At 39.4% G+C, this 54,072-nt stretch carries 45 protein-coding genes, 8 tRNA genes and 3 pseudogenes; 34 read left to right on the top strand and 22 right to left on the bottom strand.

Annotation, left to right across the window (positions count from 1 at the left end; translation table 11 throughout):
- The first annotated feature begins 258 nt into the window (after positions 1 to 258).
- The 5 genes from V6260_RS16440 to V6260_RS16420 all read left to right on the top strand — a co-directional run bounded on the left by V6260_RS16440 (position 259) and on the right by V6260_RS16420 (position 6,551).
- Positions 259 to 978 carry a helix-turn-helix transcriptional regulator gene (locus V6260_RS16440; RefSeq protein WP_341595164.1) on the top strand — a complete coding sequence of 240 codons (720 nt, stop codon included), beginning with the start codon at positions 259 to 261 and terminating at the stop codon, positions 976 to 978.
- 135 nt (positions 979 to 1,113) lie between these two features.
- A complete protein-coding gene (locus tag V6260_RS16435) occupies positions 1,114 to 1,827 on the top strand; it encodes a response regulator transcription factor (protein ID WP_341595163.1) in 714 nt (237 codons plus the stop codon).
- Positions 1,824 to 3,182, top strand: a complete 1,359-nt coding sequence (locus tag V6260_RS16430) for a histidine kinase sensor domain-containing protein (protein ID WP_341595162.1) — start codon at positions 1,824 to 1,826, stop codon at positions 3,180 to 3,182. Before V6260_RS16435 ends, V6260_RS16430 begins: the two co-directional genes overlap by 4 nt.
- 192 nt (positions 3,183 to 3,374) lie before the next feature.
- Positions 3,375 to 5,411 (top strand): TonB-dependent receptor domain-containing protein, encoded by a 2,037-nt coding sequence (locus V6260_RS16425; protein WP_425355713.1) that lies wholly within the window; start codon positions 3,375 to 3,377, stop codon positions 5,409 to 5,411.
- 18 nt (positions 5,412 to 5,429) lie between these two features.
- Positions 5,430 to 6,551, top strand: a complete 1,122-nt coding sequence (locus V6260_RS16420; protein WP_341595161.1) for a PepSY-associated TM helix domain-containing protein — start codon at positions 5,430 to 5,432, stop codon at positions 6,549 to 6,551.
- Between the two features lie 125 nt (positions 6,552 to 6,676).
- On the opposite strand, the gene fadE is transcribed toward V6260_RS16420, so the two are convergent.
- Positions 6,677 to 9,133, bottom strand: coding sequence for an acyl-CoA dehydrogenase FadE (gene fadE, locus V6260_RS16415; protein ID WP_341595160.1), 2,457 nt, complete (start codon positions 9,131 to 9,133; stop codon positions 6,677 to 6,679).
- A gap of 298 nt (positions 9,134 to 9,431) precedes the next feature.
- On the opposite strand from fadE, the gene V6260_RS16410 reads away from it, so the two are divergent.
- Entirely contained in the window at positions 9,432 to 10,196 is a 765-nt protein-coding gene (locus tag V6260_RS16410) for a class II glutamine amidotransferase (RefSeq protein ID WP_211000586.1), read from the top strand.
- Positions 10,197 to 10,294: 98 nt separating this feature from the next.
- Here the strand turns inward: V6260_RS16410 and V6260_RS16405 are convergent, their stop codons facing one another.
- From V6260_RS16405 to cmoA, 5 genes are all read right to left on the bottom strand, one after another.
- On the bottom strand, positions 10,295 to 11,038 hold the full coding sequence (locus V6260_RS16405) for a DUF3108 domain-containing protein (RefSeq protein WP_341595166.1): 744 nt from the start codon (positions 11,036 to 11,038) through the stop codon (positions 10,295 to 10,297).
- A gap of 16 nt (positions 11,039 to 11,054) precedes the next feature.
- Positions 11,055 to 11,702: a phosphoribosylglycinamide formyltransferase gene (gene purN / locus V6260_RS16400; protein WP_058548297.1), complete on the bottom strand. Its 648-nt coding sequence runs from the start codon at positions 11,700 to 11,702 to the stop codon at positions 11,055 to 11,057.
- Positions 11,702 to 12,754 carry a phosphoribosylformylglycinamidine cyclo-ligase gene (gene purM / locus V6260_RS16395; protein WP_341595159.1) on the bottom strand — a complete coding sequence of 351 codons (1,053 nt, stop codon included), beginning with the start codon at positions 12,752 to 12,754 and terminating at the stop codon, positions 11,702 to 11,704. Before purM ends, purN begins: the two co-directional genes overlap by 1 nt.
- Positions 12,755 to 12,944: 190 nt before the next feature.
- Positions 12,945 to 13,913, bottom strand: coding sequence for a tRNA 5-methoxyuridine(34)/uridine 5-oxyacetic acid(34) synthase CmoB (cmoB, locus tag V6260_RS16390; protein WP_341595158.1), 969 nt, complete (start codon positions 13,911 to 13,913; stop codon positions 12,945 to 12,947).
- Positions 13,914 to 13,925: 12 nt separating this feature from the next.
- Entirely contained in the window at positions 13,926 to 14,651 is a 726-nt protein-coding gene (gene cmoA / locus V6260_RS16385) for a carboxy-S-adenosyl-L-methionine synthase CmoA (RefSeq protein WP_341595157.1), read from the bottom strand.
- Between the two features lie 116 nt (positions 14,652 to 14,767).
- On the opposite strand from cmoA, the gene V6260_RS16380 reads away from it, so the two are divergent.
- Entirely contained in the window at positions 14,768 to 15,454 is a 687-nt protein-coding gene (locus tag V6260_RS16380) for a DUF3334 family protein (RefSeq protein ID WP_341595156.1), read from the top strand.
- A gap of 140 nt (positions 15,455 to 15,594) precedes the next feature.
- Here the strand turns inward: V6260_RS16380 and V6260_RS16375 are convergent, their stop codons facing one another.
- The 6 genes from V6260_RS16375 to V6260_RS16350 all read right to left on the bottom strand — a co-directional run bounded on the left by V6260_RS16375 (position 15,595) and on the right by V6260_RS16350 (position 22,105).
- Positions 15,595 to 16,284: a response regulator gene (locus V6260_RS16375; RefSeq protein ID WP_341595155.1), complete on the bottom strand. Its 690-nt coding sequence runs from the start codon at positions 16,282 to 16,284 to the stop codon at positions 15,595 to 15,597.
- 4 nt (positions 16,285 to 16,288) lie between these two features.
- On the bottom strand, positions 16,289 to 17,665 hold the full coding sequence (locus V6260_RS16370; RefSeq protein ID WP_341595154.1) for an ATP-binding protein: 1,377 nt from the start codon (positions 17,663 to 17,665) through the stop codon (positions 16,289 to 16,291).
- Between the two features lie 203 nt (positions 17,666 to 17,868).
- Positions 17,869 to 18,378 carry a hypothetical protein gene (locus tag V6260_RS16365; RefSeq protein WP_341595153.1) on the bottom strand — a complete coding sequence of 170 codons (510 nt, stop codon included), beginning with the start codon at positions 18,376 to 18,378 and terminating at the stop codon, positions 17,869 to 17,871.
- 38 nt (positions 18,379 to 18,416) lie between these two features.
- Positions 18,417 to 20,591, bottom strand: a complete 2,175-nt coding sequence (locus tag V6260_RS16360) for a YHYH protein (protein ID WP_341595152.1) — start codon at positions 20,589 to 20,591, stop codon at positions 18,417 to 18,419.
- 140 nt (positions 20,592 to 20,731) lie between these two features.
- On the bottom strand, positions 20,732 to 21,232 hold the full coding sequence (locus V6260_RS16355; RefSeq protein ID WP_341595151.1) for a M48 family metallopeptidase: 501 nt from the start codon (positions 21,230 to 21,232) through the stop codon (positions 20,732 to 20,734).
- A 24-nt stretch (positions 21,233 to 21,256) separates the two neighbouring features.
- Positions 21,257 to 22,105, bottom strand: coding sequence for a DUF72 domain-containing protein (locus V6260_RS16350; protein WP_341595150.1), 849 nt, complete (start codon positions 22,103 to 22,105; stop codon positions 21,257 to 21,259).
- A gap of 247 nt (positions 22,106 to 22,352) precedes the next feature.
- On the opposite strand from V6260_RS16350, the gene aspS reads away from it, so the two are divergent.
- The 3 genes from aspS to V6260_RS16335 all read left to right on the top strand — a co-directional run bounded on the left by aspS (position 22,353) and on the right by V6260_RS16335 (position 25,281).
- A complete protein-coding gene (gene aspS / locus V6260_RS16345; protein WP_341595149.1) occupies positions 22,353 to 24,131 on the top strand; it encodes an aspartate--tRNA ligase in 1,779 nt (592 codons plus the stop codon).
- Positions 24,132 to 24,439: 308 nt separating this feature from the next.
- A complete protein-coding gene (locus tag V6260_RS16340) occupies positions 24,440 to 24,670 on the top strand; it encodes a hypothetical protein (RefSeq protein WP_341595148.1) in 231 nt (76 codons plus the stop codon).
- Positions 24,671 to 24,684: 14 nt separating this feature from the next.
- The gene (locus tag V6260_RS16335) at positions 24,685 to 25,281 is read left to right on the top strand and encodes a pentapeptide repeat-containing protein (RefSeq protein WP_341595147.1); all 597 of its coding nucleotides are present in this window, start codon (positions 24,685 to 24,687) and stop codon (positions 25,279 to 25,281) included.
- A 70-nt stretch (positions 25,282 to 25,351) separates the two neighbouring features.
- Here the strand turns inward: V6260_RS16335 and V6260_RS16330 are convergent, their stop codons facing one another.
- The gene (locus tag V6260_RS16330; protein ID WP_341595146.1) at positions 25,352 to 25,675 is read right to left on the bottom strand and encodes a hypothetical protein; all 324 of its coding nucleotides are present in this window, start codon (positions 25,673 to 25,675) and stop codon (positions 25,352 to 25,354) included.
- A gap of 129 nt (positions 25,676 to 25,804) precedes the next feature.
- On the opposite strand from V6260_RS16330, the gene V6260_RS16325 reads away from it, so the two are divergent.
- Positions 25,805 to 26,554: an alpha/beta hydrolase gene (locus V6260_RS16325; protein ID WP_341595145.1), complete on the top strand. Its 750-nt coding sequence runs from the start codon at positions 25,805 to 25,807 to the stop codon at positions 26,552 to 26,554.
- A gap of 58 nt (positions 26,555 to 26,612) precedes the next feature.
- Here V6260_RS16325 and V6260_RS16320 read toward each other — a convergent pair whose 3' ends face one another.
- A complete protein-coding gene (locus tag V6260_RS16320) occupies positions 26,613 to 27,806 on the bottom strand; it encodes a bifunctional alpha/beta hydrolase/OsmC family protein (RefSeq protein ID WP_341595144.1) in 1,194 nt (397 codons plus the stop codon).
- Between the two features lie 266 nt (positions 27,807 to 28,072).
- On the opposite strand from V6260_RS16320, the gene V6260_RS16315 reads away from it, so the two are divergent.
- Both V6260_RS16315 and V6260_RS16310 read left to right on the top strand, forming a co-directional pair.
- Positions 28,073 to 28,912, top strand: coding sequence for an isopenicillin N synthase family dioxygenase (locus V6260_RS16315; protein WP_341595143.1), 840 nt, complete (start codon positions 28,073 to 28,075; stop codon positions 28,910 to 28,912).
- A gap of 199 nt (positions 28,913 to 29,111) precedes the next feature.
- On the top strand, positions 29,112 to 30,506 hold the full coding sequence (locus V6260_RS16310; RefSeq protein ID WP_341595142.1) for a DEAD/DEAH box helicase: 1,395 nt from the start codon (positions 29,112 to 29,114) through the stop codon (positions 30,504 to 30,506).
- A gap of 121 nt (positions 30,507 to 30,627) precedes the next feature.
- Here V6260_RS16310 and V6260_RS16305 read toward each other — a convergent pair whose 3' ends face one another.
- A complete protein-coding gene (locus V6260_RS16305) occupies positions 30,628 to 31,371 on the bottom strand; it encodes a DUF3307 domain-containing protein (RefSeq protein WP_341595141.1) in 744 nt (247 codons plus the stop codon).
- Positions 31,371 to 31,994 (bottom strand): hypothetical protein, encoded by a 624-nt coding sequence (locus V6260_RS16300; RefSeq protein WP_341595140.1) that lies wholly within the window; start codon positions 31,992 to 31,994, stop codon positions 31,371 to 31,373. Before V6260_RS16300 ends, V6260_RS16305 begins: the two co-directional genes overlap by 1 nt.
- A 137-nt stretch (positions 31,995 to 32,131) precedes the next feature.
- On the opposite strand from V6260_RS16300, the gene V6260_RS16295 reads away from it, so the two are divergent.
- The 7 genes from V6260_RS16295 (at position 32,132) to V6260_RS16265 (ending at position 38,167) form a co-directional block, all read left to right on the top strand.
- The gene (locus V6260_RS16295) at positions 32,132 to 32,635 is read left to right on the top strand and encodes an NYN domain-containing protein (protein ID WP_341595139.1); all 504 of its coding nucleotides are present in this window, start codon (positions 32,132 to 32,134) and stop codon (positions 32,633 to 32,635) included.
- A 174-nt stretch (positions 32,636 to 32,809) separates the two neighbouring features.
- Positions 32,810 to 33,730 (top strand): NAD(+) diphosphatase, encoded by a 921-nt coding sequence (gene nudC, locus V6260_RS16290; RefSeq protein WP_341595165.1) that lies wholly within the window; start codon positions 32,810 to 32,812, stop codon positions 33,728 to 33,730.
- A 9-nt stretch (positions 33,731 to 33,739) separates the two neighbouring features.
- Complete coding sequence (locus V6260_RS16285; RefSeq protein WP_341595138.1) at positions 33,740 to 34,921, top strand: cystathionine beta-lyase; 1,182 nt, start codon at positions 33,740 to 33,742, stop codon at positions 34,919 to 34,921.
- Positions 34,922 to 35,064: 143 nt separating this feature from the next.
- Complete coding sequence (locus V6260_RS16280; RefSeq protein ID WP_341595137.1) at positions 35,065 to 35,892, top strand: ABC transporter permease; 828 nt, start codon at positions 35,065 to 35,067, stop codon at positions 35,890 to 35,892.
- Entirely contained in the window at positions 35,889 to 36,797 is a 909-nt protein-coding gene (locus V6260_RS16275; RefSeq protein WP_341595136.1) for an ABC transporter ATP-binding protein, read from the top strand. Before V6260_RS16280 ends, V6260_RS16275 begins: the two co-directional genes overlap by 4 nt.
- Entirely contained in the window at positions 36,797 to 37,171 is a 375-nt protein-coding gene (locus V6260_RS16270) for a PH domain-containing protein (protein ID WP_341595135.1), read from the top strand. Before V6260_RS16275 ends, V6260_RS16270 begins: the two co-directional genes overlap by 1 nt.
- 201 nt (positions 37,172 to 37,372) lie before the next feature.
- A complete protein-coding gene (locus tag V6260_RS16265; RefSeq protein ID WP_341595134.1) occupies positions 37,373 to 38,167 on the top strand; it encodes a putative porin in 795 nt (264 codons plus the stop codon).
- Between the two features lie 134 nt (positions 38,168 to 38,301).
- On the opposite strand, the pseudogene V6260_RS16260 reads toward V6260_RS16265, so the two are convergent.
- Positions 38,302 to 38,471, bottom strand: a pseudogene (locus V6260_RS16260) (M2 family metallopeptidase); the annotation flags it as partial.
- Between the two features lie 470 nt (positions 38,472 to 38,941).
- Here V6260_RS16260 and V6260_RS16255 point away from each other — a divergent pair.
- Positions 38,942 to 39,745 carry a putative porin gene (locus V6260_RS16255; protein WP_341595133.1) on the top strand — a complete coding sequence of 268 codons (804 nt, stop codon included), beginning with the start codon at positions 38,942 to 38,944 and terminating at the stop codon, positions 39,743 to 39,745.
- Between the two features lie 67 nt (positions 39,746 to 39,812).
- Here V6260_RS16255 and V6260_RS16250 read toward each other — a convergent pair.
- Positions 39,813 to 40,199, bottom strand: a pseudogene (locus V6260_RS16250) (M2 family metallopeptidase); the annotation flags it as partial.
- A 213-nt stretch (positions 40,200 to 40,412) separates the two neighbouring features.
- On the opposite strand from V6260_RS16250, the gene V6260_RS16245 reads away from it, so the two are divergent.
- Positions 40,413 to 42,689, top strand: a complete 2,277-nt coding sequence (locus V6260_RS16245) for an acyl-CoA dehydrogenase (protein ID WP_341595132.1) — start codon at positions 40,413 to 40,415, stop codon at positions 42,687 to 42,689.
- Positions 42,690 to 42,762: 73 nt separating this feature from the next.
- Here the strand turns inward: V6260_RS16245 and V6260_RS16240 are convergent, their stop codons facing one another.
- Together V6260_RS16240 and cysK are read right to left on the bottom strand one after the other, a co-directional pair.
- Positions 42,763 to 43,197 carry a hypothetical protein gene (locus tag V6260_RS16240; RefSeq protein WP_341595131.1) on the bottom strand — a complete coding sequence of 145 codons (435 nt, stop codon included), beginning with the start codon at positions 43,195 to 43,197 and terminating at the stop codon, positions 42,763 to 42,765.
- 157 nt (positions 43,198 to 43,354) lie between these two features.
- Complete coding sequence (cysK, locus tag V6260_RS16235) at positions 43,355 to 44,323, bottom strand: cysteine synthase A (RefSeq protein WP_341595130.1); 969 nt, start codon at positions 44,321 to 44,323, stop codon at positions 43,355 to 43,357.
- A gap of 362 nt (positions 44,324 to 44,685) precedes the next feature.
- On the opposite strand from cysK, the gene V6260_RS16230 reads away from it, so the two are divergent.
- The 12 genes from V6260_RS16230 (at position 44,686) to V6260_RS16175 (ending at position 50,147) form a co-directional block, all read left to right on the top strand.
- The gene (locus tag V6260_RS16230) at positions 44,686 to 45,849 is read left to right on the top strand and encodes a dicarboxylate/amino acid:cation symporter (protein WP_341595129.1); all 1,164 of its coding nucleotides are present in this window, start codon (positions 44,686 to 44,688) and stop codon (positions 45,847 to 45,849) included.
- A 100-nt stretch (positions 45,850 to 45,949) separates the two neighbouring features.
- Positions 45,950 to 46,600, top strand: coding sequence for a UvrY/SirA/GacA family response regulator transcription factor (gene uvrY / locus V6260_RS16225; RefSeq protein ID WP_341595128.1), 651 nt, complete (start codon positions 45,950 to 45,952; stop codon positions 46,598 to 46,600).
- Positions 46,601 to 46,609: 9 nt separating this feature from the next.
- Complete coding sequence (gene uvrC, locus V6260_RS16220; protein ID WP_341595127.1) at positions 46,610 to 48,433, top strand: excinuclease ABC subunit UvrC; 1,824 nt, start codon at positions 46,610 to 46,612, stop codon at positions 48,431 to 48,433.
- 41 nt (positions 48,434 to 48,474) lie between these two features.
- Complete coding sequence (pgsA, locus tag V6260_RS16215) at positions 48,475 to 49,020, top strand: CDP-diacylglycerol--glycerol-3-phosphate 3-phosphatidyltransferase (protein WP_058548269.1); 546 nt, start codon at positions 48,475 to 48,477, stop codon at positions 49,018 to 49,020.
- A gap of 212 nt (positions 49,021 to 49,232) precedes the next feature.
- A tRNA-Gly gene (locus tag V6260_RS16210) sits at positions 49,233 to 49,308 on the top strand.
- A gap of 31 nt (positions 49,309 to 49,339) precedes the next feature.
- Positions 49,340 to 49,413: transfer RNA gene (locus V6260_RS16205), tRNA-Cys, on the top strand.
- Positions 49,414 to 49,450: 37 nt separating this feature from the next.
- Positions 49,451 to 49,537: transfer RNA gene (locus tag V6260_RS16200), tRNA-Leu, on the top strand.
- A gap of 65 nt (positions 49,538 to 49,602) precedes the next feature.
- A tRNA-Gly gene (locus V6260_RS16195) sits at positions 49,603 to 49,678 on the top strand.
- 39 nt (positions 49,679 to 49,717) lie between these two features.
- Positions 49,718 to 49,804, top strand: a tRNA-Leu gene (locus V6260_RS16190).
- 49 nt (positions 49,805 to 49,853) lie between these two features.
- Positions 49,854 to 49,929: transfer RNA gene (locus V6260_RS16185), tRNA-Gly, on the top strand.
- 19 nt (positions 49,930 to 49,948) lie between these two features.
- Positions 49,949 to 50,022, top strand: a tRNA-Cys gene (locus V6260_RS16180).
- Between the two features lie 38 nt (positions 50,023 to 50,060).
- Positions 50,061 to 50,147, top strand: a tRNA-Leu gene (locus V6260_RS16175).
- Positions 50,148 to 50,653: 506 nt separating this feature from the next.
- Here V6260_RS16175 and V6260_RS16170 read toward each other — a convergent pair.
- Positions 50,654 to 52,224 (bottom strand): annotated as a pseudogene (locus V6260_RS16170) (BCCT family transporter); the annotation flags it as partial.
- A 188-nt stretch (positions 52,225 to 52,412) separates the two neighbouring features.
- The gene (locus V6260_RS16165; protein WP_341595126.1) at positions 52,413 to 53,828 is read right to left on the bottom strand and encodes an alanine/glycine:cation symporter family protein; all 1,416 of its coding nucleotides are present in this window, start codon (positions 53,826 to 53,828) and stop codon (positions 52,413 to 52,415) included.
- Positions 53,829 to 54,072: the final 244 nt, after the last annotated feature.

Here is a 54,072-nt window from a genome sequence, read left to right as displayed (position 1 = left end):
GAATACCGGCCTGTCACGCCGGGGGTCGCGGGTTCGAGTCCCGTCCACTCCGCCACTTGTTATTTCCTCAATAACGAGCTTATGAAGTCTTTAATAAGATAATTCAATAAAATATTATTTGGCTATCAGCTATCAGCTATCAGATCGACTCTTTTATACTAACCTGCTAATATTCCTTGTTATTCTTCACTATTCAGCTTCATATATCTACATGAATAGCCAAGAATCTAGTCTCACTTTAAAAAAGGAAGCACTAAAATGAGCACACTAGGTCAACAATTAAAGCAGCTAAGAAATAACAAAAAATTGAGTCAACCTGAATTTGCCCAGCAAGTAGGGATAGAACAAAGTTATTTATCAAAACTTGAAAACGATAAATCAATCCCCTCGAATGAAATATTTAGAGCTTTATTGATTGCATTAGAGCTTTCAATTGATGAGTTTATGAAGCCGCTTGTGGCGAGTCATGATAAAGCGAGACTTATGCACATACCGGATGCTGAGCAATGGTATAAAAATAAAGCTGTGAGCACTTCAGTAACTCAACGAAAATTGATTTATTTAGCAATGTTTTTAATTTCATTTGGGTGTGCACTATTTTATGCAGGTCATAAAAATTATGTGTTTAACGAACGTTTTTATGAATACAAATCACTGGGTGTGATCAAAAAAGATGAACCTCTGAATATTTATACTCATTGGAGCAATTATATTATTGAGTCAAACCGCAAAAAAAGAAAGGAAAAAACTCGGGAGATACTAGCCAGAAGGGTACCAAGTTTTAAGTTAATGGATGAGTATATCGGTGAATCATTTGTTGAAGAAGTCGAGGGAGGTAAACGACTTTACAACGCTGATGAACTCTCGCGAACAATGCCACATGCAGGTAATAGCTTGCTTGAGTTTATAGGCATATTTACCGCTTTATTTGGGCTGGTATTGGCTGTATTACAACCTAGGCTTTCGCGCTTTCTTTGATAAACGCTAAGGCTAAATAGTAAAAGCATATACAAAAATTATTTGCCTGATAAAAATAATGTTTGTATGTAGAAGTGTATTTGATATTGATTTGTATTATTATTTGTTTTAACACTATAAAAATTATGGCTTTCTATGTCTGCGCCACAGGCCTATCAACGCAATAAAACTGATTTTGATATTTTAGTTGTTGAAGACGATACATTACTTAATAATCAAATTACTGAATTACTAGCTAACCAAGGGTACTCTGTTACACAGTGTTTTGATGGTAATCAAGCGCTTGATTTAGCAGTTGCTCAGCGCTTTAGCCTTATTTTATTAGATGTTATGTTGCCGGGAAAAGACGGCTTGGCAGTGCTCAGTATTTTACGTAGTTGTAATAGCACCCCTGTAATAATTGTATCGGCGAAGCATGCTGAAGAAGAGCGTATTCTAGGTTTATCAGCTGGTGCAGATGATTACTTAGCAAAGCCGTTTAATAGCCAAGAATTATTACTACGCGTAGATTCAGTGCTAAGGCGGGTTTTTAAACAAGACACTAATATCCCTTATATTACCAATATTGATGGACTTAAAATAGATAGTCTACACCAGCAGGTTTTTCTGGGTTGTGAGCTATTAATTTTTACACCTATTGAGTTTGCCTTGCTGCAAATTTTAATGAAAAACCAAGAACAAATTCTGTTAAAACCTTTTTTATATCAAGTAGTGCTTAACAAGCGTTTTAGCCAGTACGATCGTAGTTTAGATATGCATATGAGTCGAATTCGAAAAAAGTTAAATAATGCTGGCTGGGATGGCAGTCGTTTACACACAGTGCATGGCCAAGGATACTGTATTAAATGACACGACGTCTATTTTGGAAGCTGTGCTTAATTATTGGTACCGGTGTTGTTGCGATGTTCTATTTAATTAATGTCGCGGTTAATCACTTTGAAAATGATATGAGTATGTTAAGTGATTCAAGCCGAACAGAATTAACTAATTGGCAAACAAAGGCTGAGATTATATTTGATCAAGGCGATATGAACGAGCTCGAGCGTTGGGTCGATAACTTGCAGCAACAAGAAAATATTTGGGCCGTAATTGCCAAAGCTAATGTGGTTGAGTTAGCTGGTAATCGCTCTCATCGTTATGAGTATACCGGGTATAATTTAGGACGTAGCATTGATTGGAAAATCCATCTGTACTTCGACCGTGCACCGGCGATGCAGTTACCTTTTAAAGATGGTACAACTAGCCTTGTTGTGCAGTTGCCGCAAAGAATGCGTCCGGGGTCGCTTTGGAATTTAACACGCTTATCGTTACAAGTTTTATTACCAATGTCTATATTGGTATGTTTATCTATTGTGTTATATCGCCATATTATGCACCCTATTAAAGAACTCGACTTAGCAAGTAGGGCATTTAGTAAAGGAGACTTTAGTGTCAGAGTTCGGGAGCAGTTGGGCTCACGCAATGATGAACTATCCCAGTTAGCTGAAACATTTGATTTGATGGCTGAGCGGATCAGTGAGCAAATTATGCACCAACGTGTATTATTAACGGATCTTTCCCACGAGTTGAGAACACCTTTAACACGCTTAGATATCGCAACTGATAACTTACTCTCTCACAGGGAGGGAGGTGTAGAGGACACACAAATAAAATTAGAACGTATTCATAAAGAGTCACAGCACATTCGTAAGTTAGTCGATGACACGCTAACTTTGTCTTGGTTAGATAATGAATCACCTCAGTTACGTATTGAATCTTTGGACTTAGTCGATTTACTCGAAATCCTCATTGAAGATGGACGTTTTGAGTACCCTGATAAACTGATTTCTGCTGACTTACCTAATCAAGCACATATTGAAAACAGTAATCATAGGGCATTAGGTCAAGCACTTGAAAATATACTTAGAAATGCACTACGTTACACACCCATTAATAAACAAGTACGCGTTAGTCTCATTGATCATGAATATGAATATCAAATTATTATTTCAGATCAAGGCCCTGGAGTGCCTAAAGAGCATTTAAATACTATTTTTAGGCCTTTCTTTCGTATTGACTCAGCCCGTTCGTGCAACAGCAATAGTTTTGGTTTAGGGCTTGCTTTAGCACAGCGACAATTAAACGCGATAGCAGCAACAGTATTTGCTACAAATAGTATTGCCGGAGGCTTAATCATGACGGTAACAGTACCTAAAGGTGTATAAAATTATACTTATTATTGTTAATACATCAAATTAATGAATCATTAAATCAGTATCTTAATTAATTCTATAGCTGAAGTAAGTTTCATTTCTGTGTTTTATTTACGCTAAATGTAACAAATGTAAAGTTGCTATGCTTTTCTATAAAAGAAAATGATAATTCTTCTTATTTACCATTGAGAAGGAACGTTCCCCTTGAAAAAGTTAGCCTTAGTGAGTGCTATTTTCTTATCATTCAGTTCACCTATATACGCGCAAGAACTTACTAAAAGTAAAGTATCTGTTGAAAAAATATCTGTAGTTGGCTCTGCAACTAATTTGAGTATTACAGCTGAAGAAATAGAACAATATCAAGCAAGTGATCTGGCTGATATTTTTCGACATTCACCTTCTGTTAGCGTGGGGGGCTCAGTAGGCGTTGCGCAAAAGATCTATATTCGTGGTGTTGAGGATTCTTTATTAAATATAACGGTTGATGGTGCACAGCAAACATCAACGTTATTTCATCATATTGGTCGTGTAACAATAGATCCTGACCTATTACAGCAAATAGATGTGCAAGCAGGTGCCGGCGAAGCTACAAGTGGTCCTGGTGCGATTGGTGGCTCTATACGCTTTGAAACTAAAGACGCACAAGACCTACTTAATCAAGGTGAACAATTTGGTGGGCGTGTTAAAGCAAGTTATTTTTCAAATGACGGTACGCGTTTAAGCACCAGTGTATACGGTAAATTAAGTGATACATGGGGGTTATTAGGATATTTCAGTACTGTGGATCGCGAGAACATGGAAGATGGTAATGGCGATACTATTTATGGTACGGCTGCCGATCAAGATATGATGTTTATTAAAGCCAGTGGTGAGTTAGCAGATAATCACCATTTGTCGATAAGTGTTGAAAAACGTGACGAAGAAGGGGATTTTTCAGCACGCCCTAACTGGGCGGTACAAGAAGGTGATGCTCTGTACCCAAGTGAAGCAGATCGAGAGACTTACGTTGCTAATTATATATTTTCTCACAATAACTTATTGTACTTAGAGGCAACAGCATACAAAACCGAATCATCTTTTAATGGCGGCCGATTTGCTTGGCTTGCTGACATTGATACATATGGTTTAGATATTCGCAATACAAGTATTTTTGATGAGCATAAATTTATTTATGGTGTTGATTATAGAAACGATGAAGTGTCGAGCGGATCTGCAGCAGGTACGAAAGAAAATGCAGAACAAGGCAGTGTACTTGGGATTTATGCGCAAGGTTATAGTGATATTACCCCACAACTTTTACTGAGCTATGGGGTGCGTTTTGATAGTTATAAGTTTAAACAAGACATCTTATTAGATGAATATTATGGCATTGCAATTACAGAAAGCGCATCGAGTTTAGACGATAGTGAAGTAAGTTTTAATATAGGTTTAGCATATGATATTAATGATGCTTGGACAGTAGGGCTTGGGTATGCTGAAGCCGCGCGTGGTAAACAAATAGGGGATGGCTTTACCATCGATGGATATTTATATGATGGCTCAGATATTCCCGTGGCGGATGAAAGTTTAGTACCTGAGACAGTCGCCAATATTGAGGCATCCATAACGTACACAAGTGAAAATTTATCCGCTAAGGCCAGTATTTACAATTCTTCTTTAGATGATGTGATATTTGAAGGGTATGCAGGTAACTCGGTTTATAACAATATAGGCACGTTAGAGACTAAAGGGTTTGAGTTTGACCTAGCATATCGCTTAAATTCATTTGATTTCTTCATTGGTTTTTCAGCTACAGATACAGAGCTTGCCCCGCGTGATGGGTTGTACAGTGTAAGTTATGATGCAATTGATATTAATGGCTATGAGTTTGTCGGTTTAGGTAATAGCAGGGGCAATACATGGGTTGCTGGCGTTGATTACGACATTAACACTGATGCAAAGGTTGGTTTTAGTGTAACTAACGTTGAGTCGCTGGATATAGATACATTACATCAAGCGGTTGATGTGGGCTGGGCTGATTCAATTTATACATTAAATAAGCCAAGCTACACCACAGTTGATTTATATGGGCAGTGGCATGTTACTAATGAACTGTTATTTAATGTGGCAATTACGAATTTATTTGACTCGCTTTATATCGATCATTCAAGTGTGGGTGATTACAGTGAAGTATTTAGCACTGTTGTTGGTCCATACGAATCTGGGCGCGATATTCGCTTATCGATTTCCTACCAGTTTTAAGAATAAGTAACTTATTTTATGTTCTTAAAACTATTTAAAAAGTGGGTCTTTTGGACCCACTTAATTATTGGTTTAATCGCCGGTTTATTTATTTTCAGCATGTCGTTCACGGGTTTTTTATTAACCTATGAACGACAGATTGTTGAGCTAGATGAAATGCTATTTACTGTAAAAAACACCGATGCTCAACGGCGGCTATCGACTGATGCTGTTGTAGATATTTTGCAAGAATCGCATCCGAGTCAATCACATATTTATATTCGTTGGGTAAATCGAGAAGGTGCTGCTATTCCTGCTTGGGCGGGAAAACATAGCTACTTATTACACCCTTATACGGGAGATGTGATTCGTGAAGGAGAGGGGCTAGCGGCTGATTTTTTTCATGTTGTAACTGATATACATCGTTATTTATTACTGCATGGCACTTCGCAAGTGATTGGTAAAAATATAAATGGTTACGCTAATCTATTTTTTATCTTTTTATTACTATCGGGTGCTTATCTGTGGTTACCAAAGCGATTTAATCGCTCTGCGTTGAAAGGATATTTATTACTAGCAAAGAGTTACAAATCATCACATCATCGAAATAGGCAGTGGCATTTAGTTTGTGGAATTTGGTGTTTACCGGTTTTACTCGTTTTGTCATTAACGGCTACTTTGTTTCATTTTGATTGGGCAAATAAGGCACTGTACGGCGCATTTGGGCAAAGTGTACCGGAGCGGGAAAAGCATCTACCAGTATTAGATTTATCGGCAGATAAAGTACCTTATGATGCTTTATTCCAACAAGCTCAAACACATGCAATTAATAATGGAGCCGCTGATTGGTATTCAATGTGGTTAGAATTAGGTGACAAAGAACACGAAGCACGTTTTTATATTGATACCAGTATCGGGAATCGTCAAGAATATGCGTATTCATTATTTTTAGATACTCGTACGGGGGATGTAACTAAAACGCTAAAAAAATCGGATTGGACGCGAGGCGATCAAGCATGGGGAACATCTCGATTTTTACATACAGGTGAATACTTTGGTTTTTTAGGGCAAACATTAGCTGGTTTGGCATCATTACTCGCATGCTTTTTAGTGTATACAGGCATAGTTTTAGCATGGAAGCGATTGATAACTAAGCGCTAATTTACACTTATCGTTGAGTATTTGATTGCTAGAGATGTACGACTTGATATATAAGAATTTATTTTACACAAAAAAGCCAGCGCATTAGGCGCTGGCTTTTGGTATTCAAATGCTTACCTAGTTAATTAAGCGGCATCAGCTTCTTTTTTAACGCTATTACGCGCGGCTTTGCCTGCAAGTAAGTCAGCAGGGTCAAAGTCATCAACGTTAATAACATCTAAACGAGATTGCTCAACAGCAGCTAGTTTATCAGCCTCTGCTTGGCTTAATATGCCTGCTTCAAGCCCCATTTGCGCTACCTTATCAAGCTGGAAGAATGGCAGTTTAAGGCCTTTCTCTTTACATACTCTTTCAAATAATGGCTCAACAGCAAGTACGTCTTTAAGCGTTTGCTCTTGACGACCTACAAGGTTAAGCGGCTCATTTGTTAAGTATACATAGCTTGCTAAACGGTTACGCGTTTCGCTAGGTACTTGTAGTAGTTGAGCAAGTTTATGCTCAAGTTTGTCTGTAGGTTTACGAACCGGGCGACCAAACGGGAATAACAATACTTTTAGTACACCACGCAGTGGAGCAGATGGCATGTTATTGATTAAATCCGCAAGTGCACGTTGGCAGTGGTAAAGATGATCCTGACAACTCCATTTTACAAGTGCAAAATCTTCTTTTTTACGCCCTTCATCGTTGTAACGCTTAAGCGTTGCAGACACTAAGTAAAGGTAGCTTAGTAAGTCACCTAAACGTGCTGAAATACGTTCTTTACGTTTAAGAGAGCCACCAAATACTGCCATGCTAATGTCAGACATAAGTGCTAAAGAGGCACTAAAGCGAGACGCGATTCGGTAAAACTCAGCGGTTTCATCTTTGTAAGGTACACTCGTAAAGCGTGCGCCTGTCAATGCAAGCCACTTAGTACGTACAAGGTTCGACATAGTAAAGCCAATGTGGCCCATTAGCGCTTTATCAAATACGTTAAGCGCTTCTTCGCGGTCTTCAATTTCACATGCACCAAGCTCTGTAAGTACAAATGGGTGACAGCGAATTGCACCTTGACCGTAAATAATCATATTACGGGTCAAGATGTTTGCACCTTCAACGGTAATGGCAATAGGTGCGCCTTGATAGCCACGACCTAAATAGTTATTTGGCCCAAGCATGATGCCCTTACCGCCAAGTACATCCATTGCATGAATGGTTGAGTCGCGCATTTGCTCAGTAAGGTGGTATTTAATAATAGCTGAAACAACCGATGGCTTTTCACCTAAATCAACTGCACCGGTAGACATACTAACAGCTGCATCTGAGCTGTAAGCATAACCTGCAAGTTTAGCCAAAGACTCTTCAACACCTTCCATTTTACCAATAGGTAAACGGAACTGACGACGAATACGGCTATAAGCACCTGTAGCTAAGGCGATAGTTTTAATGCCACCGGTTGAATTTGACGGCAATGTGATTGCGCGGCCAACCGATAAACACTCAACCAGCATACGCCAGCCTTGACCAGCCATTTCTGGGCCGCCAATAATGTAATCAAGTGGTACAAATATGTCTTTACCGCGAGTTGGGCCGTTTTGAAATGGTACGTTAAGCGGAAAGTGACGACGTCCAATTTCTACTCCAGGAGTATCTGTTGGAATAAGTGCACAGGTAATACCCGGCTCTTTAACATCGCTTAATAAACCGTCTGGATCTTGTAGTTTAAATGCAAGACCAAGTACTGTAGCCACGGGTGCAAGTGTAATGTAACGCTTATTCCACGTAAGGCTTACACCTACAACTTCTTCGCCGTTCCATTGTCCTTTACACACAACACCGTAATCAGGAATTGAGCTTGCATCAGACCCTGCTTCTGGCGAGGTTAGTGCAAAACAAGGGATTTCTTTACCGCTCGCTAAGCGTGGTAAGTAATGATCTTTTTGCTCTTTTGTACCATAGTGCTGTAATAATTCACCCGGGCCTAAAGAGTTTGGTACACCAACAATTGACGAAAGTAGTGTTGATTTACTCGTTAACTTTTGAAGTACACACGATTGTGCAAACGCAGAGAACTCTAAACCGCCGTATTCCTTTTTGATGATCATGGCAAAAAATTGATTATCTTTTAGGTATTGCCATACATCTTGAGGAAGGTCAGTAAGCTCGTGGGTTGCTTCCCAATCATCTAGCATGCTACATACTACTTCTACAGGGCCATCAATAAAGGCCTGCTCTTCAATAGTAAGTTTAGGAATTGGGTATTGGTGTAGCTTTTTCCAATCAGGGTTACCGCAAAATAAATCAGCTTCCCACCACGTAGTACCGGCATCGATTGCTGACTTTTCTGTGTCAGACATGCTTGGCGTTACTTTTTTAAAGGTAGAAAAAATAGGCTTTATTATATATTGCTGACGAATGCCAGTAACAGAAAGAGGAACCGCGATGATCAAAAAGATCAACCAGCTAATTAAACCAAAAGCACCTGCAAAGGTACCAATTAATAAAGTTGCAGCAGAAACACCAAGTGCTGTGTTCCAACTCGCTCTGTGGTAAATCGCGATGCTGAGCAGAGCGATTAAACCGAGTGTAAATATGAGTGTCATTGCTTATTCCTTAATAGAGGTCAGACCACCTCAGTTAGAGTAGCGCTAGTAAGCTTAAGTTTCAAGTACATTACAGTGATAAATTATAGTCGAAATAGCCATAATTAACTCACAGCTTCCCTTAAAGAGGAACGAGCATGCATTGCCACTGCGCTTAATTCAACGATTAGTTATATTAAAAGCGTTAAAAACCAGTAAATCAGCTAGCCAAAAAAGATTTTTTAAGTAAATATGTCTGCTGTAGCGCACTGTAAAACGCAGCGTTATTTATACGTATTTTTTAAGGGTTAGTTTATTAATGTGTGAATTACTTGGTATGTCAGCCAATGTACCTACCGATATTTGTTTTAGCTTTTCTGGCCTTTTAGAGCGAGGTGGCAATACCGGCCCGCATAAAGATGGATGGGGCATTACCTTTTACGAAGGTAAAGGTTGTAGAACGTTTAAAGACCCCGAGCCAAGTTATCAATCAGAAATTGCAAAGCTCGTTAAAGCGTACCCAATTAAAAGTGTTTCGGTTATTAGCCATATTCGCCAAGGTAATCGTGGGCGAGTGTGCCTTGAGAACACCCATCCATTTACACGCGAATTATGGGGTCGCGAAATCACGTATGCACACAATGGGCAGCTTTCTAATTATCACGACTTAAAACCTGAGTATTATCGGCCTGTAGGAAATACCGACAGCGAACTGGCATTTTGTTGGTTGCTTGATAAAATTCGTGAAAAATACCCAAAACGCCCATCTAATATGGCGTCTGTTTTTAGATACGCTGCCAAGCTTTCGCACACGTTGCGTGAAAAAGGCGTATTTAATATGTTACTTACTGATGGCGTGTTTGTATTAGCGTATTGTACTAACAACTTACATTACATAACGCGCCGAGCGCCATTTGGCAAAGCAACCTTGATTGATGCTGATATGGTGGTTGATTTTCAACAAGAAACCACACCAAACGATGTAGTAACCGTAATAGCTACACGGCCACTCACGAACGATGAGCGCTGGCAAAAAATGCAGCCGGGTGAATTTGCTTTATTTAAAATGGGCGAGTTAATTTAGCGCTAAAATTAAAAACATAAAAAACGCGATGTAAAATCGCGTTTTTTATTTAATATACATTTTCATCAACTTGGATAATTAATTATTGCAGATAGGTGTTAAGGCGTCTCTACGCTAGCATCGCTTTTGTCTGATACAGCTGCAGGTGCCGCGACAGGTTGAGTAACGGTAAACGAGTTCATTTGCACTTCAAACTGCTCCATCCCTTTTTCGCCTTTCCACATACGTACTAGCATGTAATCCATTTCTGGCGCAAACCATGCAAGCGCTTGGCGTTTGTCATTATCATATAAGCGTTTAACTTTAATGGCTTCTACATTGCCAATAGGCAACGAAATCATTTCAGTGCCTGTTACTTCAAAGTTGTAGTCGCGGCGATTACCTTTTTTATCAATAAGCGGAAACGAGAAATTAGTTTCGCCTTTTTTTAGGCCTTCACGTACTTGTACTTGGTACGAAATAGCGTCCTGAAATTCGTCAGTCCACTCGCATTTTAGCGGGTATTCGCTAGTGCTGCTTGTAACCACTTTATTTTGTGTATCAAAATCTATTTTGTAATCTTTATCTGGACCTGTGCCTGTACGCACCATGCTGTAATGATGTGGGGTAACTTTGCCATCTTTGTATGTAAACTTTGAGGTTTCTTCGCGCGAGTCAGAAAAAATCATCCACTCTATATTGCTGTGATAAGTAAGCTCATAGTTATTATCGCTTAATTTTTTAAGCTCACGTACGGCTTCACCATGATTTTTACCTTTGCGTAAAATATCATAGCTTGCTTGATACTGTGTTAGTTCGCCTGCAATAAGGCTAGTAGGAAGTAAAGCGCCCGCACATAACAGCAGGGCACTTATTTTTTTATTGTGGGTAGTGCGCGCCGTGTGCAGGAAGTTGTTTTTCGTCAAGAACTGCATAATCTGCTTCCATAGTAAGTCTTTGTTCACTGAACCACTTAACCACCAAAGGATAAATTATATGCTCTTGCTCGTGCACGCGCTTTGCTAATGTCTCTGCTGTATCATCCTTGAGTACAGGTATTTGCGCCTGAAGAATAACCGGACCGCCGTCTAATTCTTCAGTAACAAAGTGAACACTTACGCCATGAACATCGTCTTTCGCATCAATTGCTCTTTGGTGGGTATTCAGCCCCTGGTACTTAGGCAACAAAGATGGATGAATGTTCAACATTTTTCCAACATATTTTTGCACTAAGCTAGGAGTAAGAATACGCATAAACCCAGCTAATACAACTAGATTCGGCATAAAAGAGTCGATAACGTTCATTAATTGTGCATCATAGGCTTCGCGCGAGTCAAAATCTTTATGACTGAGCACTTTTGTAGCAATACCTGCTTGTTTAGCACGCTCTAGGCCATAAGCGTCTGCTTTATTGCTAATAACAGCCGCTATATGTCCATTTATCTCGCCACGTTCGCAGGCATCAATGATGGCTTGTAAATTAGAGCCACTACCTGAGATCAAAACTACCAGACGAGTGGGAGCCATTACTTAGCACCACCTACAATTTCTACTTGCTCTTCGCCTGGCGCTGCATCGTGAATTTCACCAAGGTGCCATGCATTTTCGCCTAAGTCTTTTAGCATAGTTAAGCTTTGGTCAAGTTTGTCTGCAGGAACTACTAATACCATGCCAACACCACAGTTAAATGTACGGTACATCTCGTGCATGGCAATGTTGCCGTTTTCTTGTAGCCAGTTGAAAATACTTGGCCACTGCCAGCTATCGCCTTTAACCACTGCCTTTGCAGAGCCTGGTAACACGCGAGGAATATTTTCCCAAAAGCCACCGCCAGTAATGTGCGAAAGGGCATGCACGTCAACTTGCTTAAACAACTCAAGTAAAGGTTTAACGTAAATGCGTGTAGGCTCTAATAAATGCTCGCCTAATGTTTTACCGTCAATTACTTGGTTTGTATCAGCGTTTGACACTTCAAGTACTTTACGAATTAAAGAAAAACCGTTTGAGTGAGGACCGCTAGATGCAAGCGCAATAAGCTGATCGCCTGCTGCTACTTTAGTGCCATCAATAATTTTAGATTTTTCTACTACACCGGTACAAAAGCCTGCCATGTCGTAGTCTTCACCATCATACATACCTGGCATTTCTGCTGTTTCGCCACCAATTAGGGCACAACCAGAAATTTCACAACCTTTACCAATACCGGTTACTACATCGGCTGCTGTGTCTATATCTAGTTTACCCGTTGCGTAGTAATCTAGAAAAAACAGGGGTTCAGCGCCTTGTACTATTAAATCGTTTACACACATCGCAACTAAATCAATACCAACAGTGTCGTGTTTTTTTAAATCGATAGCTAAACGAAGTTTAGTACCAACACCATCAGTACCAGCAACTAATACAGGTTGCTTATAACCTTCAGGAATTTCGCAAAGTGCGCCAAAACCACCAATTCCGCCCATAACTTCAGGACGACGAGTTTTTTTCACTACGCCTTTAATACGCTCAACAAGTGCATTACCAGCGTCGATATCTACGCCCGCGTCTTTATAGCTTAGAGACTGTTTTTGTTCGCTCACAGGTTTTCCTCAAAGTAGTTGTTTTGGGTTGCTTAGAAACGCGCGTATTTTACAACAATTGCAAGGTCGCGGCTAGCGTAAATGTAATTTTGAAATAATTAACAAGGACACTTGTCCGCTGTTTGTTGTTTAAATAAACAAAAAAACGCCCGTAGGCGTTTTTTTAGTATTAAAGGCGTTAAATTAACCGCTATGCTTTTGCAGTTAATATTGCTCTAAGTGGAGCAGGGTAGCCTTCAATTGTTTTACTCGTATCGCTTGGGTCTAAAAAATCAACTAACGATTCGTTTTCCATCCAGTCGGTTTTACGCTGCTCGTCAAGCGTGGTAATTGCACAATCCTTTATTTGCACATCTTTAAAGCCAACGCGCTCCATCCACAGTTTTAATGCAGCAGTACTTGGAATAAACCACACGTTGCGCATTTTTGCGTAGCGGTCGGTGGGCACGAGTACTGTATTTTCATCGCCTTCAATCACTAAGGTTTCAAGCACTAACTCGCCACCTGGGCGAAGCTGCGCTTTTAACTGCGCTAAAAAATCAATTGGCGAGCGACGATGATAAAGCACCCCCATCGAAAAAACCGTATCAAAGGCTTTAAGCTCGGGTAATGCCTCAACACCTAGTGGTAATAAATGTACGTTTTCATCTGGGTTGTAGTGTTTAATAGCCTGAAACTGACATAAAAATAAATCAGACGGATCAATACCCACCACAAACTCGGCGCCTTCACCGCGCATACGCCATAAATGATAGCCAGAGCCACAGCCAATATCTAAAACAGTGCGGCCTTTTAATGGCTCAATATGTGGTAAGAGGCGGTCCCACTTCCAATCACTGCGCCACTCTGTATCTATTTCAATACCGTGCACACTAAATGGGCCTTTGCGCCATGGCATCATGCGTTTTAATAAATGCATGGCTTGTTTTTTCTCGCCTTCGCTCATTTCTCCAGGCGCGCCAATTTCTACCTTAGTAGCTATATCAACGTGGGTTGTTTTTACTTCTGGCAGATTTTTAAGTACTTTTTGCCATTTAGGTAAATCACCATGGCTTGCCTCTAACTGCCAATGTTTTAATTGAGCGGGTAGGGTTTCTAACCAGTGACTAAGTGGGCTTTGTGCAATTGCAGCGTAAAATTGGTTAAACCATTGAGACATAAATTACTCTTTTTATTTAATTGCTACCATTGAGCAAAAATTAAAACATTGATACCACACCTGCATTTGGCTAAAGCCAATATCGCTTAAACGATTAAAGTGAGTGCTGAGTGTATCGGGGCGCATTACGTTTTCAATAGCAGTGCGTTTTTGGCTTATTTCAAGCTCTGAGTAGCCATTGTGACGTTTAAAGTCGTGGTGCAAATCAATTAATAGGTTATCGCATTGCTCGTTTTCGGCTTTAATTTTTTCGCTAAGTAGTAGCACGCCACCAGGTTTAAGATTATCGTATATTTTTTCAAGCACGGCTTGGCGCTGCGCATGTGGAATAAATTGCAGTGTAAAGTTCATTGCCACAACCGATGCGTTTTGAATCTCAAGCTCGTTAATATCGCCTAAAGTAACAGTAACCGGCACATCCGATTTAAAACCTTGTAAGTGCACCTTACAACGCTCAACCATGGCTTGTGAGTTATCTACTGCAATAATGTGGCAATTATCAGTGCGAATATTACGACGCATACTTAGTGTTACTGCACCAAGCGAGCAACCTAAGTCGTACAGGTTTGAATTACTTTGTGCGTATTCGCCGGCTAATTTACCCATCGTGCTTACAATGGTTGCATAACCTGGCACAGAGCGCTGAATCATATCAGGAAATACTTCGACCACATTTTGGTCAAAGCTAAAATCTTTTACTTGTTGCTCAGAGGCGTAAATACTGTCTTTTATGGTCACGAAGGCAGTCTCTTTGTAAATAATGATGCTATTTTAACATTTTATACTGGATAGTCAGTGATAAATTCAGTAGCTTATCTAGAATTATGCATAATAAGTACAAAAGAGAAGATTAAATGAGCAAAAGTAAGGTTATTAGCACAGACGATATATTAGCAACCCTTTGTCATTCGGTGACAGGTGTACTTTCATCAGCCAGCGGTAATGATATTAGTTATTCTGCAATGGTGCAAAAAATAACGCGTACATGCATGCGACCAGATATAGGCTGTTTTGTGTTATTTGATGGTGGTTTTACCGGACTTGTTATTACCAACTTTACTTCGCAAGCGGCGATGGAAATTTATGGCGATTACATGCGCAACATGGGTATGCCAGAAGATGAAATAGCGCATAGCCATTTATCAGACGACGTATCAAACGTATTAGGCGAGTTAATGAACCAAATTGTTGGCGATTTTACCTCTAAAGTGCGTGAGCAGTTACATACCTCTATTACGCAAAACCAGCCAAAAATGATGGCAATAAACAAGCAAGTGCAAATATCGGTAGATACCACGATGGATCGGCCGCAAGCCCGCCGCGTAACATTCACTACAAGTAAACAAAATATCTTTTACTTGGAATTAGCGATGGATAAAACAGAGTTTATTAAGTTACACGACTTTGATATTTCAGAAGCAATCGATCCAGATGACATTATAGCCAATGAGGCAAAAAAGAAAGCAGATAAAGCAAAATCAAATGTGCCAGTAGAACAAGATGATGCCGATGACGACTTTATGGCAGGCTTAGGGCTTTAAGTTTATTTACGTATGTTGGGTGGAATAAAATGCCCCTCAACGACTGATCAATTATTAATCTCTAGCTGTTGGTGATTAAAATGAAAGCGCGATTTATATCGCGCTTTTTCGTCATGTTAGCTTAGTTTAAATAAGTAAATCTACTCTTTAAACTTATAACCTACGCTGTAAACTGCAGCTATTGGGTTTAGTTCTGCTTGAATATCGTTAATCTTTTTTCGTATGTTTTTAATGTGTGTATCAATGTTACGATCGGATATGTAGGTTGTGTCGCTGTATACGTTATTAATAATATCTTCACGGGTAAAAACACGACCTACGTGGCTTATAAATAATAAAAATATTTTAAACTCGACGGCGGTAAAGCCAATGCTTTTGCCATTCAGGTGCGCTTCGTAATCGTCTTTGTGCAATTGAAAATTATTATAAATGATGGTGTTGATGTCGGTGTTGGTTTTAGGCTGGCTGGTTCTTCTTAGTACCGCTTTTATGCGTGCTATCACTTCTTTAGGGCTAAAAGGTTTACAAATGTAGTCATCGGCGCCGAGTTCTAAACCTACTAAGCGGTCTATTTCTTCGCCTTTTGCGCTAAGCATAATGATAGGCACATTTGAAAAGGCTCTAATTTGCTTACATAACTCTGTGCCATCAACATCTGGCAGCATTAAATCAAGAAGTATTAAATCTACTGCGTTTTGCTTTACAAAACTAACGACACCTTTGCCACTATTAAAATGCTTAGTTTCGTAATTTTGTTGCTTAGCGTAGGCAATAAGTACCTCTGCAATGCTCTCTTCGTCTTCAACGATAAGTACTTTTTGTGATGCCATTATTTTAACCCAAAAGTGTCAGCGTTATTTTAACTTCTAGCCCACCGAGTGGTGAGTTGTGCAACGATATTTGACCGCCATGTGCCTCTACTATTTGTTTGCAAAGTGCAAGTCCTAAGCCCGAGCCACCGTGCTCTCGGCTGCGAGACTTTTCAACGCGATAAAAACGCTCAAACAATTTTTGTAAGTCGTTTGGTAAAACACCTGGGGCTGAGTCTTGTAGTATAAGCTCAATATTATTGGGGGTTTTGTTAGCAAGTATTGTTACTTGCCCGTCTTTATGCGTGTATCTGCAGGTATTTTCTAACAGGTTTGAAAATAATTGTACAAGGCGTTCTTTATCGCCATTTATTATACATTTACCGGCTTTGGTCAAACTTTTGCTATCTACATTTAATTCACGCTCTTTAAAACGAGCACTGTAGTTTTCAATTGATTGCTTAAAAATGTTTATTAAATCAATGCGTGCATTGTTATAGGTTAAATTAACGCTATCTGTTTGTGCTAGTTGGGCTAGGTCGTCAACAATGTGGCTTAAGTTATTTACTTGGTTTATGAGTAAATTAATGCGCTTTGTGTCGGCTGTAAATACGCCATCTTGTATGGCTAGTAAATGCGAGCGCAGCACGGTAAGTGGGGTTCTTAATTCGTGAGATGTGTCCGACACCCATTGAAATCGCATTTGTTGGTTTTGCTCAAGCGTGTGGGCTAAGGCATTAAAATTGTTGGATAGAGTACCTAGCTCATCTTTACTAGAGGAGGGTATTCTGCTGGCAAAATTTCCGTTTGTTAACTCATCGGTGCCAGTCACTATTTGCTTTATTGGTTTTATTAAATGGCGAGATAACACAATAGCCATAATAAATGCGAGCACAATAACGAGTAACGTGATCATAAAATAGTTATTAAATTGCGCTGCTAAAAATGCTTTAGCTGGGCTACTTTGCACAAGTTTTGAAGGGACTAAACCTATCCAGCCTATAACGTTATTGTTTAATAAAATAGTTTCTATATGTGGGTTGTCGTTTAAATTAGCTCTACCAACAACAACCTTTTTATTTTGATCATATAAACTTATACGTTGCCCTGTTTTAAGGGAACCCGCAGGTAAGTGTATCCACAATAAAGAGGGCGTTGCATTGCTGCTATTTGGTTTGGGTGGGGTGCTTGTGTGTTTATTAGTTTTAGGTTCGCCTGGCTTTTTTTGCGGCTCTACAATAGAGCGCCATAATTGAGTGTTTTGCGTAATGGGTTGCCAGCTGCCTAATTCGCTATAAAGCTCAATAAGTTGCTGCTTAACCATTAATACATGCTTTGTTTCTTCTTGTTCAACAAAGTCGTTAAACCCTGACGAAAAGGTCATGTATATAAACACAAACATAAGCCCAACTAGGGCGGTATTAGTGATAAAAAAAGCTAAAAAGAATTTATGTATTAATTTCACTGATTGGCAAATAGTAAAAATCATGTGTTAACGTATCAAGCAGTATTGCATATTGATTATGTGCCTACAATTAGCGTATTTAGGGAGTTGTTTACTAAAATCCTTTTTAAGTAAGCTTTTTAGATATGTTGATATTTGGACTAGAACGTAATTTTTGCGGTATCGCCAGCACCCAGGAACTTATATTGTGGTTTTACAAAGCTTGCGTTTACTGCGCCTAAAGTTTTAGGGAACGATATGGCAAGCTCATCTACTGTTGTAAATGTGTGCTTAGCTTGAAAAACAATTTCTAGGTTGTGCGCTTCATTGCTGTTGCTGGTGGTAAACGCGATGCGTTCAAACGCTATAACTTGCTGATTTACACGTAAGCACATTTTTTGTTTAAGTGCATTTTTTACAAACTCTTCTTGTTGCTCTGCACCTAAGTTTGTTGGCATGAGCTTATCAATATCGCCCATAAGCCATGCTTGCTCGCTTTGCAGCGCTGAAATTAAATGCTCAGCATTAGTGAGTACTTTAACCTCAACTTGCCCGTCTCTTAAAATGACCTGTGCTGTTGTGTTTTTTAATACATGAGCACTCACATGAGCGCTCATACTTGTTAAAATAGATACGAGCATTAGCCATTTTAATTTTTTTAAAAAATACATAATTACTACCTTTTACTTGGGCGTGTTGGCCTTTTTGTTTATTGAGGTTGCTCAATAGTTACTTTACAAATAAGGGTGTTGTCGGTTTCTAAATCTTCGCCCCATATGAACTTTGCGTTTTTATCCCAGTTAATATCGTCGTAACCGTCTTTTGGTCCTACATCGGCAAAGTTGTGCTCTACTGCGTTAGCCCAGTTTGTATAGTCAAAGTTACTTTGCAGCCAGTTAGTGGGCGCTTCTTTTGACATAAATGTACAAGCGCCTTCGCCTGCAACGGGGTTTGTTTCGCTTTCGCATAATTTGTTAAGCGGCGCTTTGTGAAGTATTTCGCATTTAAAGCTTTTATTGCTTAGCGCAACCACTTTATTTGTATCGGTGTCGGTAAGTTGCATAATAAAACCGCCATCACCCATTTGCTGATTTTTAGCACCGATGTATTCAAGCCCCGTGTCGTTTTGCTTAAAGTCTTTAATTATTAAATTAAGCTCAATAGGGTAATTTGCAGAAAACGTCATACTTTGTGCATTAAATGAACGCTCTGTGGTGATAGGCACAGAATCTTCAACAAGTAATTGCTCGCCTATGTAGGCTTTAAACCAGTTATCAGCCCATGCTTCTAGTTTTAAGTTATGCTTGCCTGTAATGGCAGGGTTTGTATTTTGTTCAGTAACTGTAGGCGTATGATGATTGGGTTGCGGACCTCTACAAAATGTACCTGTTTGAACTTTGCCACCATTACTGATCGTTTTTTGTTTAAAGCTGTAACAGTCTTTTCCCTGTGATGCCGGGCTGTAGGTAGTAAAGTAGTTTTCACCTTTGTATGAGTAGCTCATAGTGCGACTGCCGTTTTTAGAAATTGTGTGCGTTAAGTTTTCAACGTCTCCTTGTGGCGGGCGCAGGTCGGCTCTTATACCTTGGGTATCACCGCTCAGTGGTGACACTCGTGGCAATTTTTTGGTATCTACTTCACCAACTAAGCACTGAATTATATACGGCGGTTTAGCCGATGTATGGTAGCGATAGCCAAATGTGTCGTCGGTTTGTCCGTTACATACATCAAGGTCACCTTTGGCAATTGCACTGCCGTCTGGGTTTTTACTACCATAGAGCGGATAACCATCGTAAGCCCAACCAATAATGGCATCGCTTGATTGGTTTTTCATTGTGTCAATCATACACGTTGGCGATACATGATAATGGTAGTCATCACCTCGTCCTGCGTGTCCACCACAAATATCTAACTGTCCGAGTGCTAACGTGTCGTGCTTTTTATCGTATTTATTTACATCAAGCTCGCCTTGTGAAGAGTAGTCGTATATTGGTACGCCATTAACGGCAACACCTACGGCGGCATCAATTGTTGTAATTGCTTTTGCTTTTTTAGGGTTTAGCTTTATGGGGGCACCATAGTCTTTAGCGGGAACCGGTATTTGCTCGTTAGTGCCTGTAATACCGGTCATTAAGTCATGATCAGGGTAAGTAGATGAGATAATATAAGCATATTGTTCATCGCACGTAACAGATACACTTTGATCAAACCCTGCATGACTTACCGATTGGGTAATCGTATCGCAACGAGGAGATTTTACATTGGCAGTTAAAAAGGATTTATCAGGCTTTGGTTGCTTATTTGGTTTTGGTCTTGCATTAGGCTTGTGCTCGGCGCTGCGCGAGTACTTTACCGTCATACTGGCTGTATCGAGCGTAATATCCTCCATAGCGGCGAGTAATGTTGCGCGATCTACCTTTGTATCGCTGTTAAAAGTAACTGGTGCAGATAATGCGTAAACAGTATAAGTATAGCTTTTTTCACCCGGACCTTTAGAGCAAGGCGGTGCATATTGATTTAAATCGTTTACGCTATTAGAGCCTACTTCACCGAGAGTTTCGCCCGCTTTAATTTGTGTTTTATCGGCGGCAATGTTGTACATGGTCCAATACCAATGCATCCCTTCAGGCGCTTTATGATCCATAATTAATGCATAATATTTAGTTGCGCTAGGTGCACCACGCCAGTTAAGTGGAGGGCTAATGCTTTGTCCATCGCACGTATAAGTTATAGGCAAGTTACCGCCATCACTTACTTTTTCGCTACTCAAAGTGAAATTGTTAAGGTTTGATTGTGCAGAGGATTGGCTGTTTTGCTCGTTGCAGGCACTTAAGGCTAAGCAGCACAGCACACTAAATAAAAAGACATAAGTATTGTTCAACATATAAAACTCCAAAATAGCTCTGTATAAGTGTTTACTGATGAGTGTACTTATCAAATGTAGAGCAATTATGTAGTTTTATATTTTATTTGATATTATTTTTTAGATTGATGATTTAGCAATTACATTTTGTCATTAAATGGTTACGTTATATAAGGGTTTTGGCCCATGGCGACGACAACGCAAAAAATTCTTAAATCTAATTCGAGCTGGTGGTAACTCGGCTCCATATGGCAACAAAGTTTATAAAAGCTTTTGTTGTGATCTTTTTCTTTAAAGTGAGCGAGCTCATGCACTACTAGCGCTTTTAATAATGGCTCTGGAGCGCGCAGTAAGTCGCTGTTTATCGCTAAATCGTGCTTACGGGTTTTACCTTGCATTCTATACGTATGCGTTCCAAGTGCGTTGGTAACCATGTCGCCTTGCTTTTTAAAAGCAGCACGCCCAAATGGTGGCGCATTTTTTAAATACTGTTTTTTAAGTTCAGTTGCATAGCTATAAAGTAGTTTATCGCTAGTAATGGTATGTGCTTGCGGATACTTTTTAAGTAAGTAGTCACATACCTTGTTGTTATCTATAAGACTTAATACTTGCTCAACAATATTAGCTGGGTAGCCGGTAAAGTAACGTGCGTATTCACTCATTATTGCTTCTCTGTCGTTTTACTTTTAAAAAAGTGCTTGCTGGTGGGCTTCTTTTTCGCCAGTAAATGGGTTTAATGCTTTGTGATTATAACCAAGGTCCTTACAAAACTGCCTTGCTAATAATGGCGCTTCGCGGTTATCTGCTGTATGAAAAAACACATAAGGCGTTTTTCCTTCATCAAGCCATTGTTTTACTTTACTTAGCCACGGTTTATAAAAGGGTTTATAGTCGTTTTGTAAATCGGCGATAACAAAGCGCGCCATGGGTTGTGTGCTTGTAGCAATGGCATGCACAGGTAAATGCGGCTTTTTTTGCTGTGCATCAATTAGCGCTTCGGTTGTTGGTTTTACCGCAAACAAGGCGCGAGTATCCATCGATATGCGATTTATGTTGTTTGCTAGTAATAACTGATTAAGCGCAATTTCCGCTTCACCTTTTTGAAAAAACGCAGTATGACGTACCTCTACCCCGTAATTAACCTCTTTAGGTAGCAAGCTAATAAATTGGGTGAGTTTAGGTAAATCATTTGGGCCAAATGCTTTAGGTAATTGCAGCATAATTTGCCCGGTTTTTTCTAAAATAGGGGAGAACAAGTTAAGCCAATCAGTAAGCTCGGTTTGAACATTAGTTAGGTGCAGCTCGTGGCTAAAGCGACGATGAAACTTAAACGTAAATTTAAAATCGTCGGGTACGCTGTTTGCCCAGCGTAAAACAGTGCTTGGCGATGGGTCGGCGTAAAAGCTGGTATTGCCTTCAACAGAATTAAAATGCTGGGCGTATTGGCTAAGCATATCGGCGTTTTTACATTGGCTTGAAAATAAATTGCCTTTCCATGCATTACTCGACCACTGCGGGCATCCAATATATAACATACAAACTAGCGCCTTATTATAAAGTGGCGATAGTGTAGCAAATAACAAAACGAGCTGCTGTAAATTCAAGGGCAAAAGGTGTACACGCCCTAGCATCTTAATGTTAGTTGAGTATAATGCAGGAATTAATTTGATTATTTTTAAATTGTTAGCGGTTTTATTTGTATTATTGTGTTTATGCTTATCTAATCACATGTATTAACGCAAATAACGTCACCGTTTAAGCCTTTTATCAGACAGGAAAACTATGCGCTCTATATATTGCGGACAGCTAAATAAAACCCACGTAGATCAAGAAGTAGAACTATGTGGCTGGATCAACAAACGACGTGACCTTGGTGGACTTATCTTTGTCGATTTACGCGATAGAGAAGGTTTAGTACAAGTTGTATTCGACTCTGACATTGAAGAGTTAATGAGTTCAGCTAATACACTTCGCCAAGAATTTTGTGTTCAGTTAAAAGGTATTGTTCGCGCACGCCCAGACAGCCAAGTAAATAAAGACATGGCAACAGGGGAGATCGAAATTTTAGGTAAAGAGCTTAATATTATTAACCGCTCTGAGCCATTACCGCTTGATTTTAACCAAGTAAACTCAGAAGAGCGTCGTTTAAAATACCGTTACTTAGACCTACGTCGTCTAGAAATGAGTGACCGTATTAAATTACGTGCTAAAGCAAGCAGCTTTGTTCGTCGCTTTTTAGATGAAAACGGCTTTTTAGACATCGAAACACCAGTACTTACTAAAGCAACGCCAGAAGGTGCGCGCGATTATTTAGTACCGAGCCGTGTTCACAAAGGTAGTTTTTATGCGTTACCGCAGTCTCCACAGTTGTTTAAGCAATTGTTGATGATGTCGGGTTTTGACCGTTACTACCAAATTGTTAAATGTTTCCGAGATGAAGATTTACGCGCCGATCGCCAACCAGAATTTACCCAAATAGATATAGAAACCTCGTTCATGAGCGCTGATCAAGTACGTGGTATGACTGAAAAAATGATCCGTGAGATGTGGCAGTCATTACTAAACGTTGATTTAGGCGATTTTCCAATCATGCCTTATAGCGAAGCAATGAGCCTTTACGGTTCTGATAAGCCTGATTTACGTAACCCAATGAAATTAATTGATGTTGCCGATTTAGTTAAAGACGTCGAGTTTAATGTTTTTTCAGGTCCGGCTAACGACGAAAAAGGCCGTGTTGCTGTATTAACAGTACCAGGTGGCGCTAAGCTTTCTCGTAAACAACTTGACGATTATACTAAGTTTATTGGTATTTACGGTGCTAAAGGCATGGCGTGGATGAAAGTAAACGACCACACTGCCGGCGCTGAAGGTGTTCAATCGCCAGTGGCTAAGTTTTTAAGTGAAGACGTAATTACTAAATTGCTTGAACGTACTAATGCACAGTCTGGCGATATCATTTTATTTGGTGCTGATAAACGCAACACAGTAAACGAAGCAATGGGCGCACTGCGCGTTAAGATTGGTGTTGACTTAGAAATCACTAACCTTGATAGCTGGGCACCACTTTGGGTTGTAGACTTCCCAATGTTTGAAGAAGATGACGAAGGCACATTACATGCTGTGCATCATCCATTCACTGCACCAAAAGATATTAGCGCAACTGAGCTTGAAGCAAATCCAGCAGTTGCTATTTCAGATGCCTACGATATGGTATTAAACGGCTACGAAGTGGGTGGCGGTTCGGTACGTATTCATAATGCAGATATGCAAGAAACTGCATTTAGAATTTTAGGTATTAACGAGCAAGAGCAACAAGACAAGTTTGGCTTTTTACTTGATGCACTTAAATACGGCACGCCACCACATGCTGGTTTAGCATTTGGCCTTGACCGTTTAGCAATGCTTTTATGTGGTACCGATAACATTCGTGACGTTATTGCATTCCCTAAAACGACACAAGCGTCGTGTTTGTTAACTGATGCGCCAAGCAAACCTAATATGGATTCGTTAGCTGAGCTTGCAATTAATGTTGTAGAAAAAGCGATACCTAACGAAGAGTAATCTTTGTTTAGTTTATTGAGCTAAATTTAAAAACCCTTAAGTTGTTTGCTTAAGGGTTTTTTTGTGCCTAGACTGAAATAATCTTGTAATACCAATTTGCTTATATACGGGGTCTATTTAACGTTAAGAAAATTACGTTAGAACTAGGCAAAAATTTTTTATCTAGTTGTTCTAAATAAAAAATTTTTAACGACGTTATAGTGCAATTTAATTCATTAAATTGATCAAAGGTTTATGCAGGTTGGTATAGATTGTTTATCGTATAATTACTTATTAAAAGAACGAAACGGATATAAAAAGGAATTATTATGGCTATTAGTTTAACTGTGTTCGGCGAGTTTTTAGCTTTTTTTATTTTATTCTGCATTCCTATATTTTCATTAATTAGTTATAAAATAGGTAAGCGAAAAAGTTCTACGCCAGGTGTTTTGGCTTTTGTAGGTGGTTGCTTGGCATTATTTCCACTGTTTGGTTTGATTTTTATAGCAGTGCTTGCACTAAAAAAAGATTTACCTAAAAATAGCGCCTACGTCCATTAAAAACTAGGTTAATAGTGTCAATAGCCAATCATAGTCATTACTTCGAACAACAATTTAGTACTTTACAGCACGCAGAGAGAACAACTGAAAGTTCAGAATTTGAACAGTGTACATTTACCGATTGCGACTTTTCAGGCGGGCAGTTTAAACATTGCCGATTTATACAGTGCAGTTTTAACAACTGTAATTTATCGTCACTAAAATGGAACTACAGTTCGATTGAGGATGTAAGTTTTAGCCACTGTAAATTAAATAGTGTGCAATGGGCTGACGTAGATTGGCCAGCGCTAAGTGTTAACGCACCGGTGAGTTTTAATTATTGTGAGCTCAGTAATAGTTCTTTTTTTGAATTAACCCTCAAAGCCCTCAAACTAACACACTGCTTTGCCAAAAATGTTGATTTTAGACATGCTGATTTAAGCGGTAGTGAATTTACAGGAACAGATTTTCGCGATAGTGAGTTTTTTCAAACTAACTTAACAAAATGTGATTTTGTAGGTGCGACAGCGTTTAATATAGATTTGAATAATAATATTTTAGAGAATGCTAAGTTTGATCGCTTCGAAGCACTTAATTTACTTACCAGCCTTAATATAGAGCTTTGTGATTAATTTAGTTTAATATGATTACTATCTAGAAGCGACAGCTTGGCTGGCTTCTAGATACTGCGTGACTGCGTAATTAACGGCTAGGGCCATTTTTATTACGTGCACTGGCAAGCTGCCTTGCGATTGCTAATAACGCTGGTGAAATATCTTCAGCGCCATCTTTAATTAGTTTTGTAACGTCACCTGATGAAAACAAACCGTCACGTGGTGATTTAATACCTAACTCACGAACAAAATCCTTTGTTTTACCTGTACTGCCTGTTTCAATAAACTTAAAAATAATACGTTCATTGTTGTTTCTAGCAGGGGTTTTAAGTGTTTCGATTTCGTCATGTATTGCAGTTAGTTTGTCTTCTAAAATTTCTATACGTTCTTGAATGCTATTGTATGATTTCATTTATTGGATCTTTTACTAAATATATTTAAATAATGGCGACTATTATCGCATAGTTTGACAATAGAGAATGCAAACCTATAAAGTAAAAGTTATTTTTAATTAAAAACAATAATTTATATAAATTTAAATATGCAAAAAACACTTAAAAAGCTTTTTATGTTAAGTGCACTAGCTCTAAGTGCATCAGTAATCGGCGCAACAAGCTATGCAAACGATGGAGTTATAACTGATGAAAGCCGTAATCGCTCTATTCCTATCAATATCACACTACCAATTAACACTAAGTGCACTGAACAAGTAAAATGTCCTGTAGCGTTTATTAACGCAGGTTACGGGATTAGCCATAAGAAGTATACGTTTGCCAGTAATGCGTTTAATCAGCGTGGATATTTAACAATAGCAGTTGCACATGAATTAGAAACCGACCCTAACTTAAACCGTGAGCAGCCTTACTTAACCACTCGCATGGAAAATTGGCACCGTGGCGTAGTAACGCTTAAGTTTTTAGTTAAAGAGCTTGCGAGTAAATACCCTGCGTACGACTTTACAAAACTCACCTTATTTGGGCACTCAAACGGCGGGGATATTTCGTCATTATACGGCTCTATTTACCCCAATGAAGTAAGCCAAATTATTACGCTCGATCATCGTCGTATGTTGATCCCACGTAATAAAAACATTCGCGTACTTACACTGCGCGGTAGTGATTATCCAGCTGATGCGAATGTGTTGTTAAATGATTCAGAGCTCGATAGGTTTCCTGTTACACAAACACTAATAGAAAAATCACGTCATAACGATATGTACGATGGCGGGCCAAAATGGCTGGTGGATAGAATGAGTAAAGAAGTAGAGGGGTTTTTAGATAGTAAAAATTAGGTTTATAAAAGTTAAATCATAGCGCAGTGTGATCTGCGCTATATCAATTTTATGGTAGTTACTCTACCAGTTCACTCACAATAACTGGGTTGTTATGCAGTGTTTTATGCACTGGGCATTTGTCGGCTATTTCGAGTAAACGCTGGCGTTGTGGCTCTGTTAATTCGCCACGTAAGGTGATTTTACGGGTAATAGCTTCAAGGTTACCTGTTTGCTCACAATCCTGGTTGTAATCGCGAGTGTGATCAAGCTCTACTTTTACATGCTCCAGTGGTAAGTTTTTACGTGTAGCGTACATACGCAGTGTCATTGCCGTACAGGCACCAAGCCCCGCTAATAAATGATGATACGGATCAGGACCTAAGTTTTTACCGCCTACTTTTATTGGCTCATCTGCAAGCCAAGTATGATCTTTGGTGCTTACGTGCTGAGTAAATACATGGTCTTTTTCTTCAACGAGTACATTGCCACCCGTTAAACTTGCCGTGTATTTAGTTTTGTCGTATTTAACATATCGGTTTGCCCACGTTGCAATTATTTGTGCTGCGTAGTCGGCATCGTTTTTATTTGTTAAAAGGTGATCGGCGTTATCTAGACTAATAAAGCTTTTAGGGTGTTTAGCTGATGCATAAATTTTTTCAGCTTCACTAATATTTACCGTCGCATCAATAGGGGAGTGCATTACTAATAGTGCGCGCTTAAGCTTACTAATGTGGCTTTTATCGTACTTGGCTATATCGTCTATAAACTGTTTTTTAATGGTAAATTCGCGACCAGCTAAGCTTACTTTAGCTTCACCTGCTGCGTTAATTTCATCAAGGTGAGCTGCAAAGTTATGCGCTACGTGCTGCGCATCTGACGGTGCCCCAATGGTTGTAATAGCCGATACTTCAGGAATATGCTCCGCAGCAGCAAGAACGGCTGCCCCGCCTAAACTGTGGCCAATGAGTAGTTGCGGCGGTGCAAAATGCTCACGTAAATGATTTGCCGCAGATACTAAATCTTGAATGTTTGATGAAAAGTTACTGTTAGCAAAATCGCCATCACTATTACCTAAACCGGTAAAGTCGAAACGCAGCACGGCGATACCTTGTTGTGTGAGTGCACGGCTAATCCGTGTAGCTGCTGCAATGTCTTTACCGCAGGTAAAGCAGTGTGCAAATAGCGCGTAAAACTTAACATCACCAGAGGGAAGTTCAAGTTGGCCGGCAAGTTCTAAATCGCCGCTTTTAAAAGATACTTTTTGTCGCATGGGGGGCCTTATTTACACAAATAAAATATATTCTAATAATAGACCAGAGATAGTTACTAAACTTTGCAAATTCAACGTTTTTTTACAAGTTGATCTTGATCAAGCCAAGTGGCGGTGACTATGTTTTGCGGACATATGTCCTTATGTTTTTGAGGCCATTTGTCTATCCTCGCATAGCGCTATAATGAAGGCTTTGCTACTTTTATAAGTAATTTAGCACTATTAAAAGCAACTCACTTCACACAACCTACTCACTGGAACGTACAATGCAATTACCTACTGTTGATTATAAAGCTCCCGATGCGGCTGCACAATTTGTTGAATCGTTAAGAAATACTGGATTTGGCGTTTTAAAAAACCACCCAATCCCACAGTCTTTAGTTGAGTCTATTTACAAAAATTGGCAAGACTTTTTTAACTCAGAGCAAAAGCACGACTTTTTATTCTCTAAAGACACTCAAGACGGTTACTTTCCGCCTTCAGTATCAGAAGTAGCGAAAGGCTTTACAGTAAAAGACATTAAAGAGTACTTCCATGTGTATCCTAAAGGCCGTGTTCCTGCCCAGCTTGAAGCTGACGTACGTGAATATTACCGTTTAGCAAGTGAATTTGCTGGCACATTATTAAGCTGGGTTCAGGCTGAAGCACCAGCAGATGTTCGTGCTAAGTTTTCAATTGATTTAAAAGACATGATTGCTGATTCTGAGCAAACATTGTTACGTATTTTACATTACCCGCCAATGACAGGTGACGAAGAGCCAGGTGCTATTCGCGCCGCTGCCCACGGTGACATTAACTTGTTAACTGTATTGCCAGCGTCAAACGAGCCAGGCCTACAAGTTCAAAAAACAGATGGCGGTTGGTTAGACGTACCATGTGATTTTGGCAGCCTTATTATTAATATTGGTGACATGTTACAGGAAGCGTCGGGCGGGTATTTCCCATCGACAATTCACCGTGTAATTAACCCAACGGGTAAAGCATCTACTAAATCGCGTATTTCACTACCGTTATTTTTACATCCGCATCCAGATGTTGTGCTTTCAGAGCGCTACACGGCAGATAGCTACTTGCAAGAACGCTTGCGTGAGTTAGGTGTTAAGTAACTCTTATACTTAGAGTAATTAAGTATAAACAAAAAACGGCTTATGGCCGTTTTTGCATTTTTAAGCAACTTGAGCACCGGTTTTATTTTATTAAACTATGCTCAATTGCCTGCAACGCAAATAATGGCATGCATTCTTAGCTACTACAGGTATAATGCGCGCAACTGGCTAAAGTAGCCTTATTTAAAAGAGAGTTTATATGAGTTTTGAAGGTTTAGGTTTATCACAGTCTTTGGTTAATGCGGTTTTAGAAAAGGGCTATGAAACGCCAACGCCGATTCAGGCTCAAGCAATTCCTGCAATTATTGAACGCCGTGATGTTATGGCAGCAGCGCAAACAGGTACAGGTAAAACAGCGGGTTTTACATTACCACTTATTGAGCGTTTGTCGTCAGGCCCAAAAGCTAAAAGTAACCACGTACGTGCACTTATTTTAACGCCTACGCGTGAGCTTGCTTTGCAAGTAAGCGAAAACGTTGAAGAGTACGCTAAGCATTCGGATGTGAGCTCGTTTGTAGTTTACGGTGGCGTTAAAATTAACCCACAAATGCAGCGCCTTCGCAAAGGTGTTGATATTTTAGTGGCAACGCCAGGTCGTTTAATCGACTTACATAATCAAAATGCAGTTAAATTTGATAGCGTCGAAGTGCTTGTACTCGATGAAGCTGACCGCATGTTAGACATGGGCTTTATTCATGATATTAAGCGCTTAATTGCTAAAATGCCTGCTAAACGCCAAAACTTGATGTTTTCGGCTACATTTTCAGATGATATTCGTGCATTAGCAAAGGGGTTAATTAATGACCCAGTTGAAATTTCAGTTGCTGCAAAAAATACTACAGCTAAAAGTGTTACTCAGTGCGTTTACGCGGTAGATAAAACACGTAAAACAGCATTGCTAAGTCACTTAATTCGCACTAACGATTGGCAACAAGTATTAGTGTTTAGCCGGACAAAGCACGGTGCTAACCGCTTAGTTAAACAACTAGAGCGCGATGATATTGTAGGCGCGGCTATTCATGGTAATAAATCACAAGGCGCGCGCGTAAAAGCACTTGATGGCTTTAAAAGCGGTGAAGTACGTGTACTTGTAGCAACAGACATTGTTGCACGTGGTTTAGACATTGTTGAATTACCGCATGTTGTTAACTACGACTTACCAAACGTATATGAAGATTACGTTCACCGTATTGGTCGTACTGGCCGTGCTGGTGCGTCGGGTCATGCGATTTCGTTTGTAACGGTAGATGATGCAGTAGATTTATACGGTATTGAACGCTTTATTGGTGAGCTTATACCACGTGCTGAAGAAGATGGTTTTGAGCCTATTAATCCAGTAGCTGAACGCGCATTAGATGCTCGTCCGTTACCGGCTAAAAAGCCTAAGAAAAAACAGCCTTTTAATAAGCCTAAATCTGATAGCAGCAAGCCTAACAGCAAAAAGCCGAATAATGGTGGTAATGGTACCGGCCCACGCCGTGGTGGTTCTAAAAAGCCAGCAGCTAAAACAGATGATAATGTGCAAAACCCATGGGCAAAACGCCAATCGGTTGGTGGCAATGGCCAACGCCGTCGCCGCACAAATAACGATTAATGATTGCATTGGCGTTTAATTAATTTAGAATTTAGTTAAACGCTGATACAAAAAAACGCGCTACCTTCTCAATAGAAGTCGCGCGTTTTTTATTGTCTGTAATTTGTACTTACTGTATTGCCTACCTGATTAAATAGTTAATACCCAAGCCTACAAATAAAGTCACACTTACGCTAAGTAATGTGCCGAGCATAACGTACTCGGTAAGTTTTTTATCTTTACTAGCACTTAAATCGCCAAACCTAAATACCGACTTTGCAGCAAGTAAAAAACCAAGCCCTGCAAATTGGTCAAGCAATATAAAGCTCAGCATAAGTACGCGCTCAAGCATACCAATGCTTTGCCCTGCAAGCACTAAGCTACCAGTACTTGAAAAGTTACTTGTTAAACGCTCTAACATCATTCTTATAAATACGGCGCTGGGACTTAAAATAATTAAATAACCGCACATTACCCACAGTATTTTGGGATCAGTGAGCATATTATTAATTGCAGCCATAAAGCTACTGTTATCAGTTAGCCAAATACTGAGCATAATAATAACGAGTATGTGCGCTATTTGATCTAGTAAAAAAGGCACCACGCCTTTATTAGAATACGATTTTGCTATATCAATAAAGTAATGGCTCAACATAATGCTCGCTGTGGCAATTAAAATACTGCTTAGTTGTTGCCACCCAAAGGTGTATTCCCATACGGTAATTATGACTGCACTTGTTACACCATGCACGAGTACATGAAAATAAAGCTTACTTGCTTTAAAGTGACGGGTGTTTCGCTCGTTTACCCAACTCATAGGTTGCCAGTAAAAATCAGCAAGTAAGTGGCCAATAATAAGCGCGACCAGTAAAAGTGAAAATCCCATTATTCACCTCCTTTAATTATATTTTTTATAACGTGCTGTGTGTGCGCAATAAAGCGCTCTATAAGTTGGTAGTGCGCTAAATTTAGTAGTTTGGTTACATTTTCTCGGCTTGTTTGAAGCTCTTTAGCCAGTGCCGCATGGCTGTTATCTGGTGAGGTTAAATAAACATACAGGGCATTTGCTTGTTTTTGTGTGATTTTAGTGAGCAATACGTCAGCAAAGGCTAAATTAATATTTAAGCTTTCATCGAGCTGCTGCTTGTTAATATTAAAAACAAAGCGTTGATTGCCTATTTTATCAAGGCCTTGCCCTGAAAGGGTAAAAGCAGAACCGGTTGCTGTTTTTATATCGCTGCGTGGATTATCTATTTGCCCAAGAGCCAAGCTTTGGCGCAGCTCATAACCTGACGATTTAAGGTGTAAATATACAAGTAAGGCATTTTTAAAAAGGAGCTCAGGATTATTAATTTGTAACTGAAAGGCATCGCCTCGGTATATATTCCAAAGGGCCTGCTCACCCGAAATGTTTCGCAAGCTTTGCTCTAGTTGATAAAGCATGGCATCGTATTGCTGCTTAGGGATTGTTTGCGATTTAATAATATCACCGCTGATCACACCAATCATAAAAATCTCAAAATGGTTACTTTTTGTTATGTAACCAATATTGGTTACATAATGCTGTGTAACCAATTTAGGTTACTTAAATGCAAATTGCAAGGTACACTTATTTTAATTGCTATTAATCCTCATTAGGACACTAAATGACTTTACAAAACGAGCAGCAAAGCACGAAACCACGGGTCGGCATTTTTGTTGATGTACAAAATATTTATTACACGTGCCGTGAGAGTTACGGGAAAAATTTTGACTACAGTGCGTTTTGGCGGGTAATGCAGACGCAATACAATATTGAATGTGCTTTTGCGTATGCTATTTATCGAGGAGATGAAAAACAAAATCAGTTTCAAAATATTTTGCGTGCAATTGGTTTTGACGTAAAGCTAAAGCCATTTATTCAACGTCGTGATGGAAGCGCTAAAGGCGATTGGGATGTAGGCATAACAATAGACATGTTAGAGCAGGGTAAAAATCTTGATAAGGTTATCTTGCTCTCTGGCGATGGTGACTTTGCTTTGTTACTTGGGCATTTAAAAAATCAATATAATGTACCGTGCGATGTTTATGGTGCTGACAGATTAACCGCTGAGGTATTAAAACAAAGCGCAGAGCAATTTCATTTAATTGATAATACTTTGCTACTTTAACAGCAAAAAATAGTTAAAAAAGTGCAAGCTAAGTGGCTGCGACATGAGAGATTTTAATACAAAGCCGTAATAGATGAATTAAGCCTTATATAGGCTTTTTTTATTACTGTAATCAATTGGGTTTGCTAAATGATTATGGTAATTTTAAAGCATAACGAGTTACCAAGGACTTACATGCTCCATTACAGCAATATGCCACTAGACAGAGGCTCAAATTTTCGTAAAGACCCATCGTGGCTTAAAGCGCAAATGTCGGCGCAAAGTAAATGGGTTTTAGTTAAAAATAATCAAACCCTATTTATTAAAGATACCCCTAAAGTAAGCTATTTAACGTATCAACAAGTGGCACATTTAGATTTAACGAGTGCTATTTTTGTTGGTTTGAACAATGCTAAACATGGTGTGTTTGCATTGGATGTATCTGATTTGGATGAAAGTGTACTTACACCTTTAATAGAGGATGCTCAGTTTTTTGATATTCGCCAATATGGGCCTCAAGTAACCATTAAATATGCCTCAATAGCCGCCCTTGCGAGAGGGTTATGTTATTGGCATGCCACGCATCGCTTTTGTGGGCGCTGCGGTAGTAAAAACCGTTCAGTGGAAGCAGGGCATTCTCGTATATGTGAAAACGAAAACTGTAAGCATCCTACATTCCCGCGTACCGACCCTGCGGTAATTATGGTTGTTACTAAAGTCTTTGCTGACGGAGTGGAACGCTGTTTGTTAGGTCGCCAAGCTGCGTGGCCTATCGGTATGTATTCGTCGCTTGCTGGATTTGTAGACCCAGGGGAGACACTAGAACAAGCGGTTGCACGTGAAGTTAAAGAAGAGGCAGGCATAGAGGTTGATAACGTACGTTATGTTGCTTCTCAGCCGTGGCCGTTCCCATCGTCCATTATGCTTGGTTTTTTTGCAGAGGCGACATCTGAACAAATCAACGTAGATAAAGAAGAGCTAGACGATGCAAAATGGTTTAGTCGTGAAGACTTAGCGCAATTTGGTAATTGGCACCAAGAAGGGGAGCATTTAAAGCTGCCTAGAACCGATTCTATCTCTCGTTATTTAATTGAGCATTGGCGTACAAACCCTTAAGGATTAACAATGTCGAGTAAAAGTAATAAAAACACTCAACTGGTGTCATCTGGGCGCAAAAAAGCGTACACACATGGCGTAGTAAACCCCGTTGTACAACGTGCCTCTACTATTGTATTTGATACCGTAGCCGATTTAAAAGAAGCGGCTAAAACCCGTGGCGATAAAACGTTATTTTATGGACGCCGTGGCACCACGACACACTTTGCACTACAAGAAGCGATTACAGAACTTGAAGGCGGCGAAGGCTGTGCACTATACCCATGTGGCGCAGCGGCGATCAGCCAAGTCTTTTTATCGTTTTTAAAAACCGGTGATCATATTTTAATGGTTGATAACGTGTACGAACCAACTCGCGATTTTTGCGATAAAATTTTAGCAGGACTTGGAATTACTACAACGTACTACCCGCCAACCATTGGCGCAGGTATTAAAGACTACATTCAGTTAAATACTAAAGTGTTGTTTTTAGAGTCTCCGGGTTCTATTACGATGGAAGTGCAAGATGTGCCCGCTATGGTAAAAGTAGCCAATGAGCACAATGTAATGACCATACTTGATAATACCTACGGTAATGGCTTGCATTATCGCCCGTTAGAGCACGGTGTTGATATTAGTATTCAGGCTGCAACTAAGTATATTGTTGGTCATTCAGACGTGATGATGGGCGTGGCTGTTGCTAATAAAAAGTACTGGCCAACCTTGCGCGAAAACTCGTATTTACTAGGGCAATGTACCAGTGCCGATGATGCGTATTTAGCACTTAGAGGCCTGCGTACAATGGGTGTGCGTTTAAATCAACATGAAAAAGCAGCAATAGAAGTAGCTAAATGGCTTGAGCAACATGAGCTTGTTGACCATATTCGCCACCCTGCATTTGAAAGCTGCCCAGGGCATGAGTTTTTTAAACGTGACTTTGATGGCAGTAATGGGTTGTTTTCATTTGTGATGAAAACAGGTAATCAAAAAGCGATTGATGCATTTTTAGATAGCCTTGAGCATATTAAAATGGGCTTTTCGTGGGGCGGTTTTGAAAGTTTAGTAACGGCTAATTTAACTATGAAAGGGCTGCGTTCAAATACAGGTTGGGGTTTAGGCCCGGTTATTCGCCTGCATATTGGCCTTGAAGATGTTGAAGATTTAATTAGCGATTTAAGCCAAGCACTTGAGGTTTATAAGCAGCATTTATAATTTATATCGCAATTTATGCTGTTACATTTAAATGTATTGTTACAAAGCTCACCATAGGTGGGCTTTTTTTTGCTGGTAATTCAAGGTGTTTACACTTAGTGTGGATAAATACACAGAAAATAAAAAGTCATTAAGGATAGTCAATGGCAACACCATTACCTATAAACGTAGGGCGATTAACGCAAATAGCGGGATTTGAGCTTGTACGTATGTTTTTAACTAAGCGTGGACTTATTGCATTAGCTGCCTTTGCATTGGTGTGGCTAATAATACTGCGCTACCCAATAGGGCAAGCAGTAGGCATTGTAAGTGCGCCCGATTTTGAGCAAATAGCCCGTGATATATCAGGTTCTATTGGTTTAAGTAAATTATTAGATTGGCCTGAGGCCGAATTTGCTATGTACTGGTTAATAGCCCTTTATAGTTTTCCCGTTTTTGGTTTATTTATTTGTAGCGACCAAACGGTAGGCGATAGAGAGCGTGGCACACTAAGGTTTTTATCACTGCGCTCCACTCGCTTTGAAATACTGTTTGGCCGTTTTTTAGGGCAATTATCGGTATTAGCTTGTTTGGTGGGTATAACGCTTGTGGCCACGCTTGCTGTACTAGGGTTTAGAGATCCTAGTTTACTGGCTGGTGGTTTTGCCCGTGCGCTTTCTATATTTTTAATATTGGTTGTTACTTTATGCCCATTTGTAGCACTGATGACGCTAATAAATACCTTTGCACGCTCATCGCGTTTATCCATTGTGTTGGCCATTTTATATTTTGCAGCAGGCGGTATTGTAGTTGGTATATTACAATGGCAAATACCCGCATTAGGCTTGCTTGATTATTTATTTCCGGGTGTGCAAATAGAGTTATTAGCGGGGCAAAATTTACCATTATTAAGCGCTGTAGCTATTCCCCTTTTGCAAACTGTGGTGTTACTAAGCGTTGCTCAACGTATTTTTGCAAGGAGCTCACTATGAGACCATTAATTACAGCTAGCGGTTTGAGTAAATCGTACGGTGCAAAATTGGCACTTAATAATGTGAACTTTGAAATTAATAAAGGCGCACCGGTGGCGCTTGTTGGGCCAAATGGCGCGGGTAAAACAACCTTATTTAGTTTGTTGTGCGGCTATATAGCGCCAAGTAAAGGCAGCCTTGAAATATTAGGGCATAAGCCAGGGAGCGCTGCTTTATTTAATAAAGTAAGTGCATTACCGCAAGACGCACAACTTGACCCTCGTTTTAATATAGATAAGCAACTCGCTTTTTATGCAAAACTGCAAGGTATGGGTGCTAAGCAGAGCCAAACTGAGGCGCTACGTGTACTTGATTTAGTTGGCTTAAAAGAAATTGCAAAGCAGCGCGCAGGGGACTTATCGCACGGTATGCGCAAGCGCGTTACGATAGCGCAAGCACTTATTGGCGCGCCGCAAATTGTAATGCTTGATGAAGCAACCGCAGGCCTTGATCCGATTCATGCCAGAGAAGTACGCGAGCTAGTATCTGAATTAAGTGAACAGGCTACATTTATTTTAAGCTCTCACGATTTAACTGAGCTTGAGCGGCTATGCTCACAGGTACTTCATTTAGATAAAGGTGTACTGAGCGAGCATCAAACAAAAACGAATAATACCGATAAACATTTTTATACATTAATGCTAAGCGAGGCTTATCCAAATGTTGAGCAACAGCTTCAAGCAATTGCAGGTGTGAACCGCGTGTATATGAGCCAACATAAAGAATATGTAATTGAGTATCAGCCAACAGGTGAGCCGCTCGATATTGCACTACTGAGCTTTTGTCATCAGCACAACTGGCAGTACAGGCAGTTAGTTAATGGTCACACATTAGAGAATCAAATATTTAAACAGGAGAAAGTATAATGGGTTTACTAAGTGGATTAATGGGTAATGCCAGCGAAGTTGACGATTCTGATTTAGAGAAAATCCTCGCCAATACATTAATTGAGGGTGAGCAAGTAGAAAAAGCATATAAAGTAGTACGTGATATGTTTATTTTTACTAATAAGCGCTTAATCTTAATTGATAAGCAAGGTATGACCGGCTCTAAAATGGAAATGGTGAGTATTGCTTACTCTAAAATAACAAAGTTTAGTAAAGAAAGTGCAGGCCACTTTGACCTAGATGCAGAGCTTAAAATATGGGTGGGTTCAGATCCAACACCCATTAGTAAAGAGTTTAAATCTGGCGATAATATTAACGACGTTTACCGTATTATTAGTCAACTCGCGCTTTAAGCTGCGATACATATTTTAAGTAGTTGTTGACCAAGTGTTGCAACTACTTTAATTTTACAGTTTACAACACTTCCTTACAATTAACTTAATAAATACAACTGGTTAGTTAAGTTTTCATTCAGTTTTCTAGCGTTAGCATGTGCCTCGACTTTAGCAATACAGCTAGAGCATAAAGAGCAATGTACATAGGGAAGTCTTACAATGAAAAAATTAGCAGTTATTATTTCGAGCATTTTATTATCTAGCACTGCGGCTGCTGCAGACAGCTATAACTCAATTAGCAACCTTAGCTACAAAGATAGCGATAACAACGACACCGTTGCTGTAGATTCTATTTACTACTTATCACCTAAAAAAACCTTAGGTCCGTACGATCAATTTGAGTACATCAATAAACAAACTAACGTATATGGCGGCTACGCTGATGACGACTCTGGTGATGTTACAAAAGTTGGCGGCGAATACTTTATTAATGAGTTTGTTGTTGGTGCGTCTTACGAGAATAAAGACCCAGATACAGGCTCTAACGGTGAACTTTATAAATTAACAGGTGGTTACTTTTTCAACCCAGATTTACTTGCAAAAGTAACACTAGTTGAAAACAAAGACGGCGATGATTACGCATTATTTGATTTAGCTTACAACCACATGCTTAACAGCACTGATTACGTAGGTGTTACACTTACATCAGACGATGACTTTGATTACCGCGCAGTTGCAGCTAAATATTTCATTGATTTACAGCAAGGTAACTACTTAACGTTTGAAGGTAAGTACGAAAGTATTGATGATGCCCAAAACCAATGGGTAGCAGAAACTAACTACTACTTCTCAAAGGCAACATCTGTATTTGCTAACTACAACAAGCAAGACACTTACAGCTTTGGTGCTCAACACTTCATTAATAAAAATATTGGTGTAAAGGTGGGTTACGAAAACAATGCTGATGATTCTGATAACGATGCGTACTTTGCTAACATGCGTTTTCAGTTTTAATTAAGTCCGTACTTAGTTAATACAAAAGTAATATTAAAAAGCCCGCTTAGTTAGCGGGCTTTGTTGTTTTATACAAGTGCATTACTTTATTACCAGCCGCAGCCTTCGTTTTGCTTATCTAAATATGTTTGTAATTATGCAAAGTAATTAAGCATGGCTGTTGCATCCATGTGCGGCTTACCTGTTACAGTTTCAAGCGCTTCTTGCCATGGGCGAGACGAACCCATTTCAAGCATGGCGTTTAGCTTATCCCCGCTTCTTTTGAGGCATAAATTGCGCAGCGACGAATAGCTTTATCGTTACCAAAGTTAATTTTTTAGTTGTAAAGTAGTAATTATTGTAGTCACTTTTACTAATAAATAATGGTTATTATGAAGGAGTAGATAAAAATACGCACTGAAACAAACCTGCTTGTTACTATAAATTCAGAAATAATAAATAAAAGAGAGTAATTTTTTGAAAAATTAGAAAAAAAATAGTGAAAGGAAATAATATTGATGAGGTTTATCGAATAATTAAGTTGTATTCAATTTAGCGACAACTTATACCGTATTTTTTACTTTTTTTAACTCAAGTAATGACATACTACTGTTCTGTATATTTAAGAGATACTTTATAGTTACATTTACATGCAAATATTTACAATTAAATCACTTTTTCAAGGTCGTAGTTTGACCTCTCATTCAGTTTTTGTTCATTTTTCTGGCGTTAGGATGCGCCCCGACTTTGGCTAGACAGCCCAAGCATAAAAGTAATATTTATAGGGAATTTAAAATGAAAAAATTAGCCGTTATCATTTCGAGCATTTTATTATCAAGCGCTGCAACCACTGCAATGGCTGCAGATACTTACCAATCAATCAGCCATGTAGGATACATGGACGTAGATGGTGATGACACAGTAAGTGTTGATTCAACTTATTATTTTTCTCCAAAAGCGACTTTAGGTCCTTACGATCAATTTGAGTACATCAATAAACAAACAAATGTTTATGGTGCATACAGTGATAATGATTATAGCGATGTTACTAGCATTGGTGGTGAGTATTTTGTAGAAGATTTTGTATTAGGTGCGCAGTACAATAATTACGATAGTGATTATGGCTCAAGCACGGACGTAATAGAACTTTCTGCTGGTTACTTCTTTAACCCAAACCTTGTATTAAAAGCAACGTTTATAGATGTAGAAGATGCTGACAATCAGTTTATGTTTGATTTGGCATATAACCACCAATTAAACAGCACTGATTATATCGGCTTTACAGTAACATCAGATGATGATTTTGATTACCGTGCAGTAGCAGCAAAGTACTTTGTTGATTTACAGCAAGGTAACTACTTAACTGTTGAAGGTAAATTTGTAGATATTGATGGCGGCTCTAGTAGCTGGGAATTAGCATCTAACTACTATTTCAGCAAAGCAACATCGGTTTTTGTTACAGTTAATAAAAATGATGACTACAAGCTTGGTGCTCAACACTTTTTCAACAACAATGTTGGTTTAGAAGCAGGTTACGGCAATAACTGGGATGATTCTGATTATGATGCTTACTTTGCAAATGTAAGCTTACAGTTCTAATTTAACTAAAAGTTAGAATATGAATAAAAAGCCCGCTCATTTGAGCGGGCTTTTTGTTTAGCGCTATTTACCAGCCGCAGTTGCGGCCTTCGTTTTGTTTATCTAAATATGTTTGTAATGGTGCAACGTAATCGAGCATTGCTGTTGCATCCATTTACGGCTTACCTGTTACAGTTATAAGCGCTTCTTGGCAAGGGCGAGATGAACCGATTTCAAGCATAGCGTTTAGTTTATCCCCCGCTTCTTTTGAGTTATAAATTGTGCAGCGATGAATGGCTTTATCGTTACCGGCAATTTCACATAAACTGCGATGAAACTCAAATTGTAAAATATGCGCTAAAAAGTAACGAGTATAAGGCGTGTTACCCGTGACGTGGTACTTAGCACCCGGATCAAAGTCATTTTCGCTACGTGCGATAGGAGCTTGAACACCTTGGTATTTTTCACGTAGTTCCTACCATTAAGGCGCTCATACTTAGCTTTAATCGAAAGAGGGTCATGCTATTCCTTTAATTTATTGCTATTAAAACGTTAATAATAAGAGTGGTGTTTAAAACAATAAAATGAATGCATTAAGGCTCACGACTCGTCGTGCAATGATTGTATTTAAATTAAGATGGGTCATAATTAAGTTACTATTTTCATTCAATGTGTAAGGAATGTGCGCATGTTAATATTTATAATATTGCTGGTCGTGGTGGTGGCTATTTTTGCGGTTAAAGATATTCGCCTAAACTTGATTAGTCGTCCTACGTTTAAAATGTTCAAAAAGGTGCTTCCGCCATTATCGCAAACAGAGCGAGAGGCGATGGAAGCAGGTGATGTTTGGTGGGATGGTGAGTTGTTTAGTGGTAACCCAGACTGGCAAAAACTGCACCACTTTCCTAAACCAGAGCTTAGTGATAAAGAAAACGCATTTATGGCTAACCAAGTAGAAACCTTGCTGGCTATGCTTGATGATTATCAAATTGTACAAAAAGACAAAGACTTACCAAAAGAAGTGTGGGATTACCTAAAAACGGAAGGTTTTTTTGCGCTGATCATTCCAGAAAAATTTGGCGGGCGAGAGTTCTCCGCAATTGCTAATTCGACGATAGTGTCAAAAATTTCGACAAAAAGCTTAACTGCCGCAGTCACTGTAATGGTGCCTAATAGCTTAGGTCCGGGCGAGTTACTTCTTCATTATGGCACTAAAGAGCAGCAAGATCGTTGGCTGCCAAGTTTAGCTGATGGTAAAGATGTTCCTTGTTTTGCATTAACGGGACCAGAGGCGGGCTCTGATGCTGGCAGCATTCCAGATTCAGGCGTGGTGTGTATGGGGGATCACAATGGCAAGCAAGTAATGGGCCTGCGTTTAAATTGGTCAAAGCGTTACATTACGCTTGCACCAGTGGCTACTGTACTAGGCTTAGCATTTAAAATGTACGACCCTGATGCTTTATTAGGTGATAAAAAAGAGCTAGGTATAACGTGTGCACTTATACCAACCGATCATCCGGGTGTTGAAACGGGTGAGCGTCATTATCCGCTTAATATGGCCTTTATGAACGGTACCACTTACGGTAAAGATGTATTTATTCCACTGGATTGGATTATTGGTGGGCAAGAGTGTGCAGGGCGTGGCTGGAGAATGCTTGTTGAGTGTTTAAGTGCTGGGCGTGGTATTTCACTACCAGCATTGAGTGCAGCAACTGGGCATTTAGCGTCTAAAATGACATCGGCATACGCCATGGTACGCCAGCAGTTTGGTGTATCAATTGGGCAATTTGAAGGTGTGCAAGAGGCACTTGCGCGTATTGGTGGTTTAACTTACACACTAGAGTCATGCCGATTAATGACCGCAGGTGCGATTGATTTAAAATTAAGCCCGTCGGTTGTAACAGCGATTGCTAAATACCATATGACTGAAATGGGTCGTACGGTAATGAACGATGCTATGGATATTCATTCAGGTAAAGGAATTCAAGTAGGGCCTAATAACTATTTGGCACATGGCTACATGGGGATTCCGGTATCGATTACGGTTGAAGGCGCAAATATTTTAACGCGTAACTTAATGATATTTGGCCAAGGTGCAACACGGTGCCACCCATTTGTTTTAAAAGAAATGGAAGCCGCTGCAATGGAAGATAACGATGCAGCACTTGAACAGTTTGATGGCTTATTAATGAACCACATACTATTTGCTGCAAGTAATGCAGGTATGGCATTTGTGCATGGTTTAACACGCAGTTGCTTTGCTAAAGCCCCTGTAGGCGGTGAAACGGCTATTTATTATAAACAACTGAGCAGAATGAGCCGAGGGTTAGCTATTTGTACAGACGTTGCAATGTTAATGCTAGGCGGTGAACTTAAACGTAAAGAAATGATATCGGCACGTTTGGGTGATGTATTAAGTCATTTATACTTAGCATCAACTGTTTTAAAACGTTATGAAGATGAAGGGCGCCAACAAGCTGATTTACCATTTGTAAAATATGCAATTGAGAACTCATTATTTGAAATTGGCCAAGCGTTTAATGGCTTCTTTAAAAACTTTTCAAATCCGGTTGTTAATTTTATCCTTAAACGTATCGTATTCCCGCTTGGAAACCATTATCACAGACCAAGTGATGAAATAACACAAAGTATTTGCGAGCGTATGACTCAACCTGGAGTATTTAGAAACCGCTTAACGCATTTATGTTATGTAGATGAAAATGCAGGTACAGGGGTCATGGAAAGCGCATTTTTAGCTATGCATGATATGCAAGCGCAGTTTAAAGACTTAAAACAATGGCAGCGTAAGGGCAGTGTGCCTGCAACGCTTGATATTGAAGGTGCTATAAATTATGCGCTTGAAAATAAGTTGCTAGAGCAAACGGATGCTGATGCAATGCATCATGCTAATAAGCTACGTAAAAAAGCCATTGCAGTTGATAACTTTCAACCTGGTGAGCTGTAGCGCAGTACTTAAAATAAGTAAAACGAAAAAGGCCTTACGAACGTAAGGCCTTTTTATGTGTAATTCACCTATTTTAACGAGCGTAAGGGTCAACCATTATCTTATCAACATACCATTTACCTTTCTTCTGGATCATTTTAACTGTGCGAATATCATCAATTTTTTTAGAGCCAAAATATCCAGTAAAGATAATGTTTATTTTTGCATGATCACCGAATTGCTGACGTACACTCATATTTGTCATATCAATTTCGATAGTAACCTTGTCATACTGTAGATTTATCAAGTTGCGAGCGAATTGTTTAGCTGTACCATAAGATTTCATTATCCGGGCCATGCTAGGAGTAGCCATAGAACTCGCTTTTTGTAGATCCTTTTGATTATATAAGGCATCAAAATAGGCGCTTGCAATATCCCCAGGAGTAGCACTCTCAGGTTTTGCAATGTCACCACAACCTGATATAAACAAGATTGTTATTATTGTTATTAAAGTTATTAGTTTGTTCATCTTACCTTCATCATTGTTATTATTCGCTCGGTTAAGTAAATTGTGTGTTGAAAACGTGAAGATGTAAAGGGGGGAGTAGAAAATTAGTTATCGATCCCTTAATGAACTAATAAAAAAGGATGCATAAGCATCCTTGTTTATTTCTCATAGTATTAGATTACTGCACAAGCTCTTGATCGCTAAACTCTTCATCAAACATAGGGCTTGATAGGTAACGCTCTGTAGCACTTGGTAGGATAACAACTATATTTTTATCAGCATTCTCCGGTCTTTCAGCAATTCGTTTAGCTGCAACGACTGCGGCTCCTGATGAAATACCTACTAAAATACCTTCTTGTTTCATTAACTGATGTGCCATTGCAATTGCGTCTTCATTAGATACAAGCTCTGCGCCATCAATTAAGTCCATATCTAGATTACCGGGAATAAAGCCCGCGCCAATCCCTTGGATTTTATGAGGGCCAGGTTTAATTTCTTCACCGGCAAGCGTTTGACTAATAACTGGAGAGTTAGTTGGCTCTACAGCAATAGATTTAACATTTAGTCCTTTTTCCGTTTTAAGGAAGCGACTAACACCTGTAATAGTTCCCCCAGTGCCTACACCGGCTACAAAAAAGTCTACTTTACCATCAAGCGCATCGTAAATTTCAGGGCCTGTTGTTTCAAAATGAATTTTTGGGTTTGCAGGGTTTTCGAATTGTTGTAATAAAATATACTTATCAGGTGCTGTTGCTTGAATTTCTTTTGCTTTTTCAATTGCGCCATTCATACCTTTTGCACCGTCGGTAAGTACTAGATTTGCACCTAATGCTTTTAATAGCTTGCGACGTTCTAGACTCATGGTGTTTGGCATAGTAAGTGTTAACTTGTAACCACGTGCTGCTGCAACAAATGCAAGTGCAATACCGGTGTTCCCCGATGTTGGTTCAATAAGTTCTTTACCTTCAATAAGCTGACCTGACTTTTCAGCTTCCCAAATCATCGATGCACCAATGCGGCATTTGATACTAAAGCTAGGATTACGAGATTCAACTTTAGCGTATACATTCCCACCCGTAACTCGGTTAAGTTTTACCAGCGGCGTATTACCAATAGTTAGTGAGTTATCTTCAAAAATAGTAGACATAATGTTCCTTTGGATACAATCTGATCAACGTGTTAATAGCATTTGCTACTAACTATACAGACACACTTTACTGAGAGTTAAAAAAAACTAAAGTAAAGTTTGGCTATAACATATATCTATTGAGCTTATAACCAAGTGAAATAAAAATCCACAATAGGTGAGGCTTTGGTTATTAAAGATATTCAATTAGCTCTTAACGTTAAGTAGAGATGTTTTATTAAGCAATCAAGTCTATAAATTAGCTTAAAGTGAGTGTAATTGATGTTTATTTGTGCAAATGAACCTCACTTGAACAGTTTTATGACACAAGCTAAGTAAAACGTGATAAAAACACCATATCTTAATTCAAGTAAGCAATCACAATGAACTTAATCTTAAAATTAATTGCCGGTATTGTGGCTGGTATTTTGGTAGGACTGTATGTGCCTTTGACAGGTGTTGAGCTTTTATTTACGGTTAAAGAATTAATTGGCCAACTCATCTCATTTACAATTCCCCTTATTATTTTGTTTTTTATTGCATCAGGAATTGCCGGTCTACCAAAAGGCTCGGGTCATTTACTAGGTAAAACGGTGGGTTTTGCCTATAGTTCTACAATTATCGCTGGTACGCTTGCATTTTTACTTGTCAGCACTGTAATACCTATGCTTAGCGGTGGTATTACATTTGAAGCTGAAGTTGCAACTGAGATTGGCAGCTTTATTGATTTAGAAATACCTCCTCTCATGGGGGTAATGACCGCATTAGTGACTGCGTTTGTATTTGGTATTGGTATGAGCCAATTACAGCTTGACACACTTAAAAAAGTATCAGATCAGGGACGTGATGTAATTGACGGGCTATTATCAAAAGTAATTATCCCTGCTTTACCATTTTACATTGCAGGTGTATTTGCCGAAATGACCGTTGCAGGTACTGTGGTCGACACGCTACAAACATTTGGCGTTGTGCTTATTGCGGCGCTAGTTATGCATTGGCTGTGGTTAACAGTATTATATGTTTCTACGGGTTTATTACTTAAACGTAATCCGCTAGAGCTAGTTAAAAATATGCTACCTGCTTACTTTACTGCGCTGGGAACCATGTCGAGTGCGGCAACAATTCCGGTGTCGTTACAATCAAGTAAAGCAAATAACGTTAAAGAAGATGTAGCAAACTTTACAGTACCACTGTGTGCAACCATTCATTTATCTGGTTCAACTATTACGATTGTAACGTGTGCAATGGCTGTAATGTTTTTATCGCCAAACATGGAAGTTCCTTCATTAATTGGTATGCTACCGTTTATTATGATGTTAGGTGTAGTAATGATTGCAGCGCCAGGCGCACCTGGCGGGGCCGTAATGTCCGCACTTGGTTTATTAACAAGTATGCTTGGTTTTAATGAAGGCGCGGTGGCATTAATGATCGCACTTTATTTGGCACAAGATAGCTTTGGTACTGCATGTAATGTAACGGGTGATGGTATCATTGCATTATGGGTTGACAAATTTAGCGAAAAATCGTCTGAATCAACTATTAGATAGGGCGAGGCAATAATATTAGTTATTGTTTCGTTTTATGTATGTTACTGTGGCGAATTAATTAAATTAAATTGCATGTTGTTAGGTAAGTGAGGATGTTCCGTTGATTAATGTACTTTTAGTTGATGACCATGAGCTTGTACGAACAGGAATCAAGCGTATTCTTGATGATGTACGAGGGTTTAAAGTTATTGGTGAAGCTAAAACAGGTGAAGAAGCTGTACAGTTTTGTCGTCAGCATGCGCCAAACATAGTATTAATGGATATGAATATGCCTGGTATGGGTGGTCTTGAAGCGACTAAGAAAATTTGTCGTTACTGCCCCGATGTAAAAATAATTGTATTAACTGTCAATTGTGAAGACCCATTTCCAAGCAAAGTGATGCAAATTGGTGCGCATGGCTTTTTAACTAAAGGTGCCGGCTCTGACGAAATGGTTCGTGCTATTCGTTGTGTTCATGCTGGTCAGCGTTATATTGCTCCTGAAATTGCACAGCAAATAGCACTTGCACAAGTGACAGGCCGCACAGATGAAAACCCTTTCCAAAGTTTATCTGAACGCGAACTACAAATAATGCTTATGATCACCAAAGGTGAAAAAGTACAGGATATAGCTGAGCGCTTAAACTTAAGTTCTAAAACAGTAAATAGCTATCGCTACCGTATGTTTGAAAAGTTAAATGTAGGGGGGGATGTTGAGCTTACCCATTTAGCAATTCGTCATAAAATGATTGATATAGACGTGTCGTACTAACTACAATTTATGTCTGAATTTGATCACGTACATTTTCTAAAAACGCTATCAAGTGAGCCGGGTGTTTACCGCATGCTCGATAGCGAGCAGCAAGTCATTTATGTTGGTAAAGCTAAGCATTTAAAAAAGCGTGTGAGCAGTTACTTTAGAAGTAACATTACCGATAGCAAAACACGCGTTTTAGTGAGTAATATTTGTGACATTGAAGTCACACTCACCAATACTGAAACCGAAGCATTGCTGCTTGAAAACAATCTAATAAAAAAATATCAGCCTCGCTACAACATATTATTACGCGATGATAAGTCGTATCCCTATATTTTATTAACTAGCCATAAACACCCTCGTTTAGCGTTTCATCGTGGCAGCCGTAAAATTAAAGGTGAGTACTTTGGGCCTTTTCCGAGCGCGGGAGCGGTATCTGAAAGCTTGCGGTTAATGCAAAAAATCTTTCCTGTTCGCCAATGTGAAGATGCTTATTACCGTGCTAGAAGTCGCCCGTGCCTGCAATATCAACTTAAACGTTGCTCAGCGCCATGTGTAAATAAAGTAACGGATGATGATTACAGCGAGCAAGTTGACTATGTTCGTAAATTTTTAACGGGTAAATCTCACGAAGTTATTGCTGATTTAATAAAAAAAATGGAAGCAGCTAGCCAGCAATTAAACTTTGAACTTGCTGCGAAAGTTCGCGACCAAATAATGCTACTTCGTAAAATGCAGGAGCAGCAGTCTATATCGGGAAACTTTGCTGAAATGGATGTGGTTGGTTTTGCACATTTAAATGGCTTAAACGGGATTCATTTATTGATGATCCGCGACCATAAAGTGCTCGGCAGTAAAACCTATTTCCCTAAAGTACCAAAAGACTCTGGCCAAGAAGAAATCCTTACTTCATTTTTAGGGCAATATTACTTAGCGCCTGGAGCAACAGGGCGCATAGCAAAAGAAATTATTTTACCGTTCGAAATTGCAGAAGGTGAAGTATTAGGTGAAGCCCTAACTCAAATCAGTGAGCGCAAAGTAACACTTAAAGTAGTGACTCGTGGAGAGCGTGCTCAATACCTTCAACTTGCTAATAAAAATGCTTTAAATAGCATTACCGTTAAGCAAAGTACTCAAGACTCTATAAATAAACGTTATGCTCAGTTAAAGGCAACTTTACGCCTTGATGATATAACGAGGATGGAGTGCTTTGATATAAGCCATACCATGGGGGAAAATACTGTTGCCAGTTGTGTAGTTTTTGACTCCCAAGGGCCAAATACAAAAGAGTACAGGCGCTACAATGTAACCGGTATTACCGGGGGCGATGATTATGCGGCTATGGAATTTGCACTTAACAAGCGTTACAACAAAGTTGTAGGCGAAGAAAAAATACCTGATGTTATTTTTATTGACGGTGGCAAAGGACAGTTAGGTCGAGCAGAGCAATATTTTGCAAATTGGCCTCATTCTAAAATGCCACTGTTAGTAGGTGTTGCAAAAGGTACTAGTCGTAAGCCTGGCCTTGAGACCTTATTAATTGACGGCGGGCGCAAAACAATTCCTATGGATTCTGATGCGCCAGCGCTTCATTTAATTCAACATATTCGCGATGAATCACACCGTTTTGCAATTGCAGGGCATCGTAATAAGCGCCAAAAACAGCGCACTCAATCCTTATTAGAAGAAATAAATGGTGTAGGCTCTAAGCGCCGCCAAACATTATTAAAATATTTAGGGGGCATGCAGGGAGTAAAAGCTGCTAATATAGAACAGTTAAAGAAAGTTCCTGGGATCAGCCCTGACATGGCTGAGAAGATATTTAACCATTTGCATGACAAGGGCTAGCCCTTCGTGCGAATATAGAAAAAAGACATATCCAAGTAGTTATGTGGAATATTCCAAACACACTCACAACCTTTAGACTTTTTCTTATCCCCATTTTTTTGGTGATATTTTATTTGCCTTATAGCTGGGCTTTTTTTGCTGCCGCTTTTATATTTTGGCTTGCATCGATTACCGACATTCTTGATGGCTATTTAGCACGTAAGCTTGAGCAATCAACGCCTTTTGGTGCCTTCTTAGACCCCGTTGCAGATAAAGTAATGGTATGTGCAGCGCTTGTTGCGCTATCTGATCATTATCAGTCTATGTATATGACAATACCTGCATTGATTATTATATGCCGTGAAATTGTTATTTCAGCTCTGCGTGAGTGGATGGCTGAACAGGGCAAGCGCGGTAATGTAGCTGTATCAAATATGGGTAAAATCAAAACTGCTGCGCAAATGTTAGCCATTATTGGCTTGATTTGGCAATACGCACCCTGGATGAACTACCTAAGTTTTGCATTACTGTATGTAGCAACCTTTTTAACCTTAAGTTCGATGATGCAATATTTACGTGCAGCATGGGGTGAATTGACTAAAAATTAACTCTAAATGTCTAATAACGCACCGTTTTAGATAAAAAACAAGCAAACAGTTCAAAACTAGCATTTTTTGTATTGACGCGTTTAATAATCTCTGTAGAATGCGTCCGTGTTGAGAGGGCAAAGCCCCTGAGATAAACGAAATGGTAATTAATCAGTTGCCTGAATGTTCACATAAATCATCATGTGTAAATTCAATTAATTGATAAATAAAGTGCGGTACTAGCTCAGTTGGTAGAGCGCGACCTTGCCAAGGTCGAGGTCACGAGTTCGAGCCTCGTGTACCGCTCCAAGTTTATCTTAAGGTTAATACCCCGTACTGGGGCGGAATGGCAGAGTGGCCATGCACCGGATTGCAAATCCGTCTACCTCGGTTCGACTCCGGGTTCCGCCTCCATTTCAACACTCCACACGCTTTAATTAGCAAACTCGATGCCCGAGTGGTGGAATTGGTAGACACAAGGGATTTAAAATCCCTCGACTAACAAGTCGTGCCGGTTCAAGTCCGGCCTCGGGCACCACTTTGTGGTTTAATTGCATTACCAAGTGTAATTTATAAAATAGTTAATATTAGAATTAATATGATGCGGTACTAGCTCAGTTGGTAGAGCGCGACCTTGCCAAGGTCGAGGTCACGAGTTCGAGCCTCGTGTACCGCTCCATATTAGTTTTATCCACTTGCTTTAAATAGCAAACTCGATGCCCGAGTGGTGGAATTGGTAGACACAAGGGATTTAAAATCCCTCGACTAACAAGTCGTGCCGGTTCAAGTCCGGCCTCGGGCACCACTTTAAATTATTTTACCAAGATAATTTAACGCTGATAAAACAGAATTTTGCGGTACTAGCTCAGTTGGTAGAGCGCGACCTTGCCAAGGTCGAGGTCACGAGTTCGAGCCTCGTGTACCGCTCCAAATTATTTGGAAGCGTTTAGGCGGAATGGCAGAGTGGCCATGCACCGGATTGCAAATCCGTTTACCCCGGTTCGACTCCGGGTTCCGCCTCCATATAATTTACTCCACACGCTTTAATTAGCAAACTCGATGCCCGAGTGGTGGAATTGGTAGACACAAGGGATTTAAAATCCCTCGACTAACAAGTCGTGCCGGTTCAAGTCCGGCCTCGGGCACCATTTTTACTAAACTCCTCGGATAAAAATTCATCCTTACTGAAATTCCCCAATCTTATTTTTACTACTTACTTACCTTTAATATCTATTTCTTTTTAATATCTTAAAGTTTCATCATTATACATTTACAAAGCTGCCAGTTTGTATTTAACCGTTACTGCTTTTATCCCATCAGGTTAAATTAACTGCATTGGTATAATTAATTGTAAATAAGAGCAGCTGCTTATAACAAAGCAAAAAATCAGAACGCTGGTTATTTAATTCTTTTGGCAAAATTACTTCTGTATCTATGTTTTAGTAAATCAGATGCTTTTAACACTGCTAAAGTAAGGTTTGTTTTCTAAAAATAAATAAGTTTTAACTAGAGGTGGTATTAATGAATGTTATAGAGGTGCGGTGTCTAAAATAAACTTAAGGTAAGAGTATAAGGAATGGGTTAAGCACTTAGTTATACGAATTGCTAATGCTTTATAAGCAACCCTTGAGGATCGCTTATAAAGGATAAATTGTTATTGCAGTTTACTCTGAGCTTTGTAAATTGGATACTCGCTCAACAAGCCCTGAATAAGCGTAATACACATTAAAATAAGTATTATTGAAAATGGTAGGGCAGTAGTCACCACTCCTGATTGAAGCGCTTGTAATGCTTATGAGCCTCCAACCCAAAGTAATATAGCTGCAATCACACCATCAACAGTAGCCCAAAATATACGTTGTGGCACTGGTGCATCTATTTTACCGCCAGCAGTTATACCGTCTATTACAAGCGATCCTGAATCAGATGAAGTAATAAAGAAGACTAAAGCAATAGAAATAATAGAAACAAAACTAGAAAGTGGTTACTGCTCGTATACTTGAAATAAAGTTACTGAGATATCAGTTAAACCATTTTGTCCAAGCGGACCAACTTTATCTATTACCTGTGTAATTGCCATATTAGCAAATACACCCATCCAAACCAGGCTAAGAAGCGTTGGTAGGCCAATGACGACGAGTAAAAACTCACGTACAGTGCGCCCCTTTGAAACTCGAGCAATAAACATCCCAACAAACGGCGACCATGATATCCACCATGCCCAATAAAACACAGTCCAAGAGTGCATCCAATCTTCATCGGGTCTATTAAAAGGATTTTTTATAGGTACAAAGTGCTCTACGTATGCCCCAAGGGTAAACCACACTGCCGTAATTGCATCAGAGAAAGTAAGGGCAATAACAGCTAATAATAAAATAAACGCACAAATTAATATTGCTCAGTACTTTAACACCGCCCTCAATACCTCTAATAACATAAAAAATAGCAATACACGTTACTAAACTAATAACAGATATTTGAAAAGCAGTCCCGTAATCAGTGCCTAACAGATAATTTATCCCGCTGGTAGCTTGTTGAGCCCCAAGGCCTAGCTATGTAGCTAAACCAAACAAGGTAGACAGTACAGCGAGCACATCTATGGTATGTCCAAGCCATCCCCATGCGCGATCACCAAATAATGGATAAATAACAGAACGTATAGATAAAGGAAGGCCTTTATTAAATGCAAAAAAGCCAAGCTTAACCCAACCACTGCATAAATCGCCCAGCCATGTAAACCCCAGTGGTACATAGTTGCACCTAAAGCTAATGAATATGCTTGTGCTGAATTTGGCTCTACCCCCATAGGCATATGATACAAATCTGTATAATAGGCTGTTGGCTCTGCAACTCCCCAAAATAGTAAGCCAATACCCATTCCTGCTGCAAAGAGCATAGCAAGCCACGACATATAACCATGTTCTGGACGAGCTTTTACGCCCCCCAACCGAATTTTACCTAAAGGAGAAAATGCTAAAATAAAGTAAAAAATCACAAAGGCATTGGCTAATAGCATAAAATAACTATCGAATTGATTAATAATGGCGTCTTTAGTCGAGGTTAGAGCATCACGGGTAACGGTAGGGTCAAAAACTAAGGTAAGTATTACAAATAACACGACTAGAAATGCGCTTATTCCAAATACAGGGTTATGGATATCAGCCCCCCCCATTTTTGTACATTATCTTGCCCAACTTGATAATCAGTGGTATGGGTACTGTACTTTTTTTTTCATGTCATCCATCAGATCTCTTTTTTATAGATAACTTTTATATGTTCCTACACGTTATTAAATATAAAATAGTTTCAAAAATTAATATAAGCTTTTCTTATTAAAGGTAGTACTTAATCTTTTTAAAATATGTAAATAAACTATAGAGCTAAAAAAGCGAGCCGTAGCTCGCTATTTGATTTTATTTCCAAGCCTGAGGGTCGACCTCTTTATTCAGCTTCGGGTACTTACTCTTATCAAATGTAGGAGTTAGTCCTTTTTTGCGTTGTTCGTTATAGTCTTTTGAAAGCCACACAACAACACCTGAAAGCATAAACAGCGCTATTACGTTTACAATGGCCATTAACCCCATTGATATATCAGCTAATGTCCAAATTAAGCCAAGTTCACCAATAGCGCCAAACATCACCATTGCTAATACAAGCAATCTAAAAATAAACATGCCTTTATTAGAGTTGTGTTCTAAAAACATTAAATTAGTCTCAGCGTATGAATAATTAGCAACAATAGAAGTAAAAGCAAAGAACAAGATAGCGATAGCAACAAAGTAAGAACCCCAGTTACCAACATGCTCTTGTAAAGCTGCTTGCGTAAGTTCAATACCCATCACCCCAGACTCAGGTACTAATTGTTGAGATAGTAAAATTAACGACGCGGTCGCGGTACAAATAACAATAGTATCAATAAATACACCAAGCATTTGTACATATCCTTGTGATGCCGGATGAGGTGGGTAAGGTGTTGCAGTTGCGGCAGCATTTGCTGCGCTACCCATACCGGCTTCGTTTGAGAATAATCCACGTTTTATCCCTTGGATCATTGCTTGTGTTACACCATAACCAATAGCACCTGCACCTGCTTGTTCAAGCCCAAAAGCACTTTTTATTATAAGTACTAGTACATCAGGTAAAGCCGTAAAGTTCATTGCACATACATACAACGCCACTAATAAATAAGCTAATGCCATAAAAGGCACAACCATTTCTGCAAATCGAGAGATTGTTTTTAAGCCACCAAAGATAATAATACCTGAGCCAACAACAAGTACTATTCCTACAATATATTTTGGTACATCAAACGCGACTTCAAATGCTGCAGCAATAGAGTTTGACTGTACGGCATTAAATACAAGGCCAAAAGCTAAAATTAAACATAATGAGAATAAAACGCCCATCCAACGCTTACCTAAACCTACTTCCATATAATAAGCAGGGCCACCTCTAAAATTGCCCTCAGCATCTTTTGTTTTATAAGCTTGTGCAAGTGTACTTTCGGCAAAGCTAGTTGCCATTCCTATTAAGGCAATAAGCCACATCCAAAAAATTGCACCTGGGCCACCTAAATATAACGCCACAGCTACACCTGCCATATTACCTGTACCAACACGGGCGGCTAAAGATGTACAAAAAGCTTGGAATGACGATATTTCATTATCGCCGCATTTACGCGAAGCAAACATTACTTTAAACATATGTGGAAATTGGACAATTTGAATGAAGCCTAACCGAACGGTAAAAAACAGGCCTGCTGCTATTAATAAGTAGACGAGAACTTGGCCCCACAAAAGGGCACTTATACTATTTATTATGTCTGTCATGGATACTACCTAAATACATGAGTTAAAAAAGTGCTGGCAACTTACCACAACAAACCAAAAGAGTTTAGTTTTAAAGTGCTAAAAGCATGGTTATCAACAGACTTTTGTGAGTAACTTGTGAACTAGTTGTGAGCTTCATCTGTGTATAAAATAAATGTAACTTTACTTAATAAAACACTTGCGTAAGAATCGGATCTCCCTATAATGCGACCCCACTGAGACGGCAGAGCGCAACGCATAGCGA

It is taken from the genome of Pseudoalteromonas aliena (genome assembly GCF_038155085.1).
In the GTDB taxonomy this organism is placed as follows: domain Bacteria; phylum Pseudomonadota; class Gammaproteobacteria; order Enterobacterales; family Alteromonadaceae; genus Pseudoalteromonas; species Pseudoalteromonas aliena_A.
The sequence above is the reverse complement of the archived record's forward strand: the minus strand, read 5'-3'. Positions and strand labels throughout refer to the sequence as shown.

Coding starts and splice junctions, on each gene's coding strand:
- V6260_RS16315 (WP_341595143.1), top strand. CDS start 28,073: ATGCAATTACCTACTGTTGATTATAAAGCTCCCGATGCGGCTGCACAA.
- pgsA (WP_058548269.1), top strand. CDS start 48,475: ATGTGGAATATTCCAAACACACTCACAACCTTTAGACTTTTTCTTATC.
- V6260_RS16255 (WP_341595133.1), top strand. CDS start 38,942: ATGAAAAAATTAGCCGTTATCATTTCGAGCATTTTATTATCAAGCGCT.
- V6260_RS16435 (WP_341595163.1), top strand. CDS start 1,114: ATGTCTGCGCCACAGGCCTATCAACGCAATAAAACTGATTTTGATATT.
- nudC (WP_341595165.1), top strand. CDS start 32,810: ATGCTCCATTACAGCAATATGCCACTAGACAGAGGCTCAAATTTTCGT.
- V6260_RS16370 (WP_341595154.1), bottom strand. CDS start 17,665: ATGTTTGTGTTTATATACATGACCTTTTCGTCAGGGTTTAACGACTTT.
- V6260_RS16280 (WP_341595137.1), top strand. CDS start 35,065: ATGGCAACACCATTACCTATAAACGTAGGGCGATTAACGCAAATAGCG.
- cmoB (WP_341595158.1), bottom strand. CDS start 13,913: ATGTCTCAATGGTTTAACCAATTTTACGCTGCAATTGCACAAAGCCCA.
- V6260_RS16320 (WP_341595144.1), bottom strand. CDS start 27,806: ATGCGACAAAAAGTATCTTTTAAAAGCGGCGATTTAGAACTTGCCGGC.
- V6260_RS16365 (WP_341595153.1), bottom strand. CDS start 18,378: ATGTATTTTTTAAAAAAATTAAAATGGCTAATGCTCGTATCTATTTTA.
- V6260_RS16230 (WP_341595129.1), top strand. CDS start 44,686: ATGAACTTAATCTTAAAATTAATTGCCGGTATTGTGGCTGGTATTTTG.
- V6260_RS16285 (WP_341595138.1), top strand. CDS start 33,740: ATGTCGAGTAAAAGTAATAAAAACACTCAACTGGTGTCATCTGGGCGC.
- V6260_RS16355 (WP_341595151.1), bottom strand. CDS start 21,232: ATGAGTGAATACGCACGTTACTTTACCGGCTACCCAGCTAATATTGTT.
- V6260_RS16300 (WP_341595140.1), bottom strand. CDS start 31,994: ATGATTGGTGTGATCAGCGGTGATATTATTAAATCGCAAACAATCCCT.
- V6260_RS16440 (WP_341595164.1), top strand. CDS start 259: ATGAGCACACTAGGTCAACAATTAAAGCAGCTAAGAAATAACAAAAAA.
- V6260_RS16430 (WP_341595162.1), top strand. CDS start 1,824: ATGACACGACGTCTATTTTGGAAGCTGTGCTTAATTATTGGTACCGGT.
- V6260_RS16360 (WP_341595152.1), bottom strand. CDS start 20,591: ATGTTGAACAATACTTATGTCTTTTTATTTAGTGTGCTGTGCTGCTTA.
- V6260_RS16265 (WP_341595134.1), top strand. CDS start 37,373: ATGAAAAAATTAGCAGTTATTATTTCGAGCATTTTATTATCTAGCACT.
- V6260_RS16330 (WP_341595146.1), bottom strand. CDS start 25,675: ATGAAATCATACAATAGCATTCAAGAACGTATAGAAATTTTAGAAGAC.
- V6260_RS16305 (WP_341595141.1), bottom strand. CDS start 31,371: ATGGGATTTTCACTTTTACTGGTCGCGCTTATTATTGGCCACTTACTT.
- V6260_RS16325 (WP_341595145.1), top strand. CDS start 25,805: ATGCAAAAAACACTTAAAAAGCTTTTTATGTTAAGTGCACTAGCTCTA.
- aspS (WP_341595149.1), top strand. CDS start 22,353: ATGCGCTCTATATATTGCGGACAGCTAAATAAAACCCACGTAGATCAA.
- V6260_RS16410 (WP_211000586.1), top strand. CDS start 9,432: ATGTGTGAATTACTTGGTATGTCAGCCAATGTACCTACCGATATTTGT.
- uvrC (WP_341595127.1), top strand. CDS start 46,610: ATGTCTGAATTTGATCACGTACATTTTCTAAAAACGCTATCAAGTGAG.
- V6260_RS16375 (WP_341595155.1), bottom strand. CDS start 16,284: ATGGCATCACAAAAAGTACTTATCGTTGAAGACGAAGAGAGCATTGCA.
- V6260_RS16310 (WP_341595142.1), top strand. CDS start 29,112: ATGAGTTTTGAAGGTTTAGGTTTATCACAGTCTTTGGTTAATGCGGTT.
- V6260_RS16270 (WP_341595135.1), top strand. CDS start 36,797: ATGGGTTTACTAAGTGGATTAATGGGTAATGCCAGCGAAGTTGACGAT.
- V6260_RS16295 (WP_341595139.1), top strand. CDS start 32,132: ATGACTTTACAAAACGAGCAGCAAAGCACGAAACCACGGGTCGGCATT.
- V6260_RS16340 (WP_341595148.1), top strand. CDS start 24,440: ATGGCTATTAGTTTAACTGTGTTCGGCGAGTTTTTAGCTTTTTTTATT.
- V6260_RS16275 (WP_341595136.1), top strand. CDS start 35,889: ATGAGACCATTAATTACAGCTAGCGGTTTGAGTAAATCGTACGGTGCA.
- V6260_RS16165 (WP_341595126.1), bottom strand. CDS start 53,828: ATGACAGACATAATAAATAGTATAAGTGCCCTTTTGTGGGGCCAAGTT.
- V6260_RS16240 (WP_341595131.1), bottom strand. CDS start 43,197: ATGAACAAACTAATAACTTTAATAACAATAATAACAATCTTGTTTATA.
- fadE (WP_341595160.1), bottom strand. CDS start 9,133: ATGACACTCATATTTACACTCGGTTTAATCGCTCTGCTCAGCATCGCG.
- cysK (WP_341595130.1), bottom strand. CDS start 44,323: ATGTCTACTATTTTTGAAGATAACTCACTAACTATTGGTAATACGCCG.
- V6260_RS16350 (WP_341595150.1), bottom strand. CDS start 22,105: ATGTTATATATTGGATGCCCGCAGTGGTCGAGTAATGCATGGAAAGGC.
- V6260_RS16245 (WP_341595132.1), top strand. CDS start 40,413: ATGTTAATATTTATAATATTGCTGGTCGTGGTGGTGGCTATTTTTGCG.
- purN (WP_058548297.1), bottom strand. CDS start 11,702: ATGGCTCCCACTCGTCTGGTAGTTTTGATCTCAGGTAGTGGCTCTAAT.
- V6260_RS16380 (WP_341595156.1), top strand. CDS start 14,768: ATGAGCAAAAGTAAGGTTATTAGCACAGACGATATATTAGCAACCCTT.
- V6260_RS16420 (WP_341595161.1), top strand. CDS start 5,430: ATGTTCTTAAAACTATTTAAAAAGTGGGTCTTTTGGACCCACTTAATT.